Annotated in this window: 58 protein-coding genes and 3 tRNA genes (2 of these 61 only partly in view); 35 read left to right on the forward strand and 26 right to left on the reverse strand. The window is 69.4% G+C overall.

Translation table 11 applies throughout. The features are described from left to right. A protein-coding gene (locus tag AB6A69_RS05840) for a glucokinase (protein WP_371060076.1) crosses the window boundary here: on the reverse strand, positions 1 to 867 show its 5' portion. The gene continues 39 nt to the left of window position 1, outside the view; 867 of the gene's 906 nt are visible here — the first part of the coding sequence; its start codon is at positions 865 to 867; its stop codon lies beyond the left edge, outside the window. A 303-nt stretch (positions 868 to 1,170) separates the two neighbouring features. On the opposite strand from AB6A69_RS05840, the gene uvrA reads away from it, so the two are divergent. Further along, positions 1,171 to 4,035, forward strand: coding sequence for an excinuclease ABC subunit UvrA (gene uvrA / locus AB6A69_RS05845; RefSeq protein ID WP_371060077.1), 2,865 nt, complete (start codon positions 1,171 to 1,173; stop codon positions 4,033 to 4,035). Positions 4,036 to 4,038: 3 nt separating this feature from the next. On the opposite strand, the gene AB6A69_RS05850 is transcribed toward uvrA, so the two are convergent. Then, complete coding sequence (locus AB6A69_RS05850) at positions 4,039 to 4,191, reverse strand: hypothetical protein (protein WP_371060078.1); 153 nt, start codon at positions 4,189 to 4,191, stop codon at positions 4,039 to 4,041. Positions 4,192 to 4,554: 363 nt separating this feature from the next. On the opposite strand from AB6A69_RS05850, the gene AB6A69_RS05855 reads away from it, so the two are divergent. After that, complete coding sequence (locus AB6A69_RS05855; RefSeq protein ID WP_371060079.1) at positions 4,555 to 5,466, forward strand: patatin-like phospholipase family protein; 912 nt, start codon at positions 4,555 to 4,557, stop codon at positions 5,464 to 5,466. A 36-nt stretch (positions 5,467 to 5,502) separates the two neighbouring features. Here AB6A69_RS05855 and AB6A69_RS05860 read toward each other — a convergent pair whose 3' ends face one another. From AB6A69_RS05860 to AB6A69_RS05885, 6 genes are all read right to left on the reverse strand, one after another. Continuing rightward, positions 5,503 to 5,703 (reverse strand): DUF2892 domain-containing protein, encoded by a 201-nt coding sequence (locus tag AB6A69_RS05860; protein ID WP_371056018.1) that lies wholly within the window; start codon positions 5,701 to 5,703, stop codon positions 5,503 to 5,505. Between the two features lie 110 nt (positions 5,704 to 5,813). After that, a complete protein-coding gene (gene mmsB / locus AB6A69_RS05865; RefSeq protein ID WP_371060080.1) occupies positions 5,814 to 6,686 on the reverse strand; it encodes a 3-hydroxyisobutyrate dehydrogenase in 873 nt (290 codons plus the stop codon). Next, positions 6,683 to 7,732 carry an enoyl-CoA hydratase/isomerase family protein gene (locus AB6A69_RS05870; RefSeq protein ID WP_371060081.1) on the reverse strand — a complete coding sequence of 350 codons (1,050 nt, stop codon included), beginning with the start codon at positions 7,730 to 7,732 and terminating at the stop codon, positions 6,683 to 6,685. Before AB6A69_RS05870 ends, mmsB begins: the two co-directional genes overlap by 4 nt. Then, entirely contained in the window at positions 7,729 to 8,874 is a 1,146-nt protein-coding gene (locus tag AB6A69_RS05875; protein ID WP_371060082.1) for an acyl-CoA dehydrogenase family protein, read from the reverse strand. Before AB6A69_RS05875 ends, AB6A69_RS05870 begins: the two co-directional genes overlap by 4 nt. Before the next feature lie 73 nt (positions 8,875 to 8,947). After that, on the reverse strand, positions 8,948 to 10,075 hold the full coding sequence (locus AB6A69_RS05880) for a carboxylate-amine ligase (protein ID WP_371060083.1): 1,128 nt from the start codon (positions 10,073 to 10,075) through the stop codon (positions 8,948 to 8,950). 94 nt (positions 10,076 to 10,169) lie between these two features. Further along, entirely contained in the window at positions 10,170 to 11,672 is a 1,503-nt protein-coding gene (locus AB6A69_RS05885; RefSeq protein WP_371060084.1) for a CoA-acylating methylmalonate-semialdehyde dehydrogenase, read from the reverse strand. A gap of 93 nt (positions 11,673 to 11,765) precedes the next feature. Here AB6A69_RS05885 and AB6A69_RS05890 point away from each other — a divergent pair, with 93 nt between their 5' ends. The 3 genes from AB6A69_RS05890 (at position 11,766) to coaD (ending at position 13,734) form a co-directional block, all read left to right on the forward strand. Next, positions 11,766 to 12,668: a LysR family transcriptional regulator gene (locus AB6A69_RS05890; protein WP_371060356.1), complete on the forward strand. Its 903-nt coding sequence runs from the start codon at positions 11,766 to 11,768 to the stop codon at positions 12,666 to 12,668. Positions 12,669 to 12,727: 59 nt separating this feature from the next. Further along, on the forward strand, positions 12,728 to 13,162 hold the full coding sequence (locus AB6A69_RS05895; RefSeq protein WP_371038506.1) for a CBS domain-containing protein: 435 nt from the start codon (positions 12,728 to 12,730) through the stop codon (positions 13,160 to 13,162). 80 nt (positions 13,163 to 13,242) lie between these two features. Then, positions 13,243 to 13,734: a pantetheine-phosphate adenylyltransferase gene (gene coaD / locus AB6A69_RS05900; RefSeq protein WP_371038505.1), complete on the forward strand. Its 492-nt coding sequence runs from the start codon at positions 13,243 to 13,245 to the stop codon at positions 13,732 to 13,734. A gap of 3 nt (positions 13,735 to 13,737) precedes the next feature. On the opposite strand, the gene AB6A69_RS05905 is transcribed toward coaD, so the two are convergent. After that, positions 13,738 to 13,881, reverse strand: a complete 144-nt coding sequence (locus AB6A69_RS05905; protein WP_371060085.1) for a hypothetical protein — start codon at positions 13,879 to 13,881, stop codon at positions 13,738 to 13,740. A gap of 13 nt (positions 13,882 to 13,894) precedes the next feature. Then, a complete protein-coding gene (gene gap, locus AB6A69_RS05910; RefSeq protein WP_371060086.1) occupies positions 13,895 to 14,899 on the reverse strand; it encodes a type I glyceraldehyde-3-phosphate dehydrogenase in 1,005 nt (334 codons plus the stop codon). Between the two features lie 211 nt (positions 14,900 to 15,110). Here gap and AB6A69_RS05915 point away from each other — a divergent pair, with 211 nt between their 5' ends. Next, on the forward strand, positions 15,111 to 16,085 hold the full coding sequence (locus AB6A69_RS05915) for a DUF808 domain-containing protein (RefSeq protein WP_371060087.1): 975 nt from the start codon (positions 15,111 to 15,113) through the stop codon (positions 16,083 to 16,085). A 3-nt stretch (positions 16,086 to 16,088) separates the two neighbouring features. Here AB6A69_RS05915 and tkt read toward each other — a convergent pair whose 3' ends face one another. Then, entirely contained in the window at positions 16,089 to 18,104 is a 2,016-nt protein-coding gene (gene tkt, locus AB6A69_RS05920; protein WP_371060088.1) for a transketolase, read from the reverse strand. Between the two features lie 219 nt (positions 18,105 to 18,323). On the opposite strand from tkt, the gene AB6A69_RS05925 reads away from it, so the two are divergent. Together AB6A69_RS05925 and AB6A69_RS05930 are read left to right on the forward strand one after the other, a co-directional pair. Next, positions 18,324 to 18,902: a hypothetical protein gene (locus AB6A69_RS05925; RefSeq protein WP_371060089.1), complete on the forward strand. Its 579-nt coding sequence runs from the start codon at positions 18,324 to 18,326 to the stop codon at positions 18,900 to 18,902. Beyond that, positions 18,902 to 19,522 (forward strand): cell division protein ZapA, encoded by a 621-nt coding sequence (locus tag AB6A69_RS05930; RefSeq protein ID WP_371060090.1) that lies wholly within the window; start codon positions 18,902 to 18,904, stop codon positions 19,520 to 19,522. The genes AB6A69_RS05925 and AB6A69_RS05930 overlap by 1 nt, the downstream gene beginning before the upstream one ends. 25 nt (positions 19,523 to 19,547) lie before the next feature. Here the strand turns inward: AB6A69_RS05930 and grxD are convergent, their stop codons facing one another. From grxD to AB6A69_RS05955, 5 genes are all read right to left on the reverse strand, one after another. Next, complete coding sequence (grxD, locus tag AB6A69_RS05935) at positions 19,548 to 19,910, reverse strand: Grx4 family monothiol glutaredoxin (RefSeq protein ID WP_371056006.1); 363 nt, start codon at positions 19,908 to 19,910, stop codon at positions 19,548 to 19,550. Continuing rightward, a complete protein-coding gene (locus AB6A69_RS05940; RefSeq protein ID WP_371060091.1) occupies positions 19,907 to 20,185 on the reverse strand; it encodes a hypothetical protein in 279 nt (92 codons plus the stop codon). Before AB6A69_RS05940 ends, grxD begins: the two co-directional genes overlap by 4 nt. A 7-nt stretch (positions 20,186 to 20,192) precedes the next feature. After that, complete coding sequence (locus tag AB6A69_RS05945) at positions 20,193 to 20,435, reverse strand: BolA/IbaG family iron-sulfur metabolism protein (protein WP_371060092.1); 243 nt, start codon at positions 20,433 to 20,435, stop codon at positions 20,193 to 20,195. 192 nt (positions 20,436 to 20,627) lie between these two features. Further along, positions 20,628 to 21,098, reverse strand: a complete 471-nt coding sequence (locus AB6A69_RS05950) for a disulfide bond formation protein B (RefSeq protein ID WP_371060093.1) — start codon at positions 21,096 to 21,098, stop codon at positions 20,628 to 20,630. Beyond that, positions 21,095 to 21,673, reverse strand: a complete 579-nt coding sequence (locus tag AB6A69_RS05955; RefSeq protein WP_371060094.1) for a YqaA family protein — start codon at positions 21,671 to 21,673, stop codon at positions 21,095 to 21,097. The genes AB6A69_RS05950 and AB6A69_RS05955 overlap by 4 nt, the downstream gene beginning before the upstream one ends. A 123-nt stretch (positions 21,674 to 21,796) precedes the next feature. On the opposite strand from AB6A69_RS05955, the gene AB6A69_RS05960 reads away from it, so the two are divergent. Next, positions 21,797 to 21,880: transfer RNA gene (locus AB6A69_RS05960), tRNA-Leu, on the forward strand. A gap of 10 nt (positions 21,881 to 21,890) precedes the next feature. On the opposite strand, the gene AB6A69_RS05965 is transcribed toward AB6A69_RS05960, so the two are convergent. The 3 genes from AB6A69_RS05965 to AB6A69_RS05975 form a co-directional block, all read right to left on the reverse strand. Then, entirely contained in the window at positions 21,891 to 23,807 is a 1,917-nt protein-coding gene (locus AB6A69_RS05965; protein WP_371060095.1) for a tyrosine-type recombinase/integrase, read from the reverse strand. 339 nt (positions 23,808 to 24,146) lie between these two features. Next, positions 24,147 to 24,221 (reverse strand) — tRNA-Asn (locus AB6A69_RS05970). 110 nt (positions 24,222 to 24,331) lie between these two features. Beyond that, positions 24,332 to 25,252, reverse strand: a complete 921-nt coding sequence (locus AB6A69_RS05975; protein WP_371060096.1) for an MBL fold metallo-hydrolase — start codon at positions 25,250 to 25,252, stop codon at positions 24,332 to 24,334. A gap of 39 nt (positions 25,253 to 25,291) precedes the next feature. On the opposite strand from AB6A69_RS05975, the gene AB6A69_RS05980 reads away from it, so the two are divergent. From AB6A69_RS05980 to AB6A69_RS06020, 9 genes are all read left to right on the forward strand, one after another. Continuing rightward, positions 25,292 to 26,599 carry an ATP-binding protein gene (locus AB6A69_RS05980; protein WP_371060097.1) on the forward strand — a complete coding sequence of 436 codons (1,308 nt, stop codon included), beginning with the start codon at positions 25,292 to 25,294 and terminating at the stop codon, positions 26,597 to 26,599. A 200-nt stretch (positions 26,600 to 26,799) separates the two neighbouring features. Beyond that, entirely contained in the window at positions 26,800 to 27,120 is a 321-nt protein-coding gene (locus AB6A69_RS05985) for an STAS domain-containing protein (RefSeq protein WP_371055522.1), read from the forward strand. Then, a complete protein-coding gene (locus AB6A69_RS05990; protein ID WP_371039013.1) occupies positions 27,111 to 27,485 on the forward strand; it encodes a response regulator in 375 nt (124 codons plus the stop codon). The genes AB6A69_RS05985 and AB6A69_RS05990 overlap by 10 nt, the downstream gene beginning before the upstream one ends. Position 27,486: 1 nt before the next feature. After that, on the forward strand, positions 27,487 to 29,604 hold the full coding sequence (locus tag AB6A69_RS05995) for a chemotaxis protein CheA (protein WP_371060098.1): 2,118 nt from the start codon (positions 27,487 to 27,489) through the stop codon (positions 29,602 to 29,604). A 1-nt stretch (position 29,605) separates the two neighbouring features. Further along, complete coding sequence (locus AB6A69_RS06000) at positions 29,606 to 30,097, forward strand: chemotaxis protein CheW (RefSeq protein ID WP_371060099.1); 492 nt, start codon at positions 29,606 to 29,608, stop codon at positions 30,095 to 30,097. After that, positions 30,094 to 30,987, forward strand: a complete 894-nt coding sequence (locus AB6A69_RS06005; protein ID WP_371060100.1) for a protein-glutamate O-methyltransferase CheR — start codon at positions 30,094 to 30,096, stop codon at positions 30,985 to 30,987. Before AB6A69_RS06000 ends, AB6A69_RS06005 begins: the two co-directional genes overlap by 4 nt. A 14-nt stretch (positions 30,988 to 31,001) precedes the next feature. Then, positions 31,002 to 31,388 (forward strand): response regulator, encoded by a 387-nt coding sequence (locus AB6A69_RS06010; protein ID WP_371039009.1) that lies wholly within the window; start codon positions 31,002 to 31,004, stop codon positions 31,386 to 31,388. After that, positions 31,385 to 32,005, forward strand: coding sequence for a CheB methylesterase domain-containing protein (locus AB6A69_RS06015; protein ID WP_371039008.1), 621 nt, complete (start codon positions 31,385 to 31,387; stop codon positions 32,003 to 32,005). The genes AB6A69_RS06010 and AB6A69_RS06015 overlap by 4 nt, the downstream gene beginning before the upstream one ends. Further along, positions 32,002 to 32,529 (forward strand): chemotaxis protein CheD, encoded by a 528-nt coding sequence (locus tag AB6A69_RS06020; protein WP_371039007.1) that lies wholly within the window; start codon positions 32,002 to 32,004, stop codon positions 32,527 to 32,529. Before AB6A69_RS06015 ends, AB6A69_RS06020 begins: the two co-directional genes overlap by 4 nt. A gap of 45 nt (positions 32,530 to 32,574) precedes the next feature. On the opposite strand, the gene AB6A69_RS06025 is transcribed toward AB6A69_RS06020, so the two are convergent. Then, positions 32,575 to 32,940: a hypothetical protein gene (locus AB6A69_RS06025; RefSeq protein WP_371060101.1), complete on the reverse strand. Its 366-nt coding sequence runs from the start codon at positions 32,938 to 32,940 to the stop codon at positions 32,575 to 32,577. 170 nt (positions 32,941 to 33,110) lie between these two features. Here AB6A69_RS06025 and AB6A69_RS06030 point away from each other — a divergent pair, with 170 nt between their 5' ends. The 3 genes from AB6A69_RS06030 (at position 33,111) to AB6A69_RS06040 (ending at position 36,150) form a co-directional block, all read left to right on the forward strand. After that, a complete protein-coding gene (locus AB6A69_RS06030; protein WP_371060102.1) occupies positions 33,111 to 34,979 on the forward strand; it encodes a methyl-accepting chemotaxis protein in 1,869 nt (622 codons plus the stop codon). 66 nt (positions 34,980 to 35,045) lie between these two features. Beyond that, positions 35,046 to 35,543 (forward strand): hypothetical protein, encoded by a 498-nt coding sequence (locus AB6A69_RS06035; RefSeq protein WP_371060103.1) that lies wholly within the window; start codon positions 35,046 to 35,048, stop codon positions 35,541 to 35,543. A gap of 100 nt (positions 35,544 to 35,643) precedes the next feature. After that, the gene (locus AB6A69_RS06040) at positions 35,644 to 36,150 is read left to right on the forward strand and encodes an HIRAN domain-containing protein (RefSeq protein WP_371060104.1); all 507 of its coding nucleotides are present in this window, start codon (positions 35,644 to 35,646) and stop codon (positions 36,148 to 36,150) included. Between the two features lie 95 nt (positions 36,151 to 36,245). On the opposite strand, the gene AB6A69_RS06045 is transcribed toward AB6A69_RS06040, so the two are convergent. Further along, a tRNA-Ser gene (locus AB6A69_RS06045) sits at positions 36,246 to 36,335 on the reverse strand. A 164-nt stretch (positions 36,336 to 36,499) separates the two neighbouring features. Between AB6A69_RS06045 and AB6A69_RS06050 the strand changes: the two genes are divergently transcribed. From AB6A69_RS06050 to AB6A69_RS06080, 7 genes are all read left to right on the forward strand, one after another. Next, positions 36,500 to 37,312 (forward strand): hypothetical protein, encoded by an 813-nt coding sequence (locus tag AB6A69_RS06050; protein ID WP_371060105.1) that lies wholly within the window; start codon positions 36,500 to 36,502, stop codon positions 37,310 to 37,312. A 209-nt stretch (positions 37,313 to 37,521) separates the two neighbouring features. Further along, the gene (locus AB6A69_RS06055; RefSeq protein ID WP_371060106.1) at positions 37,522 to 38,178 is read left to right on the forward strand and encodes a 50S ribosomal protein L21; all 657 of its coding nucleotides are present in this window, start codon (positions 37,522 to 37,524) and stop codon (positions 38,176 to 38,178) included. Positions 38,179 to 38,184: 6 nt separating this feature from the next. After that, entirely contained in the window at positions 38,185 to 38,454 is a 270-nt protein-coding gene (gene rpmA / locus AB6A69_RS06060) for a 50S ribosomal protein L27 (RefSeq protein ID WP_371060107.1), read from the forward strand. Between the two features lie 89 nt (positions 38,455 to 38,543). Further along, complete coding sequence (locus AB6A69_RS06065; RefSeq protein ID WP_371060108.1) at positions 38,544 to 39,083, forward strand: GNAT family N-acetyltransferase; 540 nt, start codon at positions 38,544 to 38,546, stop codon at positions 39,081 to 39,083. Between the two features lie 52 nt (positions 39,084 to 39,135). Then, positions 39,136 to 40,194 carry a GTPase ObgE gene (obgE, locus tag AB6A69_RS06070; RefSeq protein ID WP_371060109.1) on the forward strand — a complete coding sequence of 353 codons (1,059 nt, stop codon included), beginning with the start codon at positions 39,136 to 39,138 and terminating at the stop codon, positions 40,192 to 40,194. Then, positions 40,182 to 41,288: a glutamate 5-kinase gene (gene proB / locus AB6A69_RS06075; protein WP_371060110.1), complete on the forward strand. Its 1,107-nt coding sequence runs from the start codon at positions 40,182 to 40,184 to the stop codon at positions 41,286 to 41,288. Before obgE ends, proB begins: the two co-directional genes overlap by 13 nt. Positions 41,289 to 41,342: 54 nt before the next feature. Next, positions 41,343 to 42,608 carry a glutamate-5-semialdehyde dehydrogenase gene (locus AB6A69_RS06080; RefSeq protein WP_371038998.1) on the forward strand — a complete coding sequence of 422 codons (1,266 nt, stop codon included), beginning with the start codon at positions 41,343 to 41,345 and terminating at the stop codon, positions 42,606 to 42,608. Positions 42,609 to 42,619: 11 nt separating this feature from the next. Here the strand turns inward: AB6A69_RS06080 and AB6A69_RS06085 are convergent, their stop codons facing one another. After that, a complete protein-coding gene (locus AB6A69_RS06085) occupies positions 42,620 to 43,219 on the reverse strand; it encodes a histidine phosphotransferase family protein (RefSeq protein ID WP_371060111.1) in 600 nt (199 codons plus the stop codon). A gap of 29 nt (positions 43,220 to 43,248) precedes the next feature. Between AB6A69_RS06085 and AB6A69_RS06090 the strand changes: the two genes are divergently transcribed. The 3 genes from AB6A69_RS06090 to AB6A69_RS06100 all read left to right on the forward strand — a co-directional run bounded on the left by AB6A69_RS06090 (position 43,249) and on the right by AB6A69_RS06100 (position 45,171). After that, entirely contained in the window at positions 43,249 to 43,431 is a 183-nt protein-coding gene (locus AB6A69_RS06090; RefSeq protein WP_371038996.1) for a DUF3553 domain-containing protein, read from the forward strand. 139 nt (positions 43,432 to 43,570) lie between these two features. After that, on the forward strand, positions 43,571 to 44,344 hold the full coding sequence (locus tag AB6A69_RS06095) for a GNAT family N-acetyltransferase (protein ID WP_371060112.1): 774 nt from the start codon (positions 43,571 to 43,573) through the stop codon (positions 44,342 to 44,344). After that, entirely contained in the window at positions 44,341 to 45,171 is an 831-nt protein-coding gene (locus AB6A69_RS06100; RefSeq protein WP_371055507.1) for a lysophospholipid acyltransferase family protein, read from the forward strand. The genes AB6A69_RS06095 and AB6A69_RS06100 overlap by 4 nt, the downstream gene beginning before the upstream one ends. Here the strand turns inward: AB6A69_RS06100 and AB6A69_RS06105 are convergent. Next, positions 45,168 to 45,791 carry a thiamine phosphate synthase gene (locus AB6A69_RS06105; RefSeq protein WP_371038993.1) on the reverse strand — a complete coding sequence of 208 codons (624 nt, stop codon included), beginning with the start codon at positions 45,789 to 45,791 and terminating at the stop codon, positions 45,168 to 45,170. The genes AB6A69_RS06100 and AB6A69_RS06105 overlap by 4 nt on opposite strands. Positions 45,792 to 45,929: 138 nt before the next feature. On the opposite strand from AB6A69_RS06105, the gene AB6A69_RS06110 reads away from it, so the two are divergent. The 3 genes from AB6A69_RS06110 to AB6A69_RS06120 are packed head-to-tail and all read left to right on the forward strand — an operon-like array spanning position 45,930 to position 49,340. Then, positions 45,930 to 46,676: an RNA methyltransferase gene (locus AB6A69_RS06110; protein ID WP_371060113.1), complete on the forward strand. Its 747-nt coding sequence runs from the start codon at positions 45,930 to 45,932 to the stop codon at positions 46,674 to 46,676. A gap of 55 nt (positions 46,677 to 46,731) precedes the next feature. After that, on the forward strand, positions 46,732 to 47,874 hold the full coding sequence (ctaA, locus tag AB6A69_RS06115; RefSeq protein ID WP_371060114.1) for a heme A synthase: 1,143 nt from the start codon (positions 46,732 to 46,734) through the stop codon (positions 47,872 to 47,874). Beyond that, the gene (locus AB6A69_RS06120; protein ID WP_371060115.1) at positions 47,871 to 49,340 is read left to right on the forward strand and encodes a carboxypeptidase M32; all 1,470 of its coding nucleotides are present in this window, start codon (positions 47,871 to 47,873) and stop codon (positions 49,338 to 49,340) included. The genes ctaA and AB6A69_RS06120 overlap by 4 nt, the downstream gene beginning before the upstream one ends. A gap of 43 nt (positions 49,341 to 49,383) precedes the next feature. On the opposite strand, the gene gyrA is transcribed toward AB6A69_RS06120, so the two are convergent. Next, positions 49,384 to 52,116 (reverse strand): DNA gyrase subunit A, encoded by a 2,733-nt coding sequence (gene gyrA / locus AB6A69_RS06125; protein ID WP_371060116.1) that lies wholly within the window; start codon positions 52,114 to 52,116, stop codon positions 49,384 to 49,386. 191 nt (positions 52,117 to 52,307) lie between these two features. On the opposite strand from gyrA, the gene AB6A69_RS06130 reads away from it, so the two are divergent. After that, positions 52,308 to 52,574 carry an usg protein gene (locus AB6A69_RS06130; RefSeq protein WP_371060117.1) on the forward strand — a complete coding sequence of 89 codons (267 nt, stop codon included), beginning with the start codon at positions 52,308 to 52,310 and terminating at the stop codon, positions 52,572 to 52,574. Between the two features lie 42 nt (positions 52,575 to 52,616). On the opposite strand, the gene AB6A69_RS06135 is transcribed toward AB6A69_RS06130, so the two are convergent. Continuing rightward, on the reverse strand, positions 52,617 to 53,168 hold the full coding sequence (locus tag AB6A69_RS06135; protein WP_371060118.1) for a YSC84-related protein: 552 nt from the start codon (positions 53,166 to 53,168) through the stop codon (positions 52,617 to 52,619). Between the two features lie 138 nt (positions 53,169 to 53,306). Further along, positions 53,307 to 54,027, reverse strand: partial view of a porphobilinogen synthase gene (gene hemB / locus AB6A69_RS06140; RefSeq protein WP_371060119.1) — the 3' portion only. It continues 281 nt past the right edge of the window; the window shows 721 of its 1,002 coding nt (coding positions 282–1,002); the start codon falls outside the window, past its right edge; it ends in the stop codon at positions 53,307 to 53,309.

Genomic DNA, 54,027 nt, shown 5'->3' on the forward strand with positions numbered 1-54,027 from the left:
CGCCGCGGTATCCGCCGCCACGAGGTGCACCGGCGTGTCGGCCAGAAGCGGCGCGGTCGCGAAGGCCGCGCGCAGCCCTTCGCCCAGTTCCGGCGCGAGGGCGCGGGCGACGCTGCCGGCGAGCGCGACGCCCCCGGTGGCGAGGAAGGCGAGCGCCCATCCCTGCGCCACCCGGCCCGCGATGCGGGCGTAAAGGTCCACCGCCGCGCGTGCCGCCGGATCGCCCGCGCGCAGGCGTTCGGGCACGTCCCGGGGTGCGACCGGCTGGCCGCCGTGGAACGCGAAGAGCCGCGCAAGCCCGGCGCCCGAAAGGGCATCCTCGATCCGCCCCGCCGTGCCCTCGCGGTGCAGGTAATGCCTCAGCGCCAGCGTCTCGTCGTCGAAGGCGGGCAGGGCGGCCTGGCCGGCCTCGGCCGGCGGCACCGTGCCGCAGGGCAGCCGCGCGGCGAGGTTGACGCCCGTGCCGAGCCCGATCACGAGCCGCGCCTCCCCCGGCCGTCCCCGCCCTGGACGCAGCCGGGGCATCTCCTGCGCGGTAAGGTGGTCGAGCGCGTGGGCCTGCGCCTGCAGGTCGTTGAGCAGCGTCACCGCCTCCAGCCCGAGCCCGCGCGCAAGGCGCGCCGCCTCGACCCGCCAGCCGCGGTTCGTCATGTCGCAGGCGCCGTCGCGGACCGGCCCCGCAAGGGCAAGGCAGGCAGCCCGCGGCCGGGGCCGCCCCGCGAGATAGGCGCCAAGCAGCGCCTCGGCGTCGGGATGCTCCGCGCAGGGCCAGGTGGCGATCGTGTCGGCCAGCACCGCTCCGGCCCGCGCCAGCGCCATGCGCGCGGTGGTGCCACCGATATCGGCCACGAGCGTGGGCGCGTCCATCCTGGTCTCCGGCTAGGATGACGCCGAGGGATAAGCGCGGGCGACGCCGCCGGCAAGCCTGCGGCGCCGTGGCGGCCCGCGACAGGGCGCGCGCGTGGATCGACGCCGCCGGGATCCGGCCCCGCCTCTTCGCGCGGGTGGCTGTCGGGGGCCGAAATGAGCGCGATAGTGCCGCGTCGCGCACCACGCGGCGCAGCCCGAGCCATGCGAACCGCCGTGGTTCACATTTTGTTCGCACTTTTCGGTTGGCCCTGCCTGCGCGCTCGACTATCTCTTCGCTATTCGAGCCAAAGGGGGGCGGACATGGCCGAACAGAAGTTCATCGAGGTCCGCGGCGCGCGCGAACACAATCTGAAGGGCATCGACGTCGAGATCCCGCGCGACAGGCTGGTGGTCATCACCGGCCTGAGCGGGTCCGGCAAGTCGAGCCTCGCTTTCGACACGATCTATGCCGAGGGGCAGCGACGCTATGTCGAATCGCTGTCGGCCTACGCGCGGCAGTTCCTCGACATGATGGAAAAGCCCGACGTGGACCATATCGCGGGCCTCAGCCCCGCGATCTCCATCGAGCAGAAGACGACGAGCAAGAACCCGCGCTCCACCGTTGGCACCGTCACCGAGATCTACGACTATCTCCGCCTGCTTTTCGCGCGTGCCGGCACGCCCTACAGCCCCGCCACGGGCCTGCCGATCGAGGCGCAGCAGGTGCAGGACATGGTGGACCGCGTGATGGCGATGGAGGAGGGCACCCGCGCCTACCTGCTCGCCCCCATCGTGCGCGACCGGAAGGGCGAATACCGCAAGGAGATGCTGGAGCTCCGCAAGCAGGGCTTCCAGCGGGTGAAGGTGGACGGGCAGTTCCACGAACTCGACGACCCGCCCGCGCTCGACAAGAAGTTCCGCCACGACATCGACGTGGTGGTGGACCGCATCGTCGTGCGCGAGGGGATGGAGACGCGGCTGGCCGACAGTTTCCGCACCGCGCTCGACCTGGCCAATGGCATCGCCATCCTCGAGACCGCGCCGCGCGACGACGAGGGCGAGCCCGAGCGCATCACCTTCTCGGAGAATTTCGCCTGTCCCGTCTCGGGCTTCACCATCCCCGAGATCGAGCCGCGGCTCTTTTCCTTCAACGCGCCCTTCGGGGCCTGCCCGGATTGCGGCGGCCTGGGCGCGGAGCTCTTCTTCGATCCCAACCTCGTGGTGCCGGACACCACATTGCGCATCTCCGACGGGGCGCTCGCGCCCTGGCGCAAGGGCAAGTCGCCCTATTTCCTGCAGACCATCGAGGCGATCGCGCGCCATTACGAGTTCGACCGGAACGCGCGCTGGAAGGATCTGCCGGCGCATGTGCAGCAGGTCTTCCTTTACGGCTCGGGCGACGAGGAGATCCTCTTTCGCTACGACGAGGGCGGGCGCGTCTACCAGGTGAGCCGCAGCTTCGAAGGGGTGATCCCCAACATGGAGCGGCGCTACCGCGAGACGGATTCGGCCTGGGTGCGGGAGGAGTTCGAGCGCTACCAGAACAACCGGCCCTGCGGCACCTGCCACGGGCACCGGCTGCGCCCCGAGGCGCTCGCCGTGAAGATCGGCGGGCTCCACATCGGCCACGTGGTCGAGAAGTCGATCCGGGACGCGCTGGCCTGGGTGGACACCGCGCCCGAGCAACTGAGCCGGCAGAAGAACGAAATCGCCCGCGCGATCCTGAAGGAGATCCGCGAGCGGCTCGGGTTTCTCAACAACGTGGGGCTGGAATACCTGACGCTCAGCCGGAACGCCGGAACGCTTTCGGGCGGAGAGAGCCAGCGCATCCGCCTTGCCTCCCAGATCGGGTCGGGTCTGACGGGCGTGCTCTACGTGCTCGACGAGCCCTCGATCGGCCTGCACCAGCGCGACAACGACCGGCTGCTCGGCACGCTCAAGAACCTGCGCGACCAGGGCAACACCGTGATCGTGGTCGAGCACGACGAGGAGGCGATCCGCGAGGCCGACTACGTCTTCGACATCGGCCCCGGTGCGGGCGTCCATGGCGGGCAGGTCGTGGCCCGCGGCACGCCCGAGGAGATCGCCGCCGATCCGGCATCGCTCACCGGGCAGTACCTGTCCGGCAAGCGCGAGATCGCGGTGCCCGCGATCCGCCGGGAGGGCAACGGCAAGCAGCTGACCGTGGTGAAGGCATCGGGCAACAACCTGAAGGACGTGACGGTCGATCTTCCCCTGGGCAAGTTCGTCTGCGTCACCGGCGTGTCGGGCGGGGGCAAGTCCACGCTCACCGTCGAGACGTTGTTCAAGACAGCCTCGATGCGCCTGAACGGCGCGCGGCAGACCCCGGCCCCCTGCGAGACGATTCGCGGGCTCGAGCATCTCGACAAGGTGATCGACATCGACCAGCGCCCCATCGGGCGCACGCCGCGGTCGAACCCGGCGACTTATACGGGGGCCTTCACGCCGATCCGCGACTGGTTCGCGGGCCTGCCGGAGGCCAAGGCGCGCGGCTACAAGCCGGGGCGCTTCAGCTTCAACGTGAAGGGCGGGCGGTGCGAGGCCTGCCAGGGCGACGGCGTCATCAAGATCGAGATGCACTTCCTGCCCGATGTCTACGTCACCTGCGAGACCTGCAAGGGGGCGCGCTACAATCGGGAAACGCTGGAAATCCGCTTCAAGGGCAAGAGTATAGCGGACGTTCTTGATATGACGGTGGAAGACGCGCAGGAGTTCTTCAAGGCGGTGCCCGCGATCCGCGAGAAGATGGACGCGCTGGTGCGCGTGGGGCTGGGCTACATCCGGGTCGGCCAGCAGGCGACGACGCTGTCGGGCGGCGAGGCGCAGCGGGTGAAGCTGTCGCGGGAACTGGCCAAGCGCGCCACCGGGCGCACGCTCTACATCCTGGACGAACCGACCACCGGGCTTCATTTCGAGGATGTGAAAAAACTGCTGGAAGTGCTTCACGAGCTTGTGGAAAGCGGCAACACCGTCGTGGTGATCGAGCACAATCTCGACGTCATCAAGACCGCCGACCACATCATCGACATCGGCCCCGAGGGCGGCGACGGCGGTGGCGAGATCGTGGCCGAGGGCACGCCCGAGGACGTCGCGCGTGTCGAGCGCAGCCACACCGGTCAATACCTGCGTCCGATGCTGGACGCGAAGAAGGTCGCGGCGGAGTAGAGCTCAGTCGTGCAGGGCGGCCACCGCGCCGATCACGTCCAGCACCTCGCGCGTGTCCCGGTCCACGAGGAAGATGTGTCCGCCGACGCGAAAGTATGTCCTGGCGGCGTCCAGCCCGTAGGCGAGTTGCCGCCCGATCACGGAATAGTCGCGCAAGATCCGGTCGCCGCCGCCGTAGGGCGCCTTCTTCGCCAGCCCGGGCGGAGGGCGCAGGGCGGACTCTTCCTCGCGAGCCCGGGCGGGTCATTCTTGAGTTGGCCGGCCGCGGGCGCGGCCGGCAGAGCCGCCGCCAGGGCGAGTGACGTCGGGAAGGCAAGACGGTCCCTCATGCCCGACGCCTCGCATGTCGGACACATGTCCGGAAGGGGCCTCCGCCCCATTGGCGAAAGGCCGCCGCCGCGTTCCCCGGAAACGCCGGGGCCCGAGTCGCGCGGTGGTTTTCACGGCCCCGCGCCTCGACAGCCCGGGGCCGGCGGGGCACAAGGGCGCCTGCTGACGAAAGAAGTTGGGGCGGTTCGCATGAGTGATGGCAAGAAGCGCAAGTTGGGCCTCGCGCTCGGCTCCGGCGGGGCGCGGGGCTGGTGCCATATCGGCGTCATCCGTGCGCTCGAGGAGATCGGCGTGCGCCCCGACGTGGTGGCGGGCTGTTCGATGGGGGCGGTCGTCGGCGCGGCCTGGGCATCGGGAAAGCTCGACGCGCTGGAGGAGTTCGCGCGGCAGATGAGCCGGACGCGTTTCCTGTCCTACTTCGACATCGGGCTTGCGCGTGGCGGGCTGGTGCAGGGGCGCTCGGTGATGGAGGCGCTGGAACGCATGGGCGTGCCCGACGATTTCGCGGCGCTCGACCGGCGCCTCATCGCGGTGGCCACGGACATGAGCACCGGGCGCGAGATCTGGTTGCAGGAAGGCCCGCTTCTGGATGCGCTGCGCGCATCCTTCGCGATCCCCGGGCTCTTCGCGCCCTATCACCTGGACGGCCGGTGGCTGATCGACGGGGGGATCGTCAACCCGGTGCCGTCCTCCGCCTGCCGCGCGCTCGGGGCGGACGTGACCATCGCGGTCAACCCGAACGGGCGCGACGACGGGCGCTTCTGGTCGCCCGAGGGGGACGCGGCGGATCTGGTGAAGGGGGCCGGCGGGACGGGTCTGCTCGCGCATCTTCCGCCCGCGATCCGCGACCTCTGGGACCGGAGTGACAGCGAACCGAAGCCGCCCAACTATTTCGAGGTGGTCGCGGCGGCGATCGACATCTTGTCGGAACACGTGCACATGTCGCGCCGGGCCAGCGATCCGCCGCATCTTGCACTGGCGGTCGACCTGCAGCACCTCACCTTCATCGAACTCTACCGCGCGCACGAAGCCATCGACGCGGGCCACGAGGCCGTGATGCGCTCGCGGGACGACCTCGAAAAGCTTCTCGAGAAGATGTGAGGAGTGGCGGGCCGGGCGAGGCCCGGCCCGGCCTTGTCAGTCGGTCTTGCAGGTCTTGATGCCGAAGATCGAGTAGGCGGGGCAGCTGCCCATCAGCGCGGTCGCGAGCGGTACGATCCCGATGAGATAGAGCCAGCGATACCCGGCATCCGGGTTCAGGAAGAACGCCGCAATGAGTGCGGCCCCGATGACGAGCCGCAGCACGCGGTCGATGGTGCCCATGTTCTTGGCGAGCATGTTGTCCGGTCCTTTCGTCTCTTGCGCCCCGGCCGGGGCGCCTGTGACGAGCATGCGGGATTCGGCATCCGTCGCGCCTTGATATGGCTCAAATGCGCCTTTCGTCGCGATCAGGTTCGGCCGCGCCGTTCGAAGCGGGGCAGCATCGCCGAGAAGTCGCGCCCCGCGCCATCCTCGTCTTCCACGAAACGGGCATAGAGCGTGCAGGCGGCCTGCCCGATGGGCGTGTCGGCATCCGCGGTCTCCGCCGCCTGCATGGCCAGTCGCAGGTCCTTCAGCATGAGATCGGCGGCGAAGCCGGGCTGGTAGGCGTTGTCCGCCGGGCTTGTCGGGCCCACGCCCGGGGCGGGGCAATAGGTGTTCATGGACCAGCTCTGCCCCGAGGAGGTGGAGACGACGTCGAACATGGCCTGCCGGTCGAGGCCGAGCTTGTCGGCCAGCGCGAAGGCCTCGCAGGTGACGATCATCGTCGCGCCGAGAATCATGTTGTTGCAGATCTTCGCCGCCTGGCCATTTCCGGAGGGACCGCAATGCACGGCCTTGCGCCCCATCGTTTCGAAAAGCGGCTTCGCCGTCTCGAAGCCGGCCGCGTCGCCGCCGACCATGAAGGTGAGCGTGCCGGCCTCCGCGCCACCCACGCCGCCCGAGACGGGCGCGTCGAGGGCGGATAGCCCCGCCGCCTGCGCCTCCGCCGCCACGGCGCGGGCGCTGTCGACGTCCACCGTGGAGCAGTCGAGGAACACGGCGCCCGGCGCCATGGCCGGAATGATCTCCGCCGCGACTTTCCGCAGGATCTCGCCGTTGGGCAGCATGGTGATCACGACCTCCGCGCCCGTTGCGGCCTCGGCCGCGCTCGCGGCCATGCTCACGCCGGGGATGTCCACCTGCGCCGTGTCGAAGCCCGTGACCTCGTGGCCCGCCTTCGCGAGATTGGCCGCCATGGGCGCGCCCATGTTGCCGAGACCGATGAATCCGATCTTCATGCCCTGTCCTCCTCCCCGAATGTCAGCCTGTCCTCCCCAAGCGGCATGAGCATCTGCGTCACCGCGAGCTGCGGCAGCGCGTCCCTCTCGTGGCTCCAGCGCGGGGACTTGTCCTTGTCGATGATGGCCGCGCGGATGCCCTCCAGGAAGTCGCCCTTCTCCATGGCGCGGAAGGTGAAGCGGTATTCCTGTTCCAGCGCCCGGCGGATCTCTGCGGCCGGCCCGCGCAGGCGGTGGATCATCTCCACCGTGCAGCCCATGGAAAGCGGGCACTGCCGTGCGAGGGTGGTAAGCGTCTCCTCGGCAAAGGCGCCCGGCTCCGCGCGGAGCGAGCGCAGGATGTCCCCCAGCGTCTCGCCCGCGAAATGCCGGTCGATCGCGGGGGCGAGGGCGGCGAGGCGCCCCTCGGGCGGCGCGGTCGCGGCTTCGTCCACCGCAGATGGATCGCCCGTCTCTTCCAGTCGCACAGTGAGCGCGGGCCAGGCGGCCTCGGGCACGAAATGGTCGGCGAAGCCTGCGAGGATCGCGTCGGCGGGCCCCATGCGCGCGCCGGTCGTGCCCAGATACTCGCCGAGCCGGCCGGGCGCACGGGCGAGGATGAGCGAGCCGCCCACGTCCGGCACGAGACCGATGCCGCATTCCGGCATGGCCATCTGCGAGCTTTCGCCGACGACGCGGTGCGAGCCGTGGCAGCCGACGCCCACGCCGCCGCCCATGGTGTAGCCCTGCATCAGGCTAACCACCGGTTTCGGGAACTCGAAGAGCCGCGCGTTCATGCGGTATTCGTCGCGCCAGAAGCGCCGGCCGTAGCCGTAATCGCCGTTCTGTCCGGTCTCGTACATCTCGGCGATGTCGCCGCCCGCGCAGAACGCCTTGTCGCCTTCGGCGTCGATCACGAGGAGCGCGACCTCGGGGTCGTCCGCCCAGTCCTTGAGGGCCGCGTCGATCTCGAGGCACATCGCGTAAGAGAGCGCGTTGAGCGCCTTGGGTCGCGCGAGGGTGATCCGCCCCGCGCGGCCCGTCTTGCGGATCGAGATCCCGCTCACGCCCGCGCCTCCAGCATCTTGCGGGCGACGATCAGGCGCATGATCTCGTTCGTGCCCTCGAGGATCTGGTGGACGCGCAGGTCGCGCACGATCTTCTCGATCCCGTAATCGGCGAGGTATCCGTAGCCGCCATGCAGTTGCAGGCACTGGTTGGCGACGTCGAAGGCCGCATCGGTGACCTGGAGCTTCGCCATGGCGCAGAACTTCGTGGCGTCGGGATCCTTGCGGTCGAGCTTCCACGCCGCCTGCCGCAGGAAGGTGCGCGCCGATTGCAGCCTCACTTCCATCTCGGCAAGACGGAACTGGAGCGCCTGGAAGCGGTCCAGCGTCTGCCCGAACGCCTTGCGCTCGCCCATGTAGGCGAGCGTCGCGTCGAGCGCGGCCTGCGCGCCGCCGAGCGCCGAGGCCGCGATGTTGAGCCGCCCGCCGTCGAGCCCGGCCATGGCGTAGGAAAACCCGCGCCCCTCTTCGCCCAGCAGGTTCTCGTGGGGCACGCGGCAGTCGTCGAACTGGACCTGCGCGGTGGGCTGGGCGCGCCAGCCCATCTTGTCCTCGAGCCCGCCGAAGGAAAGCCCGGGCGTGCCGTCCTCGACGATGACGGCCGAGATGCCCTTCGGGCCCTCCTCTCCGGTGCGGCACATGACGATGTAGGCGTCCGAGTAGGAGCCGCCCGAGATGAAGGCCTTCGTGCCGGTGAGCGCGTAACCCTCGTTCGTGCGCGCGGCCTTCGTCCGCAGCGCCGCCGCGTCCGAGCCAGAGCCGGGTTCCGTAAGGCAATAGGAAAACACCGTTCGCATGGCGCAGGCGTCCGGCAGCCAGCGGTCCCGCGCCGCGTCGGACCCGTAGGCGTCGATCATGCCGCCACACATGTTGTGGATCGACAGGAAGGCCGAGACCGAGGGGCAGGCCATGGCGAGCGCCTCGAAGACCAGCGTGGCGTCGAGGCGCGACAGGCCAGAGCCGCCGTGGTCCTCGCCCACGTAGATCCCCGCGAGCCCGAGTTCGGCCACCTGCGGCCAGATCTCGCGCGGGATGGTGCCCGCCTTCTCCCAGTCGAGCGCGTGGGGGGCGATCGCGTCCTGCCCGAAGGCATGCGCCACGTCGAAGATCGCCTGCTGCTCCTCGCTCAGCGCGAAATCCATGCGGTTCCTCCCTCTGCCCGCCGGAATTGAACGGGCGTTTAGTGGCCGATCCTTGCAGGAGTTTTGCAACCCCTCAGAGGTCGGCGTGATACTCCTCGATCAGGTGCGCGACCACCGCGCGCATCTGCGCCTCGCCGTCGCCGCCCGCCGCCTGCGCCGCCGCCGCGACGGCGCGCTGGCGCGAGGCGGAGACGCCGCCCGCCACGATCTCGCGGGCGCGCTCGACCTCAGTCAGGCAGCCCAGCGCCGCGGCGTCCTCCTCCACCAGCTCGATCATCTCGTCGAGAAGGGCGTGGAACGGCTTGATCTCGCCCGCGCCGAAATCGATGAGCCCCTCGGTGATGCCGTAGCGCTGCGCGCGCCAGCGGTTCTCCTCGATGAGGAAGCGATCGTAGACACGCCAGCGCTGGTTGCGGGTCCGCAGCCGCCAGAGCATCCGTGCGAGCGACTGGAAAAGCGCAGCGATCGAGAGCGCATGCTCCATCCGGGGCTGCACGTCGCAGATGCGGGCCTCGAGCGTGGGGAAGCGCGCCGAGGGGCGCAGGTCCCACCAGATCTTCGAGGCGTCCTCGATGATCCCGAGATCGACCAGCGCATCCACCGAGCGCCGGTAATCCTCCCACGCGTCGAGCTGGGGCGGCAGGCCGGTCCGCGGCAGGTTGTCGAAGACGGTGAGCCGGTAGGAGGCAAGCCCCGTGTCCTCGCCCTGCCAGAAGGGCGAGGAGGCCGACAGCGCGAGCAGATGAGGCAGGAAGTAGGACAGCTGCCGCATCAGGTCGGCGCGCAGCGCGTCGCAGCCCAGTCCGACATGAACGTGCATCCCGCTGATCAGGAGGCGGCGAACGACGCCGGCCAGGTCGCGGTGCAGGTCGTTATAGCGCTGCTTGTCGGTGTGGTTCTGCGCGCGCCAGTGCGCGAGCGGATGGCAGGACACCGCGATCGGCGCGAGCCCGTAGCGATTCGCCACCCGCGCCACCGTTGCGCGCAGCCGCCTGAGATCCTCGCGCGCCTCTCCGACATCGGCGCAGACCCGGGTACCGATCTCGATCTGGCACTGCAGGAATTCTGGGCTCACCTGGTCGGCGAGCTCGGCCGCGCAGTCGTCCATCAGAGCTGCGGGCGTCTCCGACAGGGCGAGCGTGTCCTGCCGGACGAGGAGGTATTCCTCCTCGATGCCGAGCGTGAAGGCAGGATCGGACATGGGCGCTCCTCCGGGCGGCCGCGAATTTCCATCCGAAAATTCGCGGCCGGACCGCGCGCGGCAAGCAAAAACTTTCCGGACGAAAAGTTTTCGCTCAGTCCATCGCCTTGAAGTGGAACTCGCCGCCCTCCTTCAGGCCGCTCGGCCAGCGCGCCGTCACGGTCTTCGTGCGGGTGTAGAACTTGAACGCATCCGGGCCGTGCTGGTTCAGATCGCCGAAGCCCGATTTCTTCCAGCCGCCGAAGGTGTGGTAGGCCAGCGGCACCGGGATCGGGACGTTCACGCCGACCATGCCGATGTTGATGCGGTTGGCGAAGTCGCGGGCGGTGTCGCCGTCGCGGGTGAAGATCGCCGTGCCGTTGCCGTATTCGTGGTCCATGGCGAGCTTCAGCGCCTCCTCGTAGGAGCCCGCCCGCACCGTGGAGAGCACGGGGCCGAAGATCTCCTGGCGGTAGATGTCCATCTCGGGCGTCACCCTGTCGAAGAGGTGCGGGCCGACGAAGAAGCCGTCCTCGTAGCCCTGGAGCTGGAAATCCCGCCCGTCCACGACGAGCTCGGCGCCCTGTTCGACGCCCGACTCCACGAGGCCGAGGATGCGTTGCTTTGCCTCGGCGGTGACGACGGGGCCGTAATCGACGTCGGCGCCGGCGGTATAGGGACCCACCTTGAGCTTCTCGATCCGGGGCACCAGCTTCTCGATCAGCCGGTCGGCGGTCTCCTCGCCCACGGGCACGGCGACCGAGATCGCCATGCAGCGCTCGCCCGCCGCGCCGTAGCCCGCGCCCACCAGCGCGTCGGCGGCCTGGTCCATGTCGGCGTCGGGCATCACGATCATGTGGTTCTTGGCGCCGCCGAAGCACTGCACGCGCTTGCCGTTGGAGCAGCCGCGCCCGTAGATGTATTCGGCGATCGGGGTCGAGCCGACGAAACCCACCGACTGGATCGACGGGTGGTCGAGGATGGCGTCCACCGCCTCCTTGTCACCGTTCACGACCTGCAGGATGCCCTTGGGCGCGCCGGCCTCTTCCATCAGCTCGGCCAGCATGAGCGGCACCGAGGGGTCGCGTTCGGACGGCTTCAGGATGAAGGCGTTGCCGCAGGCGAGCGCGGGCGCGAACATCCACATCGGGATCATGGCCGGGAAATTGAACGGCGTGATCCCCGCGGTGACGCCGAGGGGCTGGCGCATCGAATACATGTCGATGCCCGGTCCCGCGCTGTCGGTGAACTCGCCCTTCAGAAGCTCGGGCGCGCCGATGCAGTATTCGACGACTTCCAGCCCGCGCTGCACGTCGCCCTTGGCGTCGGGCAGCGTCTTGCCGTGCTCGCGGGAGAGCGCCTCGGCGAGCTTGTCCATGTCGCGGTTGAGCAGGTGAACGAACTTCATCAGCACCCGCGCGCGGCGCTGCGGGTTGGTGGCGGCCCATCCGGGCTGCGCCTGCTCCGCGATCTCCACGGCCTTCGCCAGCTCGTCGGGCGAGGCCAGCGGGCAGCGTGCCTGCACCTCGCCCGTGGCGGGGTTGTAGACGTCCGAGAAGCGGCCGGACGCGCCGGGAACATGCGCGCCGCCGATGTAGTGAGTCAGGTCCTGGGTCATTGGGTCCTCCATCCTTCGCCGACATGTTAGCCTTGCAGGAATGCCCGCAAAAGAGGCAAGATGACAAAAGCGTTTTGCGGGAATGCAGGTGCGATGGACCTGAACTGGGACGATATCCGCGTCTTTCTGGCCGTGGCGCGCGCCGAAAGCCTGAGCGGCGCGGCGCAGCGCCTGCGGCTCGACCCCGCGACCGCCGGCCGCCGCATCGCGCGGCTCGAGCAGGCGATGGGCGCGCCGCTCTTCGGCAAGTCGCCGCAAGGCTATGCGTTGACCGAGGCCGGGCAGCGTCTTCTCTCGCACGCCGAGCGGGCGGAATCGGCGATGGTCGAGGGGGCGGAGGCGCTTTCGGGGCGGTCCGGGGGTCTCTCGGGCCAGATCCGGGTCGGGGCGCCGGACGGCTGCGCGAACTACCTTCTTCCGCAGGTGTGCCGCGACATCGCCACGGCGAACCCGGATCTCGACATCCAGATCGTGGCGCTGCCGCGGGTGGTGAACCTGTCCCGCCGCGAGGCCGACATTGCCGTGGCGGTGAGCGCGCCCGTCGCCGGGCGGCTCGTGGTGCAGAAGATCACCGACTACCGTCTCTCGCTCGCGGGCGCGCGGGATTATCTGCGGGGCCATGCGCCAATCCGGGGCGTCGCGGATCTCGGAGGGCACCGGATCGTGGGCTACATCCCCGACATGATCTTCGACCGGGAACTCGACTACCTTTCAGAGATCGGGGTCGAGCGGGTCCAGCTCGCCTCGAATTCCGTGGCGGTGCAGGTGCAGTGCGTGCGCCAGGGCGGGGGGCTCGGCATCCTGCACGACTTCGCGCTGCCCTTCGCGCCCGGGGTGAGGCGGGTGCTGCCGGACGAGGTCCGCCTGACGCGGAGCTTCTACCTGCTGCGCCACGCCGACGACCGCCGGCTGGAGCGTCTGAACCGCTTCGCCTCGGCGCTCGCCGACGGGCTGCGGGCCGAGGTCGCGCGGCTCGAGGCGATCGCGGCCGCTTGACAGGGCGGGGCGTTTGCGCGGACGCTTGACGCTAGGTTATCCATTGCGGAGGGGTCGTCATGCAGGTTCGCAACATTCTGAAACTGAAGGGCGATGCGGGGGTGGTCACCGTGCAGCCCGACGCGACGCTCATGGCGGCGGCGGGCATCCTCGCCGAGCGCGGCATCGGCTCGGTGGTCGTTTCCCACGACGGGGCGCGGGCCGAAGGCATCCTGTCGGAGCGCGACATCGTCCGCCAGATCGCCGTGCGCGGGCCGGACTGCCTGTCGGAGCGGGTCGGGACCTGCATGACCGCGCGCGTCGTCACCTGCGCGCTCGACGACAGCGCCGACGATGTGCTGGGCAAGATGACGGAGGGGCGCTTCCGGCACATGCCCGTGCTGCAGGAGGGCCGGATGGTCGGGATCGTCACCATCGGCGACGTCGTCAAGGCGCGCCTGACCGAGCTTTCGATGGAGAAGGACGCGCTTCAGGGCATGATCATGGGTTACTGAGCGCGACGCGCCGCCCCTTGCATTTCGTCTCCGCGTGGGTTTGCTTCGGGCGCGGGCAGCACGCGGACGGGGACAGGGACATGCGCATCGGGCTTTATCCGGGGACCTTCGACCCGATCACCTTCGGTCACATGGACATCATTCGCCGCGCCTGCGCGCTGGTCGACCGCCTGGTGATCGGGGTGGCCATCAACCGGGACAAGGGGCCTCTTTTCGATCTCGAGACCCGGGTGGACATGATCGAGCGGGAATGCGCGGGGCTCGTCGAGGAAACCGGGACGGAAATCGTCGCCCATCCGTTCGAGAACCTGCTGATCGACTGCGCGAACGATGTCGGCGCCACGCTGATCGTGCGCGGGCTGCGCGCGGTCAGCGACTTCGAATACGAGTTCCAGATGGTGGGCATGAACCGTGCCCTCGACGACCGCGTCGAGACCGTGTTCCTGATGGCCGAGGCGCGCCACCAGGCCATCGCGTCCAAGCTCGTCAAGGAGATCGCCCGGCTGGGCGGAGACACCACGCGGTTCGTGTCCCCCGCCGTGAGCGAGGCGCTCCGGGAACGCTTCGCCTGACGCTCAGCGCCAGAAGGCGAGCCAGTCCAGCAGGTCCAGGAACCTCTGCATCAGAAAGACGAGCGCCGCGCCGCCGTTCCAGACCTGATCCGCCGCAACGGCGCCCAGGACGAACACGGCGAGAACGAGCGCGGCCCCGTTGGTCATCGCCGCCGTCCCGTCAGCCCGAGAGCCGGCCCATCACCGCGGCCACGTCCGCCATGCGCGCGGAAAAGCCCCATTCGTTGTCGTACCAGGCCAGCACGCGCACCAGGCGCCGGCCCACGACCTTCGTCTGGTCGGGCGCGAAGATCGACGACGCGGTGGTGTGGTTGAAGTCGACCGACACCTTGGGTTCGGGATCGTAGGCGAGCACCGCGCCCATGTGGCCCGCGGCGGCCCGGGCGGCGATCTCGTTCACCTCCTCTTCCGTCACGTCGCGCGCCGCCTCGAAGGTGAGATCCACCGCCGAGACATTCGGCGTGGGCACCCGCATCGCGGTCCCGTCGAGCCGCCCGGCGAGATCGGGCAGCACCTCGCCCAGCGCCTTTGCGGCGCCGGTGGAGGTCGGGATCATGGCGAGCGCCGCGGCGCGGGCGCGGTAGAGATCCTTGTGGCGCCGGTCGAGCGTCGGCTGGTCGCCGGTGTAGGAATGGATCGTCGTCATCACGCCCCGCTCGATCCCGATCGCCTCATGCAGCACCTTGGCCAGCGGCGCCAGGCAGTTGGTGGTGCAGGACCCGTTCGAGATCATCCGCTCCTCCGCCCGGAGATCGCGGTGGTTGACGCCGAAGACCACCGTCCGGTCCACGTTCTTCGCCGGCGCGGAGATCAGCACCTTCTTCGCGCCGCGCTCCAGGTGGACGCGCGACGTCTCGCCGTCGTTGAACTGCCCGGTGCATTCCAGCACCACGTCCACGCCCTCCCAGTCGAGATCGGAGGGATCGTAGGTGGAGAACACCTTCATCGGGCCGCGCCCCACATCCATCGTGTCGCCCTCGACCCGGACCTCCTGGCCGAAGCGGCCGTGCACGCTGTCGTAGCGCAGCAGATGGGCGTTCGTCTCGATCGGGCCGGTCGCGTTGATCTTCACCACCTCGACGTCGTTGCGCGCGGCTTCGACGATATGCGCGAGCGTGCAGCGTCCGATGCGGCCGAATCCGTTGATCCCGAGCGTGACGGTCATGGTCCCCTCCTGCGTGGCGATTGCGCGCCTCATAGCCCCGCGGCGGCGGCACGGCAAAGGAAACCGGCCTTTCATGTCGCGGTGTTAGCGATAAAAGTTGCCGCGCCCGGTGTGATTGCGCTAACGGACCGGGTGGCGCGCCGGCGTGCCGTCGGGTATCCCTCGGTCTGTCACGCGCAAGGCGTGGCGACCGGGTGGAAGGAACAGGGGCATGGCTGGCGGCCTTCTCGCATTGCTCGACGATGTCGCGGCGCTCACCAAGGTGGCGGCAGCCTCGCTCGACGATGTCGCGGGGCAGGCGGTCAAGGCCGGCTCCAAGGCGATGGGCGCGGTAATCGACGACGCCGCGGTGACGCCGAAATACATGCGCGGCTTCCATCCCTCGCGGGAACTGCCCATCGTCTGGCGCATCACCAAGGGCTCTCTGCGCAACAAGCTCCTCATCCTTCTGCCGGCGGGGCTGCTGCTGTCGGCCTTCGCGCCCTGGCTCATCGCGCCGCTTCTGATGCTGGGCGGCTTCTACCTGTGCTTCGAAGGCGCGGAGAAGGTGGTGCACGCCGTCGCGCCCCACGCGGTGGAGCATGCCGCGAGGGCCCACGAGACGGTGGATCCCGCCCATCTCGAGGAAAAGAAGGCGAAGGGCGCGATCAAGACGGATTTCATCCTGTCGGCCGAGATCATGACCATCGCGCTCGCCGCGATCCCCGAGAGCGCCTTCTGGATGGAGGCGGCCACCCTCGCGCTCATCGCCGTGGGCATCACCGCGCTCGTCTACGGGGCGGTGGCGCTCATCGTGAAGGCCGACGACATGGGCCTCGCCATGGCCAAGCATGGCCGGCTCGGCGTCACCCGCGCGGCGGGGCGGGGGATCGTGAAGGGGATGCCGGGCTTTCTCAAGGCGCTGATGGTGGTGGGCACGGCCGCGATGCTCTGGGTGGGCGGTTCGATCGTGGTGCACAGCCTGGAGGAGATGGGCGTGGCCGGGCCCGCGCATCTCATCCATGCCGTCGCCGCGGCCGTGGCGCATCCGCTGCCCGAGGGGCTGCACGCCGCCGGCGAGTGGGGTGTGACCGCGCTCATCGACGGCGTGCTGGGTCTTTGCATCGGGCTTGCGCTCATCCCCGTCGTGGCGCGCGTCGTCGAGCCGCTCTTCGGGCTCTTCGGCGGCGCCGGGGCCGGGGAGTGACGCTCAGAGCAGCGCCCTGGCCCGTTCCGCCACCGCCTCGGCGGTGATGCCGAACTCCTCGAAGAGCACCTTGGCCGGCGCCGAGGCGCCGAAACTGTCCATGCCCACGAAACCGGCCTTCTTCTCGCGCCCGCGCTCGCCCAGAAGCCAGCGGTCCCAGCCCTGACGGACGCCCGCCTCGACCGCGACGCGGACCGGGCCGGCGGGCAGGACGCGCTTGCGGTAGGCTTCGTCCTGCGCGGCGAAAAGCTCCATGCAGGGCATCGACACGACCCGCGTGCCGATCCCCTCGTCCTGAAGCATGTCGCGGGCGGCGAGCGCCACATGCACCTCCGAGCCGGTGGCGATCAGGATCGCCTGGCGCTTGCCCTCGGCCTCGGCGAGGACGTAGGCGCCCTGCGCCGACAGGTTCCGGGTCTTGTGCTCGAGCCGCACGGCGGGAAGCCCCTGCCGCGAGAGCGCGAGCACCGAGGGCGTCGCCGTGGCGGTCAGCGCGAGTTCCCACGCCTCGGCCGTCTCCACCACGTCGGCGGGGCGGAAGAGGCGGGTGTTGGGCGTGGCGCGGTGGATCGCCAGGTGCTCGACGGGCTGGTGCGTCGGCCCGTCCTCGCCAAGCCCGATGGAGTCATGCGTCATCACGTAGACGACCGGCTGGCGCATCAGCGCCGAAAGCCGGATCGCGGGGCGCGCGTAGTCGGTGAACACCATGAAGGTGCCGCCATAGGGGCGGACGCCCCCGTGCAGCGCCATCCCGTTCATCGCCGCCGCCATGGCGTGCTCGCGGATGCCGTAATGGAGGTAGCGGCCCTTGCGGTTGTCGGTGTCGAACACGCCCAGATCGTGGGTCATCGTGTTGTTGGAGCCGGTGAGGTCCGCCGAGCCGCCGATCGTCTCGGGCATGATCGGGTTCACCACCTCGAGCACCATCTCGGACGCCTTGCGGGTGGCGACCTTGTGATGCGCCTCCGCGGCCTGTTTCTTGAGCGCGCGGATCGTGGCGGCGAGCCGCTTCGGCACGTCTCCCGCCTGCATCCGGTCGAATTCGGCGCGCTTGCCGGCGCCGAGCGCGTCGAGCCGCTCCTGCCACGCGGTGCGATGGGCGGCGCCGCGGCGGCCGACCTCTTCCCACCACCCCTTGATCTCGGCCGGCACCTCGAAGGCGTCCTCAGTCCATCCATAGGCGGCCTTGGTGTCGGCGACGAGCTGCGGGTCGGTGAGCGCGCCGTGCCCCTTGGCGGTGTCCTGCGCGGAGGAGCCGAGCGCGATGTGCGTCTTGCAGGCGATGAGCGAGGGGTGCGGCGCGGCCTTGGCGGTCTCGATCGCGCGGTCGATCGCCTCGGGGTCGTGGCCGTCCACCTCCTGCACGTGCCAGCCCGAGGCCGCGAAGCGGGAGAGCTGGTCGGTGCGGTCGGCAAGGCTCACCTTGCCGTCGATGGTGATCTCGTTGTCGTCGAAGAAGACGATCAGGCGCGAGAGTTCCTGCCGGCCGGCAAGCGTGAGCGCCTCCTGGCTGACGCCTTCCATCAGGCAGCCGTCGCCGGCGATGCAGTAGGTGTAGTGATCGACGATCTTCTTGCCGAAGCGCGCGCGCAGCGCCTCCTCCGCGATGGCGAAGCCCACGGAATTCGCGAGGCCCTGGCCGAGCGGGCCGGTCGTCGTCTCGATGCCCTGCGCGAGGAAGTTCTCGGGGTGCCCCGCGGTCCGCGCGCCCCATTGCCGGAAGTTCCGGATCTCCTCGAGGGTGATCTCGGGCGAGCCGGTGAGATAGAGCAGCGCGTAAAGCAGCATCGAGCCGTGGCCCGCCGACAGGATGAAGCGGTCGCGGTCGGCCCAGTCGGGATGCGCGGCGTCGAATTTGAGGTGCCTGGAAAAGAGCACCGTGGCCACGTCGGCCATGCCCATGGGCATGCCGGAATGGCCCGAGTTCGCGGTGGCCACGGCGTCGAGCGTGAGCGCGCGGATGGCGCAGGCGCGCCTCCAGTGGTCGGGGTGGGCGGTGCGAAGCGCGTCTATGTCCACGGGGGCTCTCGTCCTTTTCGGGCTGGCTTTCGGGCGGGGTCGCGACCCTCTGGGCGCCTCAATAGCAAGGCATGGGGGAAGTTCAAGCGCGGCCTATAAGCCCTTGACAAGGCAGGGGGCGCAATTTCCGCTGCGGGACGTTAGACTTGGGCGGGCGGCCGGATCCGCCGATTCGCGGACAACGCGGACGGGCCGGCGCGGTAACGGAGGACGAGGGGCATGGCCGAGCTCGAAGACCTGGAGCGGCGCATCGCGCGCGCGATGGACCGGATCGCCGGAGGCGTCGAGGCGCTGTCCGCCCGCGCCGCCGCGCCCGTGCCGGAACCGGAGCCCGCCGCCGACACCGAGGCGCCCGAGCGCCTGCGCGCCGCTCTCGAGGAGGAGCGCGCGGTCACGGCCCAGCTCGAGGAGCGGGTGCGCGCCATCAAGGAGCGCCAGGAGACCCGCGTGGCCCGGCTCGAGGCGCAGGTGGCCGAGCAGGCCGCGGCCATGGCCGCGCTCGACGAGGAGTTGCAGCGCCTGCGCCGCGCGAACCAGCAGTTGCGCGACAACAACGCCGCGCTGCGGCAGGCGAACGAGGCCGGGCTGGCCGAGCCGCAACTCGTCAACGGCGCGATGGTCGCCGAACTCGAGGCGCTGCGCGCGCTGCGCGCCTCGGAGACGGCGGAGATGCAGGCCGTGCTCGCGCGGCTCGACCCGTTGATCGCCGAGGCCGAGCGCCCCGCGCCCGGGGCCGGCGGCGATGACGGGGCAGGGGCGCCGCGCCCCGACGCGGACAGCGCACGGGAGGGGATGTGATGCCCGAAGTGACGATCCAGATCGGCGGCCGCAGTTTCCAGGTCGCCTGCCAGCAAGGCGAGGAAGCCTATCTTCACGCCGCCGCGAAGCTTCTGGACGACGAGGCGACCGTCCTCGTGAACCAGATCGGGCGCATCCCGGAGTCGCGGCTTCTGCTCATGGCGGGGCTGATGCTGGCCGACAAGACCGCGGGGCTCGAGGACCGGCTGCGCGCGGCCGAGGACCGGCTTGCCGGGCAGGAGGCGCGGTCCGAGGGCGCCGCCGCGCCCCGGGACGATCGCCTGCGCGACGCCGAGGCGCGGATCGCCGCGCAGGAGGCGGAGCTTGAGGACCTGCGCGCCCGGCCCGAGCCCGCGGAGACGGAAGCCGCCGCCGCGCGATTACAGGCGGCCGAAGCCCGCCTCGCGGCGCAGGAGGCCGAACTGGAAGAGTTGCGCGCCGCCGCAGTCTCGGCGCCTGCGCCGGCCGAGGCGGTGCCCGATCAGGCCATGGAGAGGCTGTCCGCGCTCGCCGCGCGCGCCGAGGCGCTGGCCGACACGGTCGAGGCCGAGGCGACGGGGGCGGCGGAAGAGGCGGCGGCGGACGGCGCCGCGCGGACCGGACCGCCGGGGGGCGCCTGACCCGCCGGCGCCCGGTGCCGCGGGATCAGCCGTTGGCTTCGCGGATCTTCTCGGCGGCGTCCTTGTCGTAGGCCACGCCGTTGGCCTCGAGCAGCTGGTCGAGTTCGCCCGAGAGCGTCATCTCGGTGATGATGTCGCAGCCGCCCACGAATTCCCCCTTGACGTAGAGCTGGGGGATGGTGGGCCAGTCGGAGTAGTCCTTGATGCCCTGCCGGATATCCTCGTCGGCGAGCACGTTCACGTCCGCGAAATCCACGTTCATGTAGGTCAATACCCCGGCCACGCGGCTGGAGAAGCCGCATTGCGGCATTTCCTTGGTGCCCTTCATGTAAAGCACCACGTCGTTGGCTTTCACCGTGTCCTCGATGCGGGTCTTGGCGTCGGTCATCGCTTGTCCTCTCGGTCAGGGTCACGCGCCGGGGCGTCCGTCGCGTCGTCCTCGGTCGGGGCGTCGGCCCCCTCCTCGTCCGTCCCGGGGCCGTCGGCGTCCTCCTCGGGCTCGGGCGGTTCCTCGTAGCTCGGCGCCTCCTCGTCGAACTCGAAGGCGTCGCGCGCGTTCTCGGGCGGGCCGTGCACCTTGCGGTGGCGGATCTCGTGGAAGGCCGCGTAGCCGAAGAAGGCGCCGAACACGCTCACGACCACCCAGGGCAGATACTCGAGCATCGGCGGCTCAGTCCGGCGCCTTGGTGGTCAGCGCCAGCGCGTGCAACTCGCCGGCCGCGCCGTCCATCTTGCCCTTGAGCGCGGCGTAGACGGCGCGCTGCTGCTGGACGCGGTTCATCCCGCGAAAGCTCTCGTCGATCACCTCGGCGGCGTAGTGGTTTCCGTCTCCGGCGAGATCGCGGATCGTGATCCGCGCCTCGGGGAAGGTGGCACGGATCAGTTCCTCGATCTCCTGGGCCTGCATCGCCATTCGGTCGGGCTCCCCTTCCTGTTTCGGCTCAGACTTAGTCTGCCCGTCCATGGCGTGCAAGAGACCGCGCGGCCCAACCGGCGCCCCCGCGCACACGGTCGGGCAAGGGGGGATGCGGGCGCGTCGCGCCGGTCGCGAACGGGCCGGGGCGCGCGCGGGGCGGAGCCGCCCCCGCCACCCCGCCCGGGCGGCCTAGGCGCCGCGCGAGTGGCGCGCGGCGGCCAGCCACAAAGCGGCGAGAGCGAGGGCGGCGAGCGCGTTCCAGCTCGCCATGCTGAGGCCCAGAAACTGCCAGGCGACCTCGTCGCAGCGCACCAGCGGCGCGGCCATGATCTGCGCGGTCAGCTCCTCCACCGAGACGCGCGCGAGATCGCCGCCGCCCGCGCAGGCGGCGGGGCCCTCCCACCAGCCGCGCTCCACCCCGGTGTGGTAAAGCCCGATCCCGCCGGTGGCGAGCGCCGCGCCCCCACCCAGCAGCGGCAGGAGCGCGCCGGGACGGGCGAGCGCGGCGGCGCCGATCGCCACCGCTGCCGCGTGCGGCCAGCGCTGCCAGAGGCAGAGTTCGCAGGGCGCGAGCCCGCCCAGATACTGGAAGGCGAAGGCCGCGACGAGCAGCGCGGCGGAGCCGCCGGCGGCGGCCAGGACCAGAGAAGTGCGGCTCACATCACCCTCACGACCAGGAAGCCCCCGATCAGGAGCACGACGAAGAGGGTGAAGACAAGCCCGAGCCGGCGCTCGATGAAGTCGCGGATCGGCGCGCCGTAGACGCGCAGGAGTGCGGCCAGAACGAAGAACCGCAGCCCGCGGGCCAGCACCGAGGTCGCGATGAAGGTCGCGAGCGGCAGCGCCGTCCACCCCGACATGATGGTGATGACCTTGTAGGGAAAGGGCGTGACGCCCGCCACGAGCACCGCCCAGACCCCCACGCCGTTGAAGGTGTCGTTGAAGGCGGCCATCGCCTCCTCCTTGCCGAGCGCCTCGAGGATCGGCCGGCCGAGCGTGTCGTAGGCGAAGGCGCCGATGGCGTAGCCCGCGAGCCCGCCCGCCACCGAGGCCAGCAGCGCCACCGCCGCGATCAGCCAGGCCCGCGACGGGCGGGCGAGGATCATCGGGATCATCAGGATGTCGGGCGGGATCGGAAAGACCGAGCTTTCCGCGAAGGCCACCAGCGCCAGCGCCCAGAGCGCGCGCGGATGCTCGGCGAGCCGCAGCGTCCAGTCGTAAAGCCCGCGGAGCATGGCGGCCGGCGTCCCCTCGTTACGGTCACGGGGCGCGAGAGACCACGTGCCGCGCGCCCGGTCAAGCGCAAGCGCGGGCTCTGCACTGGACACGCGCGCGCGGCGCGGCTAGACCGGGGCCGGGCCCAAGTGGCGGAATGGTAGACGCAGGGGACTCAAAATCCCCCGGCTTCGGCCGTGCGAGTTCGAGTCTCGCCTTGGGCACCAGTCTCAGGACTCATAGCCAGTAGATGACCATAGCGGCGAGAGCGATGGCCGAGAGGAAGACCTTCGGGCAGGCGGCCCGTGCGCGCTCGACATAGGCCACGGACTCACATTCCGCTTGGAAGGTTTCCGTTTGATAGCGCTGCGCGGCCTCCATGCGCCGGGAATTCACGCGGTTCCGGAGCTTCGACAGCGCGAAGCCGCCCGGGTTGTAATTCGTAATGCCGACATCCCGCTTCACATGCCCCATGAGAGCCCACCGCTGGGAATCCGGGCACTCGGCCTGGATCAGGAGATGATTGAACGTCGTCCGGAAGCTGTGGAAGTCGCGCTGGGTGTCGTAGATCTTGTGGTCCTGACGATACCTGGTGAACCGCTTCGAAAAGGTCTCGGTGTAGGTTTTCTTGTTCTCGCTCCGCGCGAGCCAAGGGAACAGGCGTGGCTTTCCTGCGCGCCGGAGCATTGCGACGAGTTGAAGGAACCCCAATTTCAGCAGGTTGTCATGGATCGGAATCGTACGACGTGACGCCTTGCTCTTGAGGCTCTGGCCCGGGCCCTGCTTCAGGACGATGCAGGGGATGTCATCGATGACCTGGACATCCTCGAGATATAGTTGAAGCACCTCTTCGCTGCGCAGGCCCATGTGGACCGCGATGAGGGGTGCCCAGAACATCGGATCGCCCACGTCCTCGAGCCGATCCTGGAAGATGGGCGTCCGGAACAGACCGTCCAGTTTTCCGCACCAGGTCAGGCGCTCGTTGTCCTCTTCGAGGATCTCACGGCGCTCGTATTCCGCGGTCTCCCAAATATGGTCTTCCATGATGTTCTCGGTGAGGTAACCGCGCTTCTTGAGAAAGATGCAGATGCGCTGGAAGTCCTGCATGTGACGGTAGATCGTCGCCGTCCGGAGGCGTTTGATACGTCCTTTCAGAATCTCGGATTCGATCTTGCCGGGACTGGCGCCCTGTTTCTCGAGGCGGGCGCGCGTGATCTCGGCAATGTGCTTCTCGGTCGCGTCGGCGTTGTCTGCGGCCTCTTGCGGGGACAACTTGCTGGTCTTGGCTTGGTATGTGTGGGGAATGCGGGCGATGAGCTCCCAGGCTTCCTTCAGGTCCTGATTGGTGATTTGGTCGAAGCGCCTGCCGCCAAGAATCCGCGAAAACAGGCGTGCCGTCGAACGCACATTGGGGGCGGTGTTCCGGGCCCAGCTTTTTCCAGCCTTCTCGTTGACCTGCTCGGTTGCCTTGAACGACTTGTAGCCCTTGCTTCGGAGGTCGATGTACAGTTCCGAAGCCTCGTCGATCGTGGGGCAGGAGCGCTCGGCACGGGGCGGTTCCGGTGGTTCGTTGGCGGCTTCCGTCGCCGTCGGAGCAAGATGCGCTTCGCGCGCACTGTCGGTTCGAACCGGTTCGGAACTCACTGATGGCGCTTCGGCATTCGAGGTGTCTCGGCACATCGTCGGCATGATTTCCGGGTCTTGGCGAGGCGCCTGCGGGAGAGCCGAGGCCGTCTGGCGGATAAGATGCGGCGCGGACGCCAAGGGTCCACGGTCGATGAGGTCACGGGCCGCTTGCAGCGTTCCGGAAGGCCGGCCGAAGTCGCCGCGATCCCGGCGGCCGTTCTCCTCCTCGGCCTCAAGCATGACGCGCAGGGCCCGAAACGCGAGGCGCTGCCAATCTGGGTCGGTCTCGTCGAGCGTGATGCCGAGACGTGCGGCGACGTCGCGGAGCGGATTGCGCGCTATGTCGCGGTCCCGCATCGCAATCGCGTGCCGCAGCGTCTCGACGGCGGCGTTGGCGCAGGCAAGGTCGTAGGCCGCGATTTCGGGCGAGCGCTGGGGGGCGATCTCGCGCGCAGCATCCGCCGCCTCGATGAGGAAGCGGCAGAGCTCCACGAGGAGCCTTTCCATGATGTCAGGCGCGATCGCCATCGTTCTCTCCGTCATCCCGGCGAAGGCGATGTCGCTCAGAAGCGTAAGCTTCTGAGCGAGGGCCTTCGCGTCGGGGAGGACGTGGGATCGGAGGGAAAACAGGAGTGACGACTTTTTTGATGGGGTACATCCCTTCAGGACCCGGCGCGGCCAACGCCGGCGCCAGTGGAAGCCTGACGGCCGGTATTCGAGATGGGGTTGCGTCGAGACCCGTGACCGCATGTCTTCGACTCCTGTGCCAGCGTTTGTGCCAAGCGCGGTGACAGGAATCGTGCCATGTTGGGAAGTCTGCGACTCTTATCGCAGATTACCGAGCAATTTTAGTGCTTTGAGGAAGATTGGCTCCGGCGGTAGGGATCGAACCTACGACCAATTGATTAACAGTCAACTGCTCTACCGCTGAGCTACGCCGGAACACGGTGGGGGTCATAACAAGGTGCGGCACCGGCGTCCAGCCCGTTCGTCCGGGAAATCTCGTGCGCCGGCGAGCGTGACTGGTCGTGCGGCGGCGCGCGTGCCCGGGGTCAGCGCGCGGGCGCGGCGAAGACCGCGTGTTCGCGCAACGCGCCTTCGGGTTCGGCAAGACCGCGGGCGCGAAGGTCGAGAAGATGGGCGAGGACGTTGCGTGTCGCCGCGGGCAAGAGCGCTTCGGGCGTGTCGGTGTAGATCCGCCGGGCGATCTCGGCCGCCGTTCCGGGCGCGGCGGCGAGGGCCGCGCGGATCTGGGCCTCGCGGGCACGACGATGGCCGATCAGCCAGTCGAGCCGCGCCCGCGGCTCGGCGACGGGGCCGCCGTGGCCGGGATGGAAGACGCGCCAGCCCCGGCGCCGCAGCCGTGCGCAGGACGCCATGAAATCGCTCACGTCGCCGTCGGGCGGAGAGACGAGGGAGCTTGCCCAGCCCATCACGTGGTCGCCGGTGAAAAGCGTCTCGCCCCAAGCCAGGCTGACGTGATTGCCCATGTGGCCGGGTGTGTGGAGCGCGGTGAGCCGCCAGCCCGCGCCCTCGATCTCGGCGCCGTCGGCAAGCCGGACATCCGGTTCGAAGTCGTGGTCCACGCCCTCGCCTCCGCCGGCGAGCCCGGCGGCGGCGAGTTCTTCCATCGCCGTGCTCCGGCCCGCCGTCGCGCCCCCGAAGGCCATCACCGGCGCGCCCGTCGCCGCGGCCAGCGAACGGGCGAGCGGGCTGTGGTCGCGGTGGGCATGGGTCACGAGGATGTGGCTGACGCGTGCGCCGGGCGGCACCGCGTCGAGGATCGCCCGCAGATGGCCCGGATCGTCGGGCCCCGGGTCGATCACCGCGATGTCGCGGTCGCCGAGAAGATAAGTGTTCGTGCCCCAGAACGTCATCGCAGAGGGGTTCGGCGCCAGAATCCGCCGCAAGCCCGGCGAGAGGCCGCGGGCGAAACCGGCGGGCGGGGCGGAGTCGTCGCTCGGGTCCGGCATTGCTCTTCCTCCTGGCGCGGGGCAGGTCTAGGTTTAGGCATGATCTTCGGCTGGCTCAAACGCTACGTCCCGCGCGGCATCTACGGGCGTGCCGCGCTCATCCTCGTTCTGCCCGTGGTCACCTTGCAACTCGTGGTCTCGGTGGTGTTCATCCAGCGTCACTTCGAGGGCGTGACCGAGCAGATGACGCGCAGCGTCGCGCTCGAGATCGACCTCCTGCTCGAGCGGCTGGAGACCGGGGGGATGGCCGAGGTGCAGGACCTCGCGCAGACGCTCGACTACACGCTTCGGCCGGTCGATGCCGCGGCCGTGCCGGACACCGACCTGCGCCGCTGGTTCGATTTCTCGGGCCTCGTGGTGATCCGCACACTGAAGGAGCGCCTGCCGGAGTACCGCGCGCTCGTCCTGCCCGACAATCGCGAGGTCGCGTTCTACGCGGAGAGTGCCGCCGGGCCGGTGCGGCTCGATTTCCGGCGGGTGCGGCTTTCGGCCTCGAACCCGCATCAGCTTCTGGTGAACATGGTGTTCTTCGGCGTGCTGATGACGGTTATCGCCTTCATCTACCTGCGCAACCAGCTGCGCCCGATCACCCGGCTCGCCCATGCCGCGAAGGCGTTCGGCCTCGGCCGGCACGTTCCCTACCACCCCTCGGGCGCCGAGGAGGTGCGCGCGGCCGGTCGCGCCTTTCTCGACATGCGGGCGCGGATCGAGCGCCATATCGAGCAGCGCACGCTGATGCTGTCCGGCGTCAGCCACGACCTGCGCACGCCGCTCACGCGGCTGAAGCTCGGGCTCTCCATGCTGGACGATGCCGACAGGATGCCGCTCGAGCGCGACGTGGAAGAGATGCAGCGCCTGCTCGACGAATTTCTGAGCTTCGCGGGGGGAGATGCGGGCGCGGCGGAGCCGGAGCCCGTGGACCCGGGCGCGCTCTTGCGGTGCGTGGCCGAGGACGCGCAGCGCGCGGGCAAGGACGTGACCGTGGCCTTCGTGGACGCGCCCGAGACCGTGCATCTGCGCCCGGTGGCGGTGCGGCGGGCGCTCGAGAACCTGATCGGCAACGCCGTGCGGTACGGCACGCGGGCCGAGGTGTCGGTGCGGTCGTCGCCCGGTGCGCTCGTCTTCTCCGTGGAGGACGACGGGCCGGGCATCCCGGGCGAGCTCCGCGCGGAGGCGCTGAAACCCTTCGCCAGGCTCGACCCGGCGCGGAACCAGGATCGCGGCACCGGTGTGGGGCTTGGCCTTGCCATCGCGGCGGACGTGGCCCGCGCCCATGGCGGCAGCCTTCACCTGGGCGAAAGCGATCGTCTCGGGGGGCTTTGCGCCGAACTTCGGCTCGCGCGCTGAAGGCGGGTCGGCTGGCCCCGCACCCGCCCGCCCCTCGCGGGGGCTTTCCCGGCTTTCTGGCCCCGTGATCTCCCCATGCGCGTCGCCGGCGCCCGATCCCGCGCAACCTTGTCTTAAGCCTTTGGCTGTAGCGCTTGTTCCCGGGTCGGCCTGACGCCGTGCCCCGGGGCCGACACCCCGGCCATGGAAAGGAGGATCGCGTGGAAGACACCGCCATCGCCCCCCCGCCGCCGCGCCGGCTCGCACTGCCTGCGCGGATGGATCCGACCGCCGCCGAAGAGCTGTCGGAGGCGTTGGAACACCTGCGCGGCATTCCCGTGCAACTCGATGGCGCCGCGGTGCAACAGGCGGGCGGCCTGTGCCTCCAGCTTCTCGTGATCGCTGCGCGCCAGTGGCGCGAGGACGGGCTCGCGTTCGGCCTCACGGACAGGTCGGACGCGCTCGAAGAGGCGCTGGCGCTTCTCGACCTCGCGCGCGTTCTGGGCTCCGACAGAGGTGAGGATCAGCCTGCATGTCACTGAAAGTTCTTGCCGTCGACGATTCCCGCACCATGCGCAGCATGCTGGAGGACGCCCTCGCCGAGGCCGGTTTCGAAGCCCACCTCGCCGAAGACGGAGAGGATGGGCTGCGCAAGCTCGAGGAGGTCCAGCCCGATCTCGTGATCACCGACATCAACATGCCCAGGCTGGATGGCTTCGGCTTCATCGATGCGGTGCGCGCCGACCGGCGGCACCGGGGACTGCCGATTCTCGTGCTGACCACGGAAAGCGCGCAGGAACTGAAGGAGCGCGCCCGGCGCGCCGGTGCCACCGGCTGGATCGTCAAGCCCTTCGACGAGGCGAAGCTCGTCTCGGCCATCCGCCGCGTCGCGGCTAGGCAGGTGTAGAATGGCGGCGCGCGACTCCCTTCGCGATACCTTCTTCCAGGAGTGCGAGGATCTTCTCGAGGTCATGTCCGACGGCTTCCAGCGCATGGAGGCGGAGGAGGCCGACGCCGAGACGGTGAACGCGGTCTTCCGCGCCGTGCACTCGATCAAGGGCGGTGCCGGGGCCTTCGGCTTCGACACGCTGGTGGGCTTCGCCCACGCGCTCGAGAATGTTCTGGACGACATGAGGAACGGTCGCGTGGCCGACAGTGCCGCGGTCGCGCCGCTGCTTTTCCGCGCGGGCGATCGTCTTTTCGACCTTGTCGAGGCCGAGCGCTCGGGCACCCCGGCCGACGCGTCATCCGCGGAGCACCAGGCGCTTCTCGCCGAGTTGACCGCCGCGGGATCGGGGACGGGTGCGGCCGTGCCGCCGGCACCCGTGGCCGGGACGACAGGGGCGGAAACGGAGGCAGACGATGCGGGCTTCACGCCCACCGCGCTGACGCTCGACCTTCTCGACGATGCCACGGACGCGGGGCCGCAGGATCCCGACGCGGTGACCGAGCTGCGTTTCGCGCCGACCCGGGCGCTTTACGCCTCCGGCAATGACCCGGTGCCGCTTCTGCGCGCGCTTGCCGATCTCGCGCCCTTGTCGTGCGAGGCCGAACTCGATCGGCTACCGGCCTGGGACGAAGCGGAATGGGACGCGGGCTACCTCTCCTGGCGTGTGCGTTTCGAGGTTCCGGTGGCGCGCGCCGATGTGGAGGAGATCTTCGAATTCGTGGCCGAGGACGCGGGCCTCACGTTCGGGGCCGAGCCCGCAGAACCCGCCGCGCCGGACGCTCCGGCACCTTCTCCGGTCGCGACGAATGGCGAGGCCGGGCCCGCCGTGCGGTCGGATGGCGCGCCACGCGCCGCCGCACCCGACCAGCGCCGCTCGATCCGCGTGGATCTCGAGCGGGTGGACCGGCTCATCAACCTGGTCGGGGAACTCGTCATTGCCGAGGCCATGCTCAGCCAGTCCCTCGTCGGGGCGGACGCGCGCCAGGATCCGGCGGTGGTGGCGTCGCTCGGCCAGCTCAAGCAGTTGTCCACCGAATTGCAGGAGCGGATCATGGCGATCCGCGCCCAGTCGGTGAAACCGCTGTTCCAGCGCATGGGCCGGATCGTCCGGGAGGCGGCCGCCGCGGTCGATCGCGACGTCCGGCTCGTCACCGAGGGAGAGGCGACGGAGGTCGACAAGACCGTGATCGAGCGCCTTGCCGATCCACTGACTCACATGCTGCGGAACGCAGTGGACCATGGGATCGAACCGCCCGAGACGCGCGAGGCGGCGGGCAAACCCCGCCAGGGTACCGTTCAGCTTTCCGCGGCACATCGCTCCGGCCTCGTCGTGATCGAGATTTCCGACGACGGCGCCGGCATAGACCCGGCCCGTGTGCATGCCAAGGCGGTGGAACGCGGGCTCGTCGCGCCCGACGCGGACCTCAGCGAGCAGGAAACGCTGAACCTCGTCTTCGAACCAGGATTTTCCACCGCCGGCGCCGTTTCCAGCCTTTCCGGTCGTGGCGTCGGCATGGACGTGGTGCGCACCGAGATCCATGCGCTCGGCGGACGGGTGAGCCTGCGATCGGCTCCGGGCCGGGGCACCACGGTCACAGTCAGCCTGCCGCTGACGCTCGCCGTGGTCGAGGGCATGCTCGTGGAGGTGGCCGGCGAAACCCTTGTCGTCCCGTCGACGGCGCTGCGCGAGACGCTTCGCGCGAACGACGCGGCGGTTCATCGTCTCGGCGCGGGGGGGCCGGTCCTCTCCATGCGTGGCGCGTTGATCCCGCTCTTCGACCTCGGCGCCGCGCTCGGCTATCGCCTGCCGCCGGAGGAACCCGTCGGAACCGCCATCCTTCTTGTCGAAAGTTTCTCGGGGCAGCGCGTGGCGATCGCCGTGGATCGCATCCTCGGACAGCGCGAGGTCGTCATCAAGGGGCTGACGGAGAACTACGGACAGGTTCCGGGCATCGCCGCGGCCACGATCCTTGGCGACGGACGCATCGCCCTGATCATCGACGTGGACGAGGTCGCCAATCCAGAACGCGGCCAGCGCGACGCCGAGTCCCTTCCCAGAGCCTTCGGAGCCTGCTGACATGGAACGCGTTGCCCCAGAAACCGCCGTAGAGAGCATCCAGCTTCACCGCGAGATCGTGTCTTTCCGCGCGGCCGGTCAAGATTTCTGCATCGATATCGGCCTCGTGCGTGAAATTCGCGGATGGACGCCGACGACGCTCTTGCCGCGCGCACCGGACTTCGTCACCGGCGTGATGAACCTGCGAGGCAACGTGATCCCGGTCATCGACCTCGCCCTCCGGCTTGGCCTTGGCCGCACCGAGCCGACCGAACGCCACGTGATCGTGATCGCCAACCTGGGCGGCGGGACGGTCGGCCTGCTCGTCGAGGCGGTCTCCGACATCATCACGGTCGAGGCGGAGGGTTTGCGCCCGACGCCGGAGGTGGCCGGCGGGGGTGGAAACGGTTTCGTCGAGGGTGTCTTTACCGTCGAGGACGCGCTCATCCGCGCGCTCGACCTCTCCCGCGTGCTGCCGGCAGCCGAGAAACCGCTCGAGGACGTGATGCTATGACGCGCGCGGTCGTCACCCCGATTGCCGGTCAGGCAGAGCTTTCGGACGCGGATTTCGTCGCCCTCGCCGCGCTCATTCACCGGGAAACCGGCATCTGCCTGCCGCCGGCGAAGCGTGCCCTGCTGCAGTCGCGCCTCTACAAGCGGCTCAAGGCGCTCGGGCTGGCGGGGTTCTCCGAATACCGTCGGCTGCTGGAGTCGCGCGCCGACCCGGCAGAGCCGGCCGAACTGATCTCGGCGATCACCACGAACGTCACGCGCTTCCATCGCGAGGCGCATCATTTCGATCATCTTGCCCGATCGGTCTTGCCGGAACTTGTCGCGCGGGCCCGCCGTGGCGCGCGGGTCAGGCTCTGGTCGGCGGGCTGCGCCACGGGGGAGGAACCCTACACCCTCGCCTTCGCGGTGCTCGCGGCCAGTCCCGACGCGCATGCGCTCGATATCCGAATTCTCGCCACGGACCTCGATCGCACCGCGATTGCGCGCGCCAAGGCCGGCATCTACCCGGAGGCGGCCCTTGCGCCCCTCGACCCGGCGATGCGCGGCGCCCATTTCGAGCGCGACGTGCAAACCGGAGACATGCGTGTCACCGACGCTCCGCGACGGCTCGTGCGTTTCGGTGTGCTGAACCTCCTCGATGCATGGCCGTTTCGCGGGGGCTTCGACGTGATCCTGTGCCGAAACGTAGTCATCTACTTCGACGCGGAGACGCAGGACCGGCTCTGGCGACGCTTCGCCGCGATACAGAAACGCGCGGGCGATCGGCTTTACATCGGTCATTCCGAGCGTCTTTCGGAGCGGGCGCGCGCCTTCTACCGGCTCGACGGGCCCGGCTATGTCCGAACCGACCTTGCTGCCGACACCCCGCAGCCCGGCCAGACCAGCAACTGAAGGAGCGCGCCGCGATGGGCGTCAAGAACAACCTGCACGTCATGATCGTGGACGACATGTCCACGAGCCGCGGGCTCATCACGCAGGCCATGGATGAACTCGGCATCACGAACTACCAAACCGAGAAGGACGGCGAGAGCGCGCTGAAACGACTCGTTGCGCGGCCGGTTCATCTGGTGATCTCGGATTACAACATGCCGGGGATGGACGGGCTCGCGCTTCTGGAGGCGCTGCGCAAGAACAAGGTGACGCAGCGCATCGGGTTCATCCTGATCACCGGTCGTGCCGACCGGGAGCTTCTCGTGAAGGGTCAGCAGCTCGGCATGAACAACTACTTGCCGAAACCCTTCACGACGCCGCAGATGCGCGCCTGCATCGAGCGCGTGACGGGGCCGCTGTGAACGCCCGACCCGAAGGCGGGTTGCTGGTCTGTATCGGCGCGTCAACCGGAGGCATCGCGGCGCTCGAGGCCATCCTGCCTTTGCTGCCGAGGGATGCGCCGCCAACGCTGGTGGTCCAGCACATTCCCGGCCGGTTCGCGGGCGGCCTCGCCACGCGCCTCGCCCGCCACTGCGCGGGGTCCGTGCGCGAGGCCAAAGACGGGATGGAGCTCAAGCCGGGGAGCATCCTCTTCGCGCCGGGCGGTGATCGTCATCTTGCCATCGACCCCAGCGGCCGCCGGTGCCGGCTGGTCGAAGGGCCGCCATGCGCGGGCCACCGCCCTTCGGTGGACGTTCTGTTCCAGTCGGCCGCCCGTCACGGGCGACGGGCGGTGGGCGTCCTTCTTACCGGAATGGGGCGAGACGGCGCGGCCGGGCTCGCCGCGATCCGCGCGGCAGGCGGGCGCACCATCGCGCAATCCGAGGAAAGCTGCACCGTCTACGGGATGCCACGCGCCGCGATGGACCTTGGCGCCGTGGAACTTTCGCTTCCGCCCGTGCGGATTCCCGCCGCGCTTCGCGCCCTCGCGGCCGGGCCGCCGCGCGAAGGCCAGCTTCGGCGTGGGGAGGCCGAATGAACACGCAGCACGTGATCCAGGGCGAATTTCGCGTGGCGGATGGGCCGGACGACGTTTTCGTCACCGTGCTCGGCTCCTGCATCGCGACCTGCCTGACCGACCGCGTGGCCGGCGTGGGCGGCATGAACCATTTCCTCTTGCCGCACGACACGGTGCCCGGCGGCAAGGAGACGCGCTACGGCATCAACGCGATGGAACTGCTGATCAACGCGATCCTCAAGTCCGGCGGCGCACTGCACCGGCTGGAGGCCAAGGTGTTCGGCGGCGCCAACACCACCGGGTCCCGCCTGGGTATCGGCGATGCGAATGCCGAATTCGCGTTCTGGTTCCTGCGTAACGAAGGCATTCGCTGCGTCGGATACGACGTGGGCGGCACACGCGCCCGAAAGCTTCGCTACTGGCCGCGAAGCGGTATCGCGCAGCAGATGGTGCTGCCGGCGGCGTTCGCGCCCGACCCGGAACCGCGTCCGGCATGCCGTGCGCCGCTGGCGGGACCCGGTCCCGGCGATCTGGACCTTCTCTAGGCGCGACGGTTTCTGGAAGCTGGATCATCGGTGGGCGCCGGAGCGCTAGAAAAGGTCCACCTCGCCCGGCGTCTGCGTGGTCCTGCGCGCGCCTGTCGCGCGGCCCGTCAGCCGATCGGCCACGTCGCGCAACTGCAAGCCATCCGCGAGCGTTTCAGCGGCAAGCGGCGCCCCTTTCGGCAACGCTGCTGCCAGGCGTGTCTGGAACACGGCGATATCCGCGCAGTGCTGACGAAGCCGGTCGAGGTCCTGCAGCGCTTCGCTGCGCAAAGCCGACCTTGCCGTGCGGGGGGCGAAGGCCCCGTCGAGAGACGCGGCCAGCGCGGCCAGCCGCTCGAGCTCTGCCGCGAGCCGCAGGTGCAACTGTGCAAGGACCTCTGTGTCTGCCTTCGCGGCGGCGGGATCGGTCATGGGGTACCTTCGGAACCGTGTTTCGGCCGTCCTGACACGCTCTGATGAATGCCCGGTTAAGACCTGCAAACGCGATGTCTCTCCGGTGTTTACCTGCTCTTCAGACGCGATCGGCAATGGTCCTGCAAAGCGCGCCGTTGCGCTTGCCAACATTGTCTTAGGAGATACCGATGCGCAAATTCGGGCTGGGCGAGCAGATCTTCGGCCTCGCGGCCATTCTGACATTCGTCACGCTGGCCGTGGCGGGCATGTCCTTTCTCAAGCTTCACCAGACATCGGCCGACCTCCGCCTCGCCACGTCGCTGGCGGCGCAGTCTGAATTCGTCTCCAACATGAAGGAAGACATCGTGCAGGCGCATCTGGGCGCGCTCGCCTTCCACAACGGCGAGACGGACATGGTGGCTCAGGTGCGGTCGAATCGCGCCGAGGTCGTCGAGGCGCGGGGGCGCGTGCGTGAGATGTTCGGCGCGGCCGTTCCCCCCGATGCCCGCGACGCCGCGCTCGCGACCGAGGTCGACCGTCTCGCGGCGGCCTTCGAGTCCTATGGCGACGCGTTCGAGCGGGCGGAGATCGCCAACAGCATGACGCGCATCAAGATCTTCGAGGACACGCTCAAGCCCGAGGCGCGCCGCATCGAGGCGGAGCTCGACGGGGTGCAGGAAGCGCTTCAGGCGCGGGTTCAGGACGTGCAGCGCGCGGCCGAGGCGCAGGCCGAGCGCACGCGCGTGGTGATGGCGCTCACCGTTCTCTGCGCGATGGCGTTGGGATCTTTGGCAGCTTACCTGATCAGCCGCATGATCACCCGCTCGGTGGAGCGTGTGGCGGCCGGCATCGAACGGATCGCGTCCGGGGACCATGATGCGGAAATCGCGGGCGCGGACCGTCGAGACGCAATCGGAACCATCGCGCGCAACCTCGAGGAACTCGGCCGGACGCTGGGCGATGCGGAACGCGAACACGCCGCGCGCCGGGCGCTCGAAGAGCGGCGCACGGCTGTTCTGGCCGATCTTGCCGAAAAGCTCGTCGCGCTTGCAGACGGGGCGCTCGACGTTCGGGTGGCCGGCGCGGACGATCCCGAGCTCGACGAGGAGACGCGCAAGTTCTGTCGTGACTTCAATGCGCTCGCGGAAACGCTGGCGACGCTCATCGCACAGGTCCGGCTCAGTGCGACCACCGTCAAGGCCAGTGCCGAAGAAGTGGCACAAGGGGCGAGCGAGTCGTCGCGGCGAGCCGAATCGCAGGCCGCGACGCTGGAGGAATCGGCCGCGGCGCTCGACGAACTCACCGCCAGTGTGAAATCCGCCGCCGAGAAGGCGGGCGAGGCGGATCACGCCGTCGGCGAAGCGCGCGCCGAGGCCGAATCGAGCGGCGAGGTGGTGCTGAACGCTGTCGAAGCGATGCACGAGATCGAGGAGTCCTCGCGTCAGGTGACCCGGATCATCGGCGTGATCGACGATATCGCGTTCCAGACAAATCTCCTTGCCCTCAACGCCGGCGTCGAGGCCGCCCGCGCCGGCGAGGCGGGGCGGGGCTTCGCCGTCGTGGCGTCCGAAGTGCGCGCGCTGGCGCAGCGGGCCTCCGGCTCGGCACAGGAAATCCAGGCGCTCATCTCGAAAAGCGCCGCGCAGGTCGAGCAGGGGGGGAAGCTCGTCGGCCGCACCGGCGAGGCGCTGAAGCGGATCGTGACGCGTGTCGGGAACGTGGCCGATCTCGTGTCCGACATTGCGACCTCCGCGCGCGAGCAGGCGGTCGGGCTTCAGGAGATCAATACGGGCATCAACCAGCTCGACCAGGTGACCCAGCAGAATGTCGCGGCGATCGAGGAGGCGACCGCGTCCAGCCACCAGCTCAAGAGCGAGGCCGAGCGCCTCGCGGCGGCGCTCGGGCGCTTCTCGCTCGCCGACATGCCCGCCGCGGCGGCCGAACCTGCGCGCCGGGCCGCGCCTGCGCCTGCGGCGGCACCGCCGCGGTCGGTGAGGCGCGCCGCCGCCGGGGGCGGCGGGGATGCATCGGCGTCCGACGCGTGGGCGGAGTTTTGAACCTGCGCCGGGCTGGCGCTATCTCCACGGCGGGTCGGCGCCACCTTTCCGCGACGGGCCGCGCGGGTGAGCGAAGACGTCGATCTTGCGAAGCTGGGCCGGAGCTTCAAGGGCGCCCGCGGCAAGCTCATGTTGCGCGAGTCGGTGCAGGTGACGGCGGCGGGCGGGCCAGCTCCGGCGCAGGACTGGCGCCCGAGCGACGTCACGCCCGATCTGAGCCGGGCCATGACGCGCGAGACGCTGACGGCATCGCGGGATGCGATCTGTGCGGCCTTCGGCGTTCTGCCGCGCTTGCTCTACAACGCGACGACAGGGCCGATGGTGCGCGAGTGTCAACGGCATTTGGCGCAATGGACGCTCCAGCCTATCGCGGCGCTCATGGCCGAAGAGGCGACGGCGAAGCTGGGCCAGCCGGTGACGATGGACTTGATGCAGCCGCTCCAGGCGTATGACGCGGGCGGACGTGTTCGCGCGGCGGCGGGCGTGGTGCAGGCGCTTGCGCAGGCGAAAGAGGCGGGCGTAGCCTCGGAGGCGGCCTTGAAACTGGTAGGCTGGAAAGAATGACATAGGGAAACACGATCAAGAAGGAATCAGTGCTATCGAACTCATAATCATAGCGATCATACTTGTCGGCGGCGGGATAGCTCTGATCGGCGGATTAAGAATGATCTTCAAAGGCAAACGTAGTGTTTCGTCTGAACCTGAAAAACCGGAACGCAGCAAGCGACAGAACGACGAAAACAAGCAATGGCGTGATCTCGACATTGAATGGCGGCATCCAGGAGCAGACTGGGTTTACTTGCCTAAACTCGATAAGGACAACGAGTGCAAATTGGTCACCATACGCGACTTGGGGCACCGAGAGGCGGTAAAACCGCTCATCGAACGAGTAACAAAAAAACGCGACTATTCTATTTCACTGGAGAGAGAGCCTACGAACCGGCACGATCCGAATGCTATACAGGTGATGGACAACACTGATGGCTCTGGTGTTGCAGTCGGTTACTTGCCAAAGGAAGTTTCAGCAGCGATTGCGAAGAGGTATAGCGCCGACATGCCAATATCAGTGATCGTTAAACGGGCAATCGAGGCGCCGGAGGGAGACATATATTTGCGCCTAGCGCCGCTTGTGCCAAAGAAATCCTTAAGGAAGCAACACGAGTTAGGTTAGCTCTGACACACTTTCAGCGTTGGCGGGTAGGATGGCAATATTCACTCACGAAATCCATCCAGATGATTGATTTCATACGATAAACATAGATAAAATGGCGGAGAGACAGGGATTCGAACCCTGGGACCCCTTGCGAGGTCAACGGTTTTCGAAACCGTCCCGTTCGACCACTCCGGCACCTCTCCGCGGGGGTCTGGGGCGGGGATGTAGCGGGTCGAACGACCCCGTGCAACCCGGAATCCCCGTGCCGCGCTGGCCGGCGCGCGGCAATGGTGGCGCTTGGAAAGCGCGAGGCGCGCGCGTAGGCTGCGGATCCGGATGTTCTGCCTTCATCCCACGGAGTACCGCCATGTTCCTACGGCCGCTGGCCATCGCCGCCCTTCTGATCGCGCTCCTTCCGGCGGCGGTGCGCGCCGACGATGCCCGACGGCTCGGCGATCTGCTCGGATTTGCCGACATCGTCGAGATCATGCGCGAGGAAGGTGTCGCGCATGGCGAGCAGCTCGCCCGGGAGTCACTTCCGGGGCGCATCCCGGGCTCCTGGCGCGCGACGCTCGACCGGATCTACGACACCGAACGGATGGAGGGGACGCTCCGGCGTGTCTTCGCGGACGCGCTCCGGGGCACGGACACGGCGCCCCTGGTCGCCTATTTCGAGACGCCCGAAGCGCAGCGCATCATCGGCCTGGAAGTCAGCGCACGGCGCGCGATGGTGGATCCCGCCGTCGAGGCCGAGGCCCGCGCCGCCGCCGCGGTGCGCCCGCCGGAGGACCCGCGGCGCCGGCTCGTCGCGGATTTCGTGGAGACGGGCGATCTGGTGGAGGCCAACGTGGCCGGGGCGCTCAACGGGCAGTTCCTGTTCTATCGGGGCATGGCCGACGGCGGCGGGCTGGAGATTTCCGAGGCCGAGATGATCGACATGATCTGGGCGCAGGAGGAAGAGACGCGTCAGGACACGCGCGAGTGGCTGATGGGCTTTCTGCTGCTGGCCCACGGGCCTGTCGAGCTCGCCGCGCTCGAGCGGTATGTCGATGCCGCCGGTACGCCGGCGGGACAGGCGCTCAACGCGGCGCTTTTCGCGGGGTTCGACGCCATGTTCGCCGAGATCTCCTATGCCATGGGCCGCGCGCTTGCCGCGGAGATGGAGATGCAGGATCTCTGAAGCCGCTTCCCGAGCGCGGGCGGGCTTGACATCGCGCGGGCTTGCCCCGATAAGCGCGGCTCACGGGCGCGGTCGGAAGGCCGTGCCCTCTCATTTTCACATGACGCCCCGCGGGGCGCGCTGCCCGAGGCGGGTGGATCTCGATCCCACCCGGAACGCCCGGACCGATCCCCGGGGGCCGCAGGGCGCGGAACGGAAAGGTCAAAGCCATGTTTGCGGTCCTGAAGACCGGCGGTAAGCAGTACAAGGTCGCCCCCGGCGACACGCTGCGCGTGGAAAAGCTCGCCGCCGAGGCGGGCGAAACGGTCCAGTTCAACGAGGTCCTGATGCTGGGCGGGGACGAGGTTCGCCTTGGCGCCCCGTTCGTCGACGGCGCGGCGGTGCAGGCCGAGGTGCTCGACCAGTTCAAGGGCGAGAAGGTGATCCATTACGTGCGGCGGCGGCGGAAGCACTCGTCCAAGCGCACCAAGGGCCACCGGCAGCACCTCACGCTCCTGCGGGTGACCGACATCCTCGCATCGGGCGCCGAAGGCACGGGCGTCAAGGCGGCGACCGGCGCCGGGTCCGTCCCGCGCGCGGCCGAGGCGGTCGCGCCCAAGGGCAAGCCGGCCGCCACGGCCAAACCGCAAGCCGCCGCATCCGCGGACGGGACTGCGGAAGGGGCGGACGATCTTCGCAAGCTCTCGGGTGTCGGCCCGAAACTTGCCGAAAAACTCAACGCGGCCGGGATCACCAGCTTCGCGCAGATCGCCGCGTGGACGGAAGAGGACGTGGCCCGCATCGACGAGCAGCTGTCCTTCAAGGGCCGGATCGAGCGCGAGGGCTGGATCGAACAGGCCAAGGCGCTCGTCGCAGAAAAGGAGTAACGGGATATGGCACACAAGAAGGCAGGCGGCTCGTCCCGCAACGGCCGCGACTCCGCCGGGCGTCGGCTTGGCGTGAAACTCTTCGGCGGCCAGCACGCGACGCCGGGCTCGATCATCGTGCGCCAGCGCGGCAACAAGTGGTGGCCGGGCGAAGGCGTGGGCCAGGGCAAGGATCACACGCTGTTCGCCGTGTCCGAAGGGCACGTGACCTTCCACAAGGGCTTCAAGGGCCGGACCTTCGTGTCGGTCCTGCCCGTGCAGGACGCCGCCGAGTAGACCGGCCTCGGAACCGATGCAGAAGGGGGACCGGCGCCGCCGGTCCCCCTTCGCGTTTTCAGGGGGCGTCGCGGGAGGAGGGACGTGACATGACGATCGAGAGTGTTCGAACCCAGCCCGCCATCGAGACGGCGCGCTTCGATCTCAGGCCGCTTCGAAAGTCTGACCAGGGACTGATCGAGCTTTACGTGGGCGATCTGCGCGTCGCGCGGATGACGCGCTCGATCCCGCATCCGCTGCCGCCCGGAGCGATCGACGCCTTCATCGCGCGCACCCTCGGATCCGACCGGGAGGAGGATGTCTGGGCGATGGACGCCACCAAATCCGACGGCCCCGAAGTCATGGGCGTGATCGGACTGAAGCGGATGGACCGCAACCAGTCCGAGGTGGGATACTGGGTGGCGCCGGCCTACTGGAACACCGGGCTTGCCAGCGAGGCTGTGCGCGCGCTTGTCGAGGCCAACCCGATGGGGCAGGCGGCGATGTTCGCGTCGGTCTTTCAGGACAACGCCGCCTCGGCGCGCGTGCTGACGAATTGCGGTTTCGCGTATCTGGGCGATGCCGAGGCCTATTCGGTCGCGCGCGGCGCCAAGGTGCCCACATGGACCTACAGCCGCAAACTGGATTGAGCCGTCCGCGCGCCCGCGCTAGAGGGCGATGCGGCGCAGGAGAACAGAGCCGATGAAGTTCCTCGATCTGGCGAAGGTGGACATCCGCTCGGGAAGCGGCGGCGCCGGTGCCGTCAGTTTCCGGCGCGAGAAGTTCGTCGAATACGGCGGCCCCGATGGCGGTGATGGCGGGCGCGGCGGCGATGTCTGGGCCGAGGCCGTCGACGGGCTGAACACGCTCATCGACTTCCGCTACCGGCAGCATTTCTTCGCCGACAACGGCCGCCACGGCATGGGCAAATCGCGCACCGGCGCGGATGGTGCGAGCGTGACGCTGCGGGTGCCCGTGGGCACCGAGATCCTCGAGGACGATCAGGAAACGATCGTCGCCGACCTGACCAGGGTGGGCGAGCGCGTGCTCCTCGCCAAGGGCGGCAATGGCGGCTGGGGCAACCTGCGCTTCAAGACCTCCACCAACCAGGCGCCGCGGCGCGCCAACGCGGGGCAGGAGGGGGTGGAGCGCACACTCTGGCTGCGTCTCAAGCTCATCGCCGACGCAGGGCTTCTGGGGCTGCCCAACGCGGGCAAGTCCACCTTCCTCGCGACCACCTCCAACGCGCGGCCGAAGATCGCGGACTACCCGTTCACCACGCTGCACCCCAATCTCGGCGTGGTCGGCGTGGATGGCGTCGAATTCGTCGTCGCGGACATACCCGGCCTGATCGAGGGGGCGCATGAGGGGCGCGGCATCGGCGACCGTTTCCTCGGCCATGTCGAGCGTTGCGCGGTGCTGCTGCATCTGGTGGACGGCACGTCCGGGACGGTGGCCGAGGACTGGCGCACCATCATCGACGAGCTCGAGGCCTATAGCGGGCACCTGGCGGACAAGCCGCGGGTCACCGCGCTCGGCAAGGTGGACGCGCTGGAGCCGGAAAGCCTGGCCGAGGCGATGGCCGAGCTCGAGGCGGCCTGCGGCGGTCCTGTGCACGCGCTGTCCTCGGTGAGCGGCGAGGGCGTGACCGAGGTGTTGCGCGCGCTCCGCGCAGAGATCGACGCGGGCCGCGCGGCCGAACGCGCCGCCGAGCGCGAGGCGGAAGGAGACGGAGAGGAGCCCCCGTCATGGCGGCCCTGAAGGACGCCCGCCGGCTCGTGGTGAAGATCGGCTCGGCGCTCTTGGTGGAAAGCGCGGGCGGCGGGCTTCGCCATGACTGGCTGGAAAGCCTGGCCGAGGACGTCGCGCAGCTGCGTGCGCGCGGCACGGAGGTCGTGCTGGTCTCGTCGGGGTCCATCGCGCTCGGGCGCGGCGTGCTGGGCCTTTCCGGCGCGTCGCTGCCGCTGGAGCAGAGCCAGGCGGCCGCGGCGGTGGGCCAGATCCGGCTTGCGCGCGCCTACGAGGAGGTGCTGGCGCCGCATGGCCTCGTCGCCGCGCAGGTGCTGGTGACGCTGGAGGACAGCGCGGACCGGCGGCGCTATCTCAATTCGCGCGCCACGCTCGGCACGCTTCTCGCGCTCGGCGTCGTGCCCATCGTGAACGAGAACGACACGGTGGCCACGGACGAGATCCGCTATGGCGACAACGACCGGCTTGCCGCGCAGGTCGCGGTGACGGTGGGGGCGGACCAGCTCGTGCTCCTGTCGGACGTCGACGGGTTCTACACCGCCAACCCGGCCGTGGACGCGTCGGCGCGGCGGATCGACGTGATCGACGCGATCACGCCCGAGATCGAGGCGATGGCCGGCGACGCGGGAAGCGGCCTGTCGAAGGGCGGCATGAAGACGAAGCTGATGGCCGCGCGCACCGCGACGGCGGCGGGCTGCGCCCTGGCGATCACGCGAGGGATGCGACAGAACCCGTTGCTTGCGCTTGAAAAGGGCGCGCCGGCGACCTGGTTCACGCCGCAGACCGACCCGGCCTCGGCCCGCAAGCGCTGGATCGCGGCGATGAAGCCCCGGGGCGAGATTCGCGTCGATGCCGGCGCGGCGGCCGCCTTGAGCCGCGGCAAGAGCCTGCTGCCGGCGGGCGTGGCCGCGGTCAGCGGCGCCTTCGGGCGCGGCGATCCGGTGGCGATTTCCGATGCCGCCGGCGCCAAGCTGGGCCAGGGCCTGTCGCGCTACACCGCCGAGGAGGCGCGCGCGATCGCCGGGCGGCACTCATCCGACATCGAGGCCGCGCTCGGGTATCCGGGCCGTGCCGCGATCGTTCACCGCGACGACATGGCGCTCTGAGACGCTTGCCGTTATGATCACCGCACGAGACCGCTCCCAGGCGAGGGGACGCCCATGAAGGATCTGCCCGACATTCCCGCGATGATGGACGGCCTGGGCCGCCGTGCGCGCGCCGCCGCGGCCGAGCTGGCCTATGCCGACCCGGCCGCCAAGACGCGCGCGCTCGAGGCCGCCGCCGATGCGCTGGAGGCCGCGCGCGCCGAGCTTCTGGCCGCCAACGCAAAGGACCTCGATTTCGGCCGCGAAAAGGGTCTTTCGCCCGCGATGATGGACCGCCTCGCGCTGGACCCGGGGCGGATCGACGGCATCGCGGCGGGGCTGCGCGCCGTGGCCGCCCAGCCCGACCCGGTGGGCCAGGTGATGGCGGAATGGGACCGGCCCTCGGGCCTGCACATCCGCCGCGTGCGCACGCCGATCGGCGTGATCGGGGTGATCTACGAAAGCCGGCCCAACGTGACCGCCGATGCCGGCGCGCTCTGCCTCAAGGCCGGGAACGCGGTGATCCTGCGCGGGGGGTCGGAAAGCCTGCATTCCTCGGGCGCGATCCACGCCTGCCTTCAGGAGGGCCTCGTGGCCGCGGGGCTGCCGCGCGACGCGATCCAGCTCGTGCCTGTCCGCGACCGCGCCGCCGTGTCCGCGATGCTGGGCATGACCGGGCATATCGACGTGATCGTGCCGCGCGGCGGCAAGGGCCTCGTCGGGCTCGTCCAGCGCGAGGCGCGGGTGCCGGTCTTCGCCCATCTGGAAGGGATCGTGCACATCTACATCGACGCGGCCGCCGATCCGGTGAAGGCGCTCAAGGTCGTGCGGAACGCCAAGACCCGGCGCCCCGGCATCTGCGGCGCGGCGGAGTGCCTGCTGATCCACGAGGCGGTGGCCGACAGCGTGGGCCATGGCGTGATCCGCAACCTCGTCGAGGCGGGTGTGACGGTGCATGCCGACGAACGTCTCGCCCGCATCGAGGGCACGCTGCCGGCCACGGAAGAGGATTGGGGCCGCGAATACCTCGATATGGACATCGCCGCGAAGGTCGTGCCCGACATCGACGCCGCGATCGCGCATATCCGCGCCTTCGGGTCGCAGCACACCGACTGCATCCTGACCGAGGACGACGCCGCGGCGGCGCGCTTCTTCGAACGGCTCGACAGCGCGATCCTGATGCGCAACGCCTCGACCCAGTTCGCCGACGGGGGCGAGTTCGGGATGGGCGCGGAGATCGGCATCGCGACCGGCAAGTTGCACGCCCGCGGCCCGGTGGGGGCGGAGCAGCTCACGAGTTTCAAGTACCTCGTGGACGGCGACGGAACGGTGCGATCCTGACGGCGCGCGCGTCAGACCCGCATGCACAGGCGTTCGGCCGTGATCTCCACGTCGATCGCCCGTTGCGCCCCGTTGGCATGAAGCGCGAGCAGGGCGAACTGCACCGAAGCCGGCGTCACGCAGCCCGGTCCCTGCGGCGTTGCGAGCCCGTCCCAGAGGACGGGGTCGGCGCGGAGGCGCGGCGCCGTGCCGTCGAGACGCCAGCGGTCCTCCGCGCGGCCCATTCGGACGGTGCCGCCCAGCGGCATCGCGCTTTCGAAGCACAGGAGCGCGAGGTATCCCAGTTGCAGTTCCTGCCGCGAAAGATCGCTGCCGGTCGCCCAGTCGAGCGCAAGCCGCCCGCCATGAAGATACCCCTCGGCGAGGGCGCGCGCCTCAGGAACGCCGATGCGCTGTTCGCCCGGCCCCGTGCCGAAGGCGAGGCGGTAGAAACGGATGCGCGCCTGCGCGCTGGCGCAGCTTTCCGAGATGAGCGCCATTTCGGGGCCGTCGGGCCTGGCGGCAAGCGACAGAAGCTCGAGCCCGTTGCCGATGGCGCCGATCGGGCTGACGAGATCGTGGCAGATCCGGCTTCCTATGAGACCGGCGAGATCGTGACTAGGCTCGGACATGGCAGGTCTGGACAGAAGGGACGGACGACATGACGGACATGAACGCACTCCTGGAACCCGGGATGCTGGTACGCCACCCGGATCGCCCGGACTGGGGCATCGGGCAGGTGCAATCCAACATCGGCGGGCGCATCACCGTGAACTTCCGCGAGGAAGGCAAGGTGGTGCTGGAAGGATCCCGCGTCGCGCTCATGCCGGTCATTGAGGAATGATTCTGTTACCGAAAGGTAAAAACAACCCTGGATTGGTAAATAGAGGCGCAAAACCCTCCTGAATAGTTGCGCCCTGGAGGCGGTTGCCAATCGTTCCGCGCTTGCCTAGACACCCCCGGCACCATCCTTGCGAAGGTCGATGTCCGCACACGAGCCCCTCTTCCGCGTGGCGCTGGCGCGTGCCGAGCGCGACATTCTCGCCGCCCAGCGGCTGCGCTACGACGTCTTCGTGGACGAGCTCGGCGGCGGTGGCGCGATGGTCGACCACGCGCGGCGGCTCGAGCGGGACCGCTTCGACCCGTTCTTCGACCATCTTGTCCTGATCGACGAGCGCCGCGACGCCGCGTCGCTCGACCATGTCGTGGGGGTCTACCGCGTGATGCGCGACGACCAGGCCCGTGCGGCGGGGCAGTTCTATTCCGAGGACGAGTACGATCTCGCGCCCCTGCGCGCCGACGGGCGGCGGCTGCTGGAGCTCGGGCGCTCCTGCCTGCATCCCGACTACCGGGGCGGCACGGCCATGTACCATCTCTGGAGCGGGCTTGCCGATTACGTGGACCGGCACGGGATCGAGCTGATGTTCGGCGTGGCGAGCTTCCACGGCACCGATACCGCCGCGCTGGCCGAGCCCCTGTCGCTTCTGCATCACCGACATCTCGCCCCGCCGGACCTGCGCGTGCGCTCGCGCGTCTTTCAGAGCATGGAGCTGATGCCCGAGGACCGGATCGACCGGCGCCGCGCCATGCTGAAGGTGCCCGCGCTCATCAAGGCTTATCTGCGGCTCGGCGGCGTTGTGGGCGAGGGCGCCTATATCGACCGCGCGTTCAACACGACCGATGTCTGCCTCGTGATGGACACGGGGCGAATGAACCCGCGCCAGTCCGCGCTCTACAGCCGCGGCGGGGCACGATGAGCCGCACCTGGCGCGGCGCGGAGCCGCCCGCGGATCGCGGCGCCCCCGGCGCGCTTGGCTGGGCGCTCGTCGCATTGCGGGGCGTTCCGCTCGCGCTGGTGGTGTTCGGCGGGCTCGCGCTTCTGCTTTCGCTGCGGCTCGCCGAGCGCCCGATCTTCGGGCCCGCGCGGCCGGTGACGCCCTGGATCACGCAGGGTGTCTGCAGGGTGGCGCTTGTTCTTCTGGGGGTTCGCTACCGCCAGCGGGGCCGGCCGATGACGGGCGAGGGCGCGATGGTGGCCAATCACGCCTCCTGGGCGGACATCTTCGCGCTGAACGCGGGAACGCGGCTTTACTTCGTGGCCAAGGCGGAGGTGGCGGGCTGGCCCGGCATCGGCTGGCTGGCGCGGGCCACCGGCACGCTTTTCGTCGCGCGCGATCCCCGCCAGGCGGCGGCGCAGCGCGTGGCCTTCGAGACGCGGCTGCTGGCCGGGCATCGGCTGCTCTTCTTTCCCGAGGGCACCTCGACCGACGGTCGGCGCGTTCTTCCTTTCAAGCCCACGCTTTTCGAGGCGCTCTTCAACCCGGCACTGGCCCCGCGGATGCGGGTGCAGCCGGTCTCGGTGATCTGGCGCGCGCCTGCGGGCGAGGATCCGCGATTTTACGGCTGGTGGGGCGACATGGATTTCGGCCCCCATCTTCTGAAGCTTCTGGCCACGCCCGGGCGCGGCGCGGTGGAGGTCGTCTGGCATCCGCCCCTGGACGTCTCGGCGTTCGAGGGCCGCAAGGTGCTTGCCGCCACGCTCGAGGAGCGCGTGCGCGGGGGGATTGAGGCCGGTCTTGCCTAGCCCGCCATCGCCGCGATGAGCCGCCCGAGCGCCGCGGCCGGGTCGTCCTCGCGCCAGATCTCCTCGCCCACGGCGAAGAAATCGGTGACGGGCGCCAGGCGCGCCACGAGCGCCGCGTCGAGTGCGCCTTCGGCCACCACGGGCAGTTCGATCATCTCCGACCACCAGGCGAAAAGCTCTGCCTCCGCGACGGTTCCGTCCCCGAGCCCGGTCGCCCCCACCGGTCCGAAGCTCACGTAATCGGCGCCCGCCTCGCCGGCGGTCATGCCCTCGTGCCGCGACGTGGCGCAGAACGCGCCCAGGATGGGCTCCGCGCCGAGCGCCGCGCGGGCCTTGCGCACGCCGCGCGCCCCGTGAAGCAGGTGCACGCCGTCGAGGCCATGCGGCTCCACCAGCGCGAGGTGCTCGGCCACGACGATCGGCACGTCGCGGGCATGGGCCACCTCGCGCAGCGTGTCGGCGGCCCGCCCGACCTCGCCCGCGTCCTGCGTGGCCAGCGCCAGCCGCAGGCACGCCACGGGATGGGCATCGAGCACGCCCGCGAGGCGGTCGGCGAAGGCGTCGCGCTCGAAGGCGGGGGGCGTGACGAGGTAGATCTGCGGCTGCTCGGGCTCGGCCATTTCGCGGCTCCTGTCGGTCTGTCGCCGGCCCCTATAGCGCGGGGCGACGGGCTTGGCCACAACGCGGCGGCGGCGCTTGCGGCGGCTCCCGGCGGCAGCTATCAGGCGCGCGACCCGCCCCTCGCGCCCCGGAGCCCCATGACCGACACGCCGCGCCAGCCCGCCTTCGTTCTCGTGCGCCCGCAGATGGGCGAGAACATCGGCGCGGCGGCGCGCGGCATGTGGAACTTCGGGCTCGACCGGATGCGGGTGGTGGACCCGCGCGACGGCTGGCCCAATCCGAAGGCCGCGGCCATGGCGAGCGGGGCGGGGCGGCTTCTGGACGCGGCGCAGGTCTTCGCGGACACGCCCGCCGCCATCGCCGACGCTACCCATGTCTACGCCACGACCGCGCGCCCGCGCGACATGACCATCCCCGTGCTCAGCCCCGAACGCGCTATGGCGGACGCGCACGACCGCCTCGCCGCGGGCGAACGTGTCGCGATCCTCTTCGGGCCCGAGCGCACCGGGCTCGAGAACGACGACATCGCCCGGGCCAACACGGTCATCACGGTGCCCGTGAACCCCGAGTTCCCGAGCCTGAACCTTGCGCAATGCGTGCTGCTGGCCGCCTATGAATGGCGCCGCCAGACCGCCGAGGTGGTGCACGAGGCGATCGACACCGGCCGTGGCGGCTGGGCCAGCGCGGGCGAGATGGAGATCCTCGCCCGGCACTGGGAGGACCGGCTCGACGAGGCGGGCTTCTTCTTCCCAGAACACAAGGCGGAGGGAATGCGCCGGAATCTGCGCAACCTCTGGTCGCGGATGCCGCTGACGCAGGTGGATGTGCGAATCCTGCACGGGGCGCTGCGGCAGTTGGTCCGGGGGCGGAAGGGGCCGGAGTAGCTTGCCCGGAGGGGGTGGGCGACATAGGGTCTCGCGCGGTGTCGAGGAGGCGGGAATGAACGAGAAACGCAAGCTCTTCGAGGACGTGGAAGAGGTCGGCCGGCCGGCGGACGCGCCGCGCGGCGGGATGATCGACGCCGGGCGGCGCGGTGCCCGCGGCGCGGTGCGCGTCTGGCTGATGATCCTCTTCGCGCTGGTGGTGGTGATGATCGCGGTGGGCGGGCTCACCCGGCTCACCGATTCCGGGCTTTCCATCACGGAGTGGCGGCCCGTGACAGGTGCGCTGCCGCCGATGTCGGCGGAGGACTGGCGGCGGGAATTCGACCTTTACCGGCAGATCCCCGAATACCAGTTGCAGAACAAGGGGATGAGCCTTGCAGAGTTCAAGTTCATCTACTGGTGGGAATGGGGCCACCGCCAGCTCGGCCGCTTCATCGGCGTGGTCTGGGCCGCGGGCTTCCTGGGCCTCCTCGTGACGCGGAGGATGCCGCCGGGCTGGACCGGGCGGCTCTTTCTCCTGGGCGCGCTCGGCGGGCTTCAGGGCGCGATCGGCTGGTGGATGGTGGCCTCGGGGCTCGAAGGCAGCATGCTCGACGTGGCGAGCTACCGCCTCGCCACCCATCTGGGCCTCGCCTTCGTGATCCTGGGGCTCATCGCCTGGTATGTCTTCCGCCTCGGGCGGGAAGAGCGCGACCTGATGCAGGCGCGACGGGCCCGCGAGGGGGCGCTCGCGGGCTGGGGCGCGGCGCTCGGCGCTGTGGCGTTCCTCCAGATCCTCCTCGGCGCGCTGGTGGCCGGGATCGACGCGGGGCGGAACTACACCGACTGGCCGCTGATGGCGGGCGGTTTCTTCCCGCCCTATCCCTTCCAGCTGGAACCGGTCTGGCGGAACTTCTTCGAGGATGACGGGCTCGTGCAGTTCATGCACCGCATGGCGGGTTACGCGCTGTTCCTTCTGGGCCTCGTCGCGTGGTGGCGGTACCGCCGGTCGGCCAATGCGGCGACGCGGTTTTCCATGAACGCGGTGCTGGCCATCCTGTCCCTGCAGGTCGTCCTCGGAATCGTGACGGTGATCTACGGGGCGCCCTGGCATCTCGCCATCGTTCACCAGTTCGGCGCGGTGGTGCTCTGGGTGCTGATCCTGCGGGCGCGCTTCATGGCGCTCTACCCGGTGGCGCAGTCGGTGCGCGCGGCATGACCGCCTTCGAGAGTCTGATGGCCCACGCCCGGCGCACCGCGGCGCTGGAGCAGGTGGCCGGCCGCCTCGGCTGGGACCAGGAGACGGTGATGCCGCGCGGCGCGGTCGAGCAGCGCGCCGAGGAGATGGGCGCTATGGAGGCGGTGCTGCACGCCCGGCGGGCCGATCCGCGGGTGGGCGCGTGGCTCGCCGAGGCCGAGCCGCCCGACGCCGCCGGCGCGGCGCAGCTTCGCCTGATCCGCCGCGCCCACGAGCGCGCGGTCAAGGTGCCCGAAGATCTCGCCGCCGAGATCGCACGGGTGACGAGCCGCGCCCAGGGCATCTGGGCCGCCGCGCGCGCCGCCGACGATCCGGCCGGGTTCCTGCCCGTGCTCGCGGAGGTGGTGCGGCTGCGGCGGGAGGAGGGCGCGGCGCTCGCGGGCGCGGGCGACCCCTACGAGGCGCTGTTGCAGGACTACGAATCCGGCGCGCGCGTGGCGGAACTTCGGGCCATGTTCGAGGCCATGCGCCCGCGCCTCGCCACCCTTCGCGCGGCGGTGCTGGAGCGCCCCGCGCCGCCCGCGCTTTCGGGGCGCTTCGACGCGGCGCACCAGCGCGCGCTGGCCGAGGAACTCGCGCGGGCCTTCGGCTACGACCTGGCGCGGGGGCGGATCGACACGGCGGTGCATCCCTTCAGCTCCGGCTCGGGCGCGGACGTGCGCATCACCACGCGCACCGATCCCGCCGACCCTTTCAACTGCCTCTATTCCACCATCCACGAGGTGGGCCACGCCACCTACGAGCAGCGGATCGACCCGGCGCTCGCGCTCACGCCGGCGGGGCAGGGCGTCTCCATGGGCGTGCACGAAAGCCAGAGCCGCATCTACGAGAACCAGCTCGGCCGCTCGCGCGCCTTCACCGGCTGGCTTTTCGCGCGGATGCGCGAGGCCTTCGGGGAGGTCGGCGTGCCGGACGCGGAGGCGTTCCACGCCACCGTCAACCGCGTCCATCCGGGTTTCATCCGGACCGAGGCGGACGAACTGCACTACAACCTGCACATCCTGATGCGCTTCGATCTGGAGCGCGCGCTGATCGCGGGCGATCTTTCCGTGGCCGACCTTGAAGGCGCGTGGGACGATCGGTTCGCCGCCGATTTCGGCCAGCAGGTGACGCGGCCCTCGGAGGGCTTCCTGCAGGACGTGCACTGGTCGGTGGGCCTCTTCGGCTACTTCCCGACCTACACGCTGGGCAATGTCTATGCCGGGTGCCTGCACGCGGCGATACGGCGGGATCTGCCGGCGCTCGACGAGGATCTCGCCCGGGGCGACCCGTCGGCCGCGACCGCTTGGCTCGCCGAGCGGGTGCAGCGCCACGGCGGCGTGCTGGAACCGCGCGACCTCATCATGCGCGCGACCGGCGAGCCGCCCTCCGAGGCGCCCCTCATGGACTATCTCGAAACGAAATTCGGCGCGCTTTACGGGCTTTGAGGCGCGCCGGATCTGGCGCCGCGACGACGCGGGCGAGGGATCCTCAGCCCGCGTCCTCCTCCGTCTCCTCGCCCTGGTCCGCGATCCACGCCACCGAGACGACCTCTTCGCCCTCGCGCGTGTCGAACACCTTCACCCCGCCCGCGCTGCGCGAGCGGAAGGAAATGCCCTCAACGGGCACGCGGATCGACTGGCCGCGCGAGGTGGCGAGCATCACCTGGTCGTCCATCTCTACGGGGAAGCAGGCCACCACGGGACCGCCGCGCAGGCCCTTGTCGATCGCCTGCACCCCGAGGCCGCCGCGCCCGCGCACCGGGTAGTCGTGGCTCGAGGTGATCTTGCCGAGCCCCTTGGCGGTAATCGTGAGGATCAGGTTCTCGGCGGCCGACATCCCGGCGTAGCGCGACGGCGCGATGGTCGCGTTGGCGTCCGTCGACTCCTCGTCGTCGTGGATTGCGTCTTCTTCGGCCGCACCGGCCACGGCGCGGCGCATCTTCAGATAGGCGGCGCGTTCGTCGGGCGTGGCCTCGAAGTGGCGAATGACCGACATCGACACCACGCGGTCGCCGCGCTGCAGTCGGATGCCCCGCACGCCGGTGGAATCGCGCCCCTTGAAGACGCGCACCTCCGTCGAGGGGAAGCGGATCGCGCGGCCGGAATCGGTGACGAGCATCACGTCCTCATCCTCGGAGGCGATGCGCGCGTTCACCAGTTCCACGCCTTCGGGCAGCCGCATCGCGATCTTGCCGTTCCGCATCACGTTGGTGAAGTCCGAGAGCGCATTGCGCCGCACGTCGCCGGCGGAGGTGGCGAACATGATCTGCAGCGCGTCCCACTCCTCTTCGGGGCGGTCCACCGGCATGATCGCGGCGATGGAGACGCCTTGCGGGATCGGCAGGATGTTGACGATCGCCTTTCCCCGCGCCGTGCGCGCCCCGAGCGGCAGGCGCCACGTCTTGAGCTTGTAGACCATCCCGTCGGTGGTGAAGAACAGAAGCGGCGTGTGGGTGTTGGCGACGAAGAGCGTGGTGACCACGTCGTCCTCTTTCGTGGCCATGCCGGAAAGCCCCTTGCCGCCGCGCTTCTGCGCGCGGAAGTCGCCGAGCGGCGTGCGCTTGATGTAGCCGGACTGGGTCACCGTCACGACCATGTCCTCGCGCTCGATCAGGTCCTCGTCTTCCAGATCGCCAGCCCAGTCCACGATCTCGGTGCGGCGCGGTACCGCGAAGAGGTCCTTCACCTCGCGCAGTTCGTCGCGGATGATGCCCATGATCCGCTCGCGCGAACCGAGGATCTCCAGGTACTCCTTGATCTTCGCGGCCAACTCCTCGAGCTCGTCGGTCACTTCCTTGACGCCGAGCTGCGTGAGGCGTTGCAGCCGCAGCTCGAGGATCGCGCGGGCCTGCGCCTCGGAGAGGTTGTAGGTGCCGTCCTCGTTGATCGTGTGCGTCGGATCGTCGATCAGGCGGATGTATTCCGCGATGTCGGCGGCGGGCCAGCGCCGGGTCATCAGCTTCTCGCGCGCCTCCGCGGCGTCCGCCGAGGCGCGGATCGTCGCCACGACCTCGTCCACGTTGGAGACCGCCACGGCGAGCCCGCAGAGGATATGGCTGCGCTCCCGCGCCTTGCGCAGCAGGTAGGCGGTGCGCCGCGCCACGACCTCTTCCCGGAAGGAAATGAAGGCCGCCAGGAAGCCGCGCAGCGTGAGCTGCTCGGGCCGCCCGCCGTTCAGCGCCAGCATGTTGCAGCCGAAGCTGGTCTGCATGGGCGTGAAGCGCCAAAGCTGGTTCAGCACCACGTCGGGCGTGGCGTCGCGTTTGAGTTCGATGACGACGCGCACGCCAGAACGGTCGGACTCGTCCTGGACATGGGCGATGCCCTCGATCCGCTTTTCGCGGACGGCCTCGGCGATCTTCTCGATCATCGACGCCTTGTTCACCTGGTAGGGGATCTCGTCGATGACGATGGCGTAGCGGTCGCGGCGCAGCTCCTCCACCCGGGTCCTGGCGCGGATGATGACGCTGCCGCGCCCTTCGAGATAGGCCTTGCGCGCGCCCGACCGGCCCAGCATGATCCCGCCCGTGGGGAAATCCGGGCCCGGAACATGCGCGATGAGCTGCTCGGACGACAGGTCCGGGTCGTCGATCAGCGCAAGCGTGGCGTCCACGATCTCGCCAAGGTTGTGGGGCGGGATGTTGGTGGCCATGCCCACGGCGATGCCGCCCGCGCCGTTGACCAGCATGTTGGGAAAGCGCGCGGGCAGGACGGTGGGTTCGCGGTCCTTGCCGTCGTAGTTGTCCTGAAAATCCACCGTGTCCTTGTCGATATCGGCCAGGACGTAGTCGGCGGGCTTGGCCATGCGCACCTCGGTGTAGCGCATGGCGGCGGGGTTGTCGCCGTCCATGGAGCCGAAATTGCCCTGTCCGTCGAGGAGCGGCAGCGACATCGAGAAGTCCTGCGCCATGCGCACCAGCGCGTCGTAGATCGCGCTGTCGCCATGCGGGTGGTAGCGCCCCATCACGTCGCCGACGGGCCGCGCGGATTTCCTGTAGGGCTTGTCGTGGCTGTTGCCGGTTTCGTGCATCGCGTAAAGAATGCGCCGGTGCACAGGCTTCAGGCCATCGCGAAGATCCGGGATCGCGCGGCTGACGATCACGCTCATCGCGTAGTCGAGATAGGAAGACCGCATTTCGTCGGCGATGTCGATCACCGGCCCGGAATAGGCGGGCGTCGCGTTTCCGCTTTCGTCGTCAGGGGGTTGGGGCGTGTCGTTCACGTGTTCTGCCTGCTCTTGTCGAAGCCCGGTGCGCTGTCGCCGAACTTATAGCACCGCCCGCGGGCGGGGCGCAATCGACGCCCTCTCCGCGGTGTTGGCAGCACGGTGCGAAGGCTGCCAACATGCTGTTTTCGTTGAAAAGTAATCACGATTCGGCATCCTGTTCGGACCAGCAGGCCAGGAGGATGCGAATGGAGCGCGAAACCGAACTCATGCTGAAGGGCTACGGGCTGACGACAGCGGAACTCTTCTACCGGATGCCGGACTACAGGAGCGTCCTCAACAGTTTCATCTGGCAGGATTACGACCTCGCGCCGGATCATCCGCGCCTCTTCGATTTCATTGAATTCTGGCAGACCGAGATCGAGGGTCCGCTCCATTCGGTGCGTTTCACCCACCGCAAGATGATCGCGCCGGGCGAGTGGCGCAGCGTGGTGGGCGAATTCACGCTGCACTAGCCGGGTGCTGCGGCGCGCCCGGGCGGCGGGCGCGCCGGTCGCTCACGGGATGATGCGCGTGTACTTGGTGCCCTCGATCGTGGCGCCGACGCGCACCCCGGCCTGGCCGAAGACCACCGCGATCACCGGCGAGATCGAGGTCGTCGTCTCGGCCTTGAGCGCCTCTCCGATATTGTTGAAGACGTATTCGACGTCGGCGCCCGCCGCCCAGCCCGGGCTCGTGCGGAATTCCCGGAGCGCGTCTTCGGTCATGAAGAACAGCACGTGGGAATATTGCTGGCCGCCGATCTGCGGGCCGATGCTGGCGCGGGTGGCCGAGTAGTAGTCCACCGTCACGCCGCCCACGCGAAGCGCGCCGCGCCCGTAGGCCCCGCCGAAGCCGAGACCGGCCTCGGTCACGACCGGCATGACCAGCATGCCCACCGACTTGTCGGCCAGCTGGCGGGTTCCGGGGAAATCGGCGTACATCCGGGCCAGCGTGGCGTCCACGCGGGCGTCGAGGCGCTGCGCGCCGTCACCGCCGATACCGTTCGAGCATCCCGCGGCGAGCGCGAGAGCCGAGACGGCGAAGGCGCGTCGGGTCATGAGTGTCATCTGTCTGCCTGTTCCTTGCCTGAGCCTGGCCGGTTCTTGTGGTCGAACCGGTTACGGCTACTTTATACGGTGTCCCGGGGCGCGTGTCACCCTGCAACCGTCCGCTCGGCGGGGCTTCGCTCGCCGGACCGCGCGGCCTCACCCCTCGCGCAGCGCGCGCGCTGCACGCGGGGCGAAATAGGTGAGAATGCCGTCGCAGCCCGCGCGCTTGAACGCCAGCAGGCTTTCCAGCATCACGCGCTCGCCGTCGACCCAGCCGTTGCGGGCGGCCGCCTCGATCATCGCGTATTCGCCCGACACCTGGTAGGCGAAGGTCGGCGCGCCGAAGCCGTCCTTCACGCGGCGGCAGATGTCGAGATACGGCATGCCGGGCTTCACCATCACCGCGTCCGCCCCTTCCGACAGGTCGCGCGTCACGAGCCGCAGCGCCTCGTCCGAATTGCCGGGATCCATCTGGTAGGTCTTCTTGTCGCCCTTGAGCGCGCCCGAGGCGCCGACCGCGTCGCGGAAGGGACCATAGAAGGCCGAGGCGTATTTCGCCGCGTAGCTCATCAGCATCACGTCGTGGTGGCCCTCCGCCTCGAGCGCGTCGCGCAACGCGCCGATGCGCCCGTCCATCATGTCGGAGGGGCCGATGATGTCGGCGCCGGCCTCGGCCTGCGAAAGCGCCTGGCGCACCAGCGCCTCGACCGTCTCGTCGTTGACGACCCGGCCCGCGTGCACGAAGCCGTCATGGCCGTCGATGTTGTATGGGTCGAGCGCCACGTCGGTCATCACCGCGATGCCGGGAACCTCGGCCTTAATCGCGCGCGTGGCCCGGTTCGACAGGTTTTCCGGATTCCAGGCCTCGGCGCAGTCC

The organism is Rhodosalinus sp. 5P4, assembly GCF_041365695.1.
Classification (GTDB): domain Bacteria; phylum Pseudomonadota; class Alphaproteobacteria; order Rhodobacterales; family Rhodobacteraceae; genus Rhodosalinus.

Coding starts and splice junctions, on each gene's coding strand:
- uvrA (WP_371060077.1), top strand. CDS start 1,171: ATGGCCGAACAGAAGTTCATCGAGGTCCGCGGCGCGCGCGAACACAAT.
- AB6A69_RS05855 (WP_371060079.1), top strand. CDS start 4,555: ATGAGTGATGGCAAGAAGCGCAAGTTGGGCCTCGCGCTCGGCTCCGGC.
- AB6A69_RS05860 (WP_371056018.1), bottom strand. CDS start 5,703: ATGCTCGCCAAGAACATGGGCACCATCGACCGCGTGCTGCGGCTCGTC.
- mmsB (WP_371060080.1), bottom strand. CDS start 6,686: ATGAAGATCGGATTCATCGGTCTCGGCAACATGGGCGCGCCCATGGCG.
- AB6A69_RS05875 (WP_371060082.1), bottom strand. CDS start 8,874: ATGGATTTCGCGCTGAGCGAGGAGCAGCAGGCGATCTTCGACGTGGCG.
- AB6A69_RS05880 (WP_371060083.1), bottom strand. CDS start 10,075: ATGTCCGATCCTGCCTTCACGCTCGGCATCGAGGAGGAATACCTCCTC.
- AB6A69_RS05885 (WP_371060084.1), bottom strand. CDS start 11,672: ATGACCCAGGACCTGACTCACTACATCGGCGGCGCGCATGTTCCCGGC.
- AB6A69_RS05890 (WP_371060356.1), top strand. CDS start 11,766: ATGGACCTGAACTGGGACGATATCCGCGTCTTTCTGGCCGTGGCGCGC.
- AB6A69_RS05895 (WP_371038506.1), top strand. CDS start 12,728: ATGCAGGTTCGCAACATTCTGAAACTGAAGGGCGATGCGGGGGTGGTC.
- coaD (WP_371038505.1), top strand. CDS start 13,243: ATGCGCATCGGGCTTTATCCGGGGACCTTCGACCCGATCACCTTCGGT.
- AB6A69_RS05905 (WP_371060085.1), bottom strand. CDS start 13,881: ATGACCAACGGGGCCGCGCTCGTTCTCGCCGTGTTCGTCCTGGGCGCC.
- gap (WP_371060086.1), bottom strand. CDS start 14,899: ATGACCGTCACGCTCGGGATCAACGGATTCGGCCGCATCGGACGCTGC.
- AB6A69_RS05915 (WP_371060087.1), top strand. CDS start 15,111: ATGGCTGGCGGCCTTCTCGCATTGCTCGACGATGTCGCGGCGCTCACC.
- AB6A69_RS05925 (WP_371060089.1), top strand. CDS start 18,324: ATGGCCGAGCTCGAAGACCTGGAGCGGCGCATCGCGCGCGCGATGGAC.
- AB6A69_RS05930 (WP_371060090.1), top strand. CDS start 18,902: ATGCCCGAAGTGACGATCCAGATCGGCGGCCGCAGTTTCCAGGTCGCC.
- grxD (WP_371056006.1), bottom strand. CDS start 19,910: ATGACCGACGCCAAGACCCGCATCGAGGACACGGTGAAAGCCAACGAC.
- AB6A69_RS05940 (WP_371060091.1), bottom strand. CDS start 20,185: ATGCTCGAGTATCTGCCCTGGGTGGTCGTGAGCGTGTTCGGCGCCTTC.
- AB6A69_RS05945 (WP_371060092.1), bottom strand. CDS start 20,435: ATGGCGATGCAGGCCCAGGAGATCGAGGAACTGATCCGTGCCACCTTC.
- AB6A69_RS05955 (WP_371060094.1), bottom strand. CDS start 21,673: ATGCTCCGCGGGCTTTACGACTGGACGCTGCGGCTCGCCGAGCATCCG.
- AB6A69_RS05965 (WP_371060095.1), bottom strand. CDS start 23,807: ATGGCGATCGCGCCTGACATCATGGAAAGGCTCCTCGTGGAGCTCTGC.
- AB6A69_RS05975 (WP_371060096.1), bottom strand. CDS start 25,252: ATGCCGGACCCGAGCGACGACTCCGCCCCGCCCGCCGGTTTCGCCCGC.
- AB6A69_RS05980 (WP_371060097.1), top strand. CDS start 25,292: ATGATCTTCGGCTGGCTCAAACGCTACGTCCCGCGCGGCATCTACGGG.
- AB6A69_RS05990 (WP_371039013.1), top strand. CDS start 27,111: ATGTCACTGAAAGTTCTTGCCGTCGACGATTCCCGCACCATGCGCAGC.
- AB6A69_RS05995 (WP_371060098.1), top strand. CDS start 27,487: ATGGCGGCGCGCGACTCCCTTCGCGATACCTTCTTCCAGGAGTGCGAG.
- AB6A69_RS06000 (WP_371060099.1), top strand. CDS start 29,606: ATGGAACGCGTTGCCCCAGAAACCGCCGTAGAGAGCATCCAGCTTCAC.
- AB6A69_RS06005 (WP_371060100.1), top strand. CDS start 30,094: ATGACGCGCGCGGTCGTCACCCCGATTGCCGGTCAGGCAGAGCTTTCG.
- AB6A69_RS06010 (WP_371039009.1), top strand. CDS start 31,002: ATGGGCGTCAAGAACAACCTGCACGTCATGATCGTGGACGACATGTCC.
- AB6A69_RS06020 (WP_371039007.1), top strand. CDS start 32,002: ATGAACACGCAGCACGTGATCCAGGGCGAATTTCGCGTGGCGGATGGG.
- AB6A69_RS06025 (WP_371060101.1), bottom strand. CDS start 32,940: ATGACCGATCCCGCCGCCGCGAAGGCAGACACAGAGGTCCTTGCACAG.
- AB6A69_RS06030 (WP_371060102.1), top strand. CDS start 33,111: ATGCGCAAATTCGGGCTGGGCGAGCAGATCTTCGGCCTCGCGGCCATT.
- AB6A69_RS06040 (WP_371060104.1), top strand. CDS start 35,644: ATGATCTTCAAAGGCAAACGTAGTGTTTCGTCTGAACCTGAAAAACCG.
- AB6A69_RS06050 (WP_371060105.1), top strand. CDS start 36,500: ATGTTCCTACGGCCGCTGGCCATCGCCGCCCTTCTGATCGCGCTCCTT.
- AB6A69_RS06055 (WP_371060106.1), top strand. CDS start 37,522: ATGTTTGCGGTCCTGAAGACCGGCGGTAAGCAGTACAAGGTCGCCCCC.
- rpmA (WP_371060107.1), top strand. CDS start 38,185: ATGGCACACAAGAAGGCAGGCGGCTCGTCCCGCAACGGCCGCGACTCC.
- AB6A69_RS06065 (WP_371060108.1), top strand. CDS start 38,544: ATGACGATCGAGAGTGTTCGAACCCAGCCCGCCATCGAGACGGCGCGC.
- obgE (WP_371060109.1), top strand. CDS start 39,136: ATGAAGTTCCTCGATCTGGCGAAGGTGGACATCCGCTCGGGAAGCGGC.
- proB (WP_371060110.1), top strand. CDS start 40,182: ATGGCGGCCCTGAAGGACGCCCGCCGGCTCGTGGTGAAGATCGGCTCG.
- AB6A69_RS06080 (WP_371038998.1), top strand. CDS start 41,343: ATGAAGGATCTGCCCGACATTCCCGCGATGATGGACGGCCTGGGCCGC.
- AB6A69_RS06085 (WP_371060111.1), bottom strand. CDS start 43,219: ATGTCCGAGCCTAGTCACGATCTCGCCGGTCTCATAGGAAGCCGGATC.
- AB6A69_RS06090 (WP_371038996.1), top strand. CDS start 43,249: ATGACGGACATGAACGCACTCCTGGAACCCGGGATGCTGGTACGCCAC.
- AB6A69_RS06095 (WP_371060112.1), top strand. CDS start 43,571: ATGTCCGCACACGAGCCCCTCTTCCGCGTGGCGCTGGCGCGTGCCGAG.
- AB6A69_RS06100 (WP_371055507.1), top strand. CDS start 44,341: ATGAGCCGCACCTGGCGCGGCGCGGAGCCGCCCGCGGATCGCGGCGCC.
- AB6A69_RS06105 (WP_371038993.1), bottom strand. CDS start 45,791: ATGGCCGAGCCCGAGCAGCCGCAGATCTACCTCGTCACGCCCCCCGCC.
- AB6A69_RS06110 (WP_371060113.1), top strand. CDS start 45,930: ATGACCGACACGCCGCGCCAGCCCGCCTTCGTTCTCGTGCGCCCGCAG.
- ctaA (WP_371060114.1), top strand. CDS start 46,732: ATGAACGAGAAACGCAAGCTCTTCGAGGACGTGGAAGAGGTCGGCCGG.
- AB6A69_RS06120 (WP_371060115.1), top strand. CDS start 47,871: ATGACCGCCTTCGAGAGTCTGATGGCCCACGCCCGGCGCACCGCGGCG.
- AB6A69_RS06130 (WP_371060117.1), top strand. CDS start 52,308: ATGGAGCGCGAAACCGAACTCATGCTGAAGGGCTACGGGCTGACGACA.
- AB6A69_RS06135 (WP_371060118.1), bottom strand. CDS start 53,168: ATGACACTCATGACCCGACGCGCCTTCGCCGTCTCGGCTCTCGCGCTC.